At 64.4% G+C, this 55,600-nt stretch carries 58 protein-coding genes, 1 pseudogene and 1 riboswitch (1 of these 60 cut by a window edge); of the genes and pseudogenes, 35 read left to right on the top strand and 24 right to left on the bottom strand.

Going from position 1 to position 55,600, the window contains the following annotated elements:
* The first annotated feature begins 265 nt into the window (after nt 1–265).
* On the top strand, nt 266–1,999 hold the full coding sequence (locus ACIQYU_RS24570; protein WP_233688378.1) for a C13 family peptidase: 1,734 nt from the start codon (nt 266–268) through the stop codon (nt 1,997–1,999).
* 27 nt (nt 2,000–2,026) lie between these two features.
* A complete protein-coding gene (locus ACIQYU_RS24575) occupies nt 2,027–2,671 on the top strand; it encodes an oxidoreductase (protein ID WP_207832796.1) in 645 nt (214 codons plus the stop codon).
* A 108-nt stretch (nt 2,672–2,779) separates the two neighbouring features.
* On the opposite strand, the gene ACIQYU_RS24580 is transcribed toward ACIQYU_RS24575, so the two are convergent.
* The 4 genes from ACIQYU_RS24580 to ACIQYU_RS24595 form a co-directional block, all read right to left on the bottom strand.
* Nucleotides 2,780–3,067 (bottom strand): YceK/YidQ family lipoprotein, encoded by a 288-nt coding sequence (locus ACIQYU_RS24580; protein ID WP_233688377.1) that lies wholly within the window; start codon nt 3,065–3,067, stop codon nt 2,780–2,782.
* On the bottom strand, nt 3,064–3,693 hold the full coding sequence (gene ubiX, locus ACIQYU_RS24585) for a flavin prenyltransferase UbiX (protein ID WP_016715383.1): 630 nt from the start codon (nt 3,691–3,693) through the stop codon (nt 3,064–3,066). The genes ACIQYU_RS24580 and ubiX overlap by 4 nt, the downstream gene beginning before the upstream one ends.
* Complete coding sequence (mpl, locus tag ACIQYU_RS24590; RefSeq protein ID WP_063911089.1) at nt 3,690–5,039, bottom strand: UDP-N-acetylmuramate:L-alanyl-gamma-D-glutamyl-meso-diaminopimelate ligase; 1,350 nt, start codon at nt 5,037–5,039, stop codon at nt 3,690–3,692. The genes ubiX and mpl overlap by 4 nt, the downstream gene beginning before the upstream one ends.
* 66 nt (nt 5,040–5,105) lie before the next feature.
* Nucleotides 5,106–7,079: a sigma-54-dependent Fis family transcriptional regulator gene (locus ACIQYU_RS24595; protein ID WP_402802554.1), complete on the bottom strand. Its 1,974-nt coding sequence runs from the start codon at nt 7,077–7,079 to the stop codon at nt 5,106–5,108.
* 255 nt (nt 7,080–7,334) lie between these two features.
* Between ACIQYU_RS24595 and ACIQYU_RS24600 the strand changes: the two genes are divergently transcribed.
* From ACIQYU_RS24600 to ACIQYU_RS24680, 17 genes are all read left to right on the top strand, one after another.
* Complete coding sequence (locus ACIQYU_RS24600) at nt 7,335–8,855, top strand: aldehyde dehydrogenase family protein (RefSeq protein ID WP_012270312.1); 1,521 nt, start codon at nt 7,335–7,337, stop codon at nt 8,853–8,855.
* Between the two features lie 227 nt (nt 8,856–9,082).
* Entirely contained in the window at nt 9,083–10,531 is a 1,449-nt protein-coding gene (gene eat / locus ACIQYU_RS24605) for an ethanolamine permease (protein WP_013970695.1), read from the top strand.
* A 46-nt stretch (nt 10,532–10,577) separates the two neighbouring features.
* Nucleotides 10,578–11,972, top strand: a complete 1,395-nt coding sequence (locus ACIQYU_RS24610) for an ethanolamine ammonia-lyase subunit EutB (RefSeq protein ID WP_013970694.1) — start codon at nt 10,578–10,580, stop codon at nt 11,970–11,972.
* Nucleotides 11,973–11,980: 8 nt separating this feature from the next.
* Nucleotides 11,981–12,799, top strand: a complete 819-nt coding sequence (gene eutC, locus ACIQYU_RS24615; protein WP_207832788.1) for an ethanolamine ammonia-lyase subunit EutC — start codon at nt 11,981–11,983, stop codon at nt 12,797–12,799.
* Nucleotides 12,800–12,907: 108 nt separating this feature from the next.
* Nucleotides 12,908–13,366 carry a GNAT family N-acetyltransferase gene (locus ACIQYU_RS24620; protein WP_207832785.1) on the top strand — a complete coding sequence of 153 codons (459 nt, stop codon included), beginning with the start codon at nt 12,908–12,910 and terminating at the stop codon, nt 13,364–13,366.
* A 248-nt stretch (nt 13,367–13,614) separates the two neighbouring features.
* Entirely contained in the window at nt 13,615–14,262 is a 648-nt protein-coding gene (locus tag ACIQYU_RS24625) for a DedA family protein (protein WP_207832783.1), read from the top strand.
* Between the two features lie 8 nt (nt 14,263–14,270).
* Nucleotides 14,271–15,086 (top strand): zinc-dependent peptidase, encoded by an 816-nt coding sequence (locus tag ACIQYU_RS24630; RefSeq protein WP_013970691.1) that lies wholly within the window; start codon nt 14,271–14,273, stop codon nt 15,084–15,086.
* Nucleotides 15,087–15,179: 93 nt separating this feature from the next.
* Nucleotides 15,180–15,707, top strand: coding sequence for an inorganic diphosphatase (gene ppa, locus ACIQYU_RS24635; protein ID WP_003255365.1), 528 nt, complete (start codon nt 15,180–15,182; stop codon nt 15,705–15,707).
* Nucleotides 15,708–16,076: 369 nt separating this feature from the next.
* Nucleotides 16,077–16,778: a helix-turn-helix transcriptional regulator gene (locus tag ACIQYU_RS24640; RefSeq protein ID WP_207832780.1), complete on the top strand. Its 702-nt coding sequence runs from the start codon at nt 16,077–16,079 to the stop codon at nt 16,776–16,778.
* Nucleotides 16,779–17,208: 430 nt separating this feature from the next.
* Entirely contained in the window at nt 17,209–18,360 is a 1,152-nt protein-coding gene (locus tag ACIQYU_RS24645; RefSeq protein WP_207832778.1) for an efflux RND transporter periplasmic adaptor subunit, read from the top strand.
* Nucleotides 18,357–19,043, top strand: coding sequence for an ABC transporter ATP-binding protein (locus tag ACIQYU_RS24650; RefSeq protein ID WP_233694723.1), 687 nt, complete (start codon nt 18,357–18,359; stop codon nt 19,041–19,043). Before ACIQYU_RS24645 ends, ACIQYU_RS24650 begins: the two co-directional genes overlap by 4 nt.
* Complete coding sequence (locus ACIQYU_RS24655; RefSeq protein WP_402802562.1) at nt 19,043–20,254, top strand: ABC transporter permease; 1,212 nt, start codon at nt 19,043–19,045, stop codon at nt 20,252–20,254. The genes ACIQYU_RS24650 and ACIQYU_RS24655 overlap by 1 nt, the downstream gene beginning before the upstream one ends.
* Entirely contained in the window at nt 20,254–21,450 is a 1,197-nt protein-coding gene (locus ACIQYU_RS24660; protein ID WP_233688204.1) for an ABC transporter permease, read from the top strand. Before ACIQYU_RS24655 ends, ACIQYU_RS24660 begins: the two co-directional genes overlap by 1 nt.
* Nucleotides 21,451–21,846: 396 nt before the next feature.
* On the top strand, nt 21,847–23,616 hold the full coding sequence (locus ACIQYU_RS24665; protein WP_233688205.1) for a copper resistance system multicopper oxidase: 1,770 nt from the start codon (nt 21,847–21,849) through the stop codon (nt 23,614–23,616).
* Complete coding sequence (locus ACIQYU_RS24670; protein ID WP_402802565.1) at nt 23,613–23,954, top strand: hypothetical protein; 342 nt, start codon at nt 23,613–23,615, stop codon at nt 23,952–23,954. The genes ACIQYU_RS24665 and ACIQYU_RS24670 overlap by 4 nt, the downstream gene beginning before the upstream one ends.
* A complete protein-coding gene (locus ACIQYU_RS24675) occupies nt 23,944–24,906 on the top strand; it encodes a copper resistance protein B (RefSeq protein ID WP_402802566.1) in 963 nt (320 codons plus the stop codon). The genes ACIQYU_RS24670 and ACIQYU_RS24675 overlap by 11 nt, the downstream gene beginning before the upstream one ends.
* A 9-nt stretch (nt 24,907–24,915) precedes the next feature.
* Nucleotides 24,916–25,593, top strand: coding sequence for a c-type cytochrome (locus tag ACIQYU_RS24680; protein WP_063911078.1), 678 nt, complete (start codon nt 24,916–24,918; stop codon nt 25,591–25,593).
* 19 nt (nt 25,594–25,612) lie between these two features.
* On the opposite strand, the gene ACIQYU_RS24685 is transcribed toward ACIQYU_RS24680, so the two are convergent.
* The 3 genes from ACIQYU_RS24685 to ACIQYU_RS24695 form a co-directional block, all read right to left on the bottom strand.
* Nucleotides 25,613–26,722 (bottom strand): NAD(P)/FAD-dependent oxidoreductase, encoded by a 1,110-nt coding sequence (locus tag ACIQYU_RS24685; RefSeq protein ID WP_402802569.1) that lies wholly within the window; start codon nt 26,720–26,722, stop codon nt 25,613–25,615.
* 391 nt (nt 26,723–27,113) lie between these two features.
* A complete protein-coding gene (locus ACIQYU_RS24690) occupies nt 27,114–27,377 on the bottom strand; it encodes a DUF3077 domain-containing protein (RefSeq protein ID WP_284384304.1) in 264 nt (87 codons plus the stop codon).
* Between the two features lie 653 nt (nt 27,378–28,030).
* Nucleotides 28,031–29,236 carry an RtcB family protein gene (locus ACIQYU_RS24695; RefSeq protein WP_207832760.1) on the bottom strand — a complete coding sequence of 402 codons (1,206 nt, stop codon included), beginning with the start codon at nt 29,234–29,236 and terminating at the stop codon, nt 28,031–28,033.
* A 91-nt stretch (nt 29,237–29,327) separates the two neighbouring features.
* Nucleotides 29,328–29,469, top strand: a riboswitch (FMN riboswitch).
* A gap of 80 nt (nt 29,470–29,549) precedes the next feature.
* On the opposite strand from ACIQYU_RS24695, the gene ribB reads away from it, so the two are divergent.
* The 4 genes from ribB (at nt 29,550) to dxs (ending at nt 33,607) form a co-directional block, all read left to right on the top strand.
* Complete coding sequence (ribB, locus tag ACIQYU_RS24700; protein ID WP_207832758.1) at nt 29,550–30,200, top strand: 3,4-dihydroxy-2-butanone-4-phosphate synthase; 651 nt, start codon at nt 29,550–29,552, stop codon at nt 30,198–30,200.
* A 207-nt stretch (nt 30,201–30,407) separates the two neighbouring features.
* On the top strand, nt 30,408–30,650 hold the full coding sequence (locus ACIQYU_RS24705) for an exodeoxyribonuclease VII small subunit (RefSeq protein ID WP_003255380.1): 243 nt from the start codon (nt 30,408–30,410) through the stop codon (nt 30,648–30,650).
* A complete protein-coding gene (ispA, locus tag ACIQYU_RS24710) occupies nt 30,647–31,534 on the top strand; it encodes a (2E,6E)-farnesyl diphosphate synthase (RefSeq protein WP_233688208.1) in 888 nt (295 codons plus the stop codon). Before ACIQYU_RS24705 ends, ispA begins: the two co-directional genes overlap by 4 nt.
* A 177-nt stretch (nt 31,535–31,711) precedes the next feature.
* On the top strand, nt 31,712–33,607 hold the full coding sequence (dxs, locus tag ACIQYU_RS24715; RefSeq protein WP_402802574.1) for a 1-deoxy-D-xylulose-5-phosphate synthase: 1,896 nt from the start codon (nt 31,712–31,714) through the stop codon (nt 33,605–33,607).
* Between the two features lie 118 nt (nt 33,608–33,725).
* Here dxs and ACIQYU_RS24720 read toward each other — a convergent pair whose 3' ends face one another.
* From ACIQYU_RS24720 to nrdR, 12 genes are all read right to left on the bottom strand, one after another.
* Nucleotides 33,726–34,538, bottom strand: coding sequence for a cobalamin-binding protein (locus ACIQYU_RS24720; protein ID WP_207832753.1), 813 nt, complete (start codon nt 34,536–34,538; stop codon nt 33,726–33,728).
* Complete coding sequence (locus ACIQYU_RS24725; protein ID WP_063911070.1) at nt 34,538–34,957, bottom strand: hypothetical protein; 420 nt, start codon at nt 34,955–34,957, stop codon at nt 34,538–34,540. Before ACIQYU_RS24725 ends, ACIQYU_RS24720 begins: the two co-directional genes overlap by 1 nt.
* Entirely contained in the window at nt 34,954–35,571 is a 618-nt protein-coding gene (gene ribA, locus ACIQYU_RS24730; RefSeq protein WP_003260612.1) for a GTP cyclohydrolase II, read from the bottom strand. The genes ACIQYU_RS24725 and ribA overlap by 4 nt, the downstream gene beginning before the upstream one ends.
* Nucleotides 35,572–35,728: 157 nt before the next feature.
* A complete protein-coding gene (locus ACIQYU_RS24735; RefSeq protein ID WP_207832751.1) occupies nt 35,729–36,472 on the bottom strand; it encodes an ABC transporter substrate-binding protein in 744 nt (247 codons plus the stop codon).
* Between the two features lie 16 nt (nt 36,473–36,488).
* A complete protein-coding gene (locus ACIQYU_RS24740; protein ID WP_004376077.1) occupies nt 36,489–36,992 on the bottom strand; it encodes a phosphatidylglycerophosphatase A in 504 nt (167 codons plus the stop codon).
* Complete coding sequence (gene thiL, locus ACIQYU_RS24745; RefSeq protein ID WP_333956458.1) at nt 36,989–37,957, bottom strand: thiamine-phosphate kinase; 969 nt, start codon at nt 37,955–37,957, stop codon at nt 36,989–36,991. The genes ACIQYU_RS24740 and thiL overlap by 4 nt, the downstream gene beginning before the upstream one ends.
* Before the next feature lie 18 nt (nt 37,958–37,975).
* On the bottom strand, nt 37,976–38,476 hold the full coding sequence (gene nusB, locus ACIQYU_RS24750; RefSeq protein WP_013970674.1) for a transcription antitermination factor NusB: 501 nt from the start codon (nt 38,474–38,476) through the stop codon (nt 37,976–37,978).
* Nucleotides 38,473–38,949, bottom strand: coding sequence for a 6,7-dimethyl-8-ribityllumazine synthase (gene ribE / locus ACIQYU_RS24755; RefSeq protein WP_003255395.1), 477 nt, complete (start codon nt 38,947–38,949; stop codon nt 38,473–38,475). Before ribE ends, nusB begins: the two co-directional genes overlap by 4 nt.
* 92 nt (nt 38,950–39,041) lie before the next feature.
* The gene (ribBA, locus tag ACIQYU_RS24760) at nt 39,042–40,133 is read right to left on the bottom strand and encodes a bifunctional 3,4-dihydroxy-2-butanone-4-phosphate synthase/GTP cyclohydrolase II (protein WP_016484697.1); all 1,092 of its coding nucleotides are present in this window, start codon (nt 40,131–40,133) and stop codon (nt 39,042–39,044) included.
* 18 nt (nt 40,134–40,151) lie between these two features.
* Complete coding sequence (locus ACIQYU_RS24765) at nt 40,152–40,817, bottom strand: riboflavin synthase (protein ID WP_003255399.1); 666 nt, start codon at nt 40,815–40,817, stop codon at nt 40,152–40,154.
* Between the two features lie 42 nt (nt 40,818–40,859).
* Nucleotides 40,860–41,990 (bottom strand): bifunctional diaminohydroxyphosphoribosylaminopyrimidine deaminase/5-amino-6-(5-phosphoribosylamino)uracil reductase RibD, encoded by a 1,131-nt coding sequence (gene ribD / locus ACIQYU_RS24770; protein WP_207832747.1) that lies wholly within the window; start codon nt 41,988–41,990, stop codon nt 40,860–40,862.
* A gap of 2 nt (nt 41,991–41,992) precedes the next feature.
* A complete protein-coding gene (nrdR, locus tag ACIQYU_RS24775) occupies nt 41,993–42,457 on the bottom strand; it encodes a transcriptional regulator NrdR (RefSeq protein WP_009685710.1) in 465 nt (154 codons plus the stop codon).
* 106 nt (nt 42,458–42,563) lie between these two features.
* On the opposite strand from nrdR, the gene ACIQYU_RS24780 reads away from it, so the two are divergent.
* Genes ACIQYU_RS24780 through trxA form a run of 3 tightly spaced genes read left to right on the top strand, consistent with a single transcriptional unit; the run spans nt 42,564 to nt 44,580 of the window.
* Complete coding sequence (locus tag ACIQYU_RS24780) at nt 42,564–43,016, top strand: YbaY family lipoprotein (RefSeq protein ID WP_063911066.1); 453 nt, start codon at nt 42,564–42,566, stop codon at nt 43,014–43,016.
* Nucleotides 43,017–43,676, top strand: coding sequence for a class I SAM-dependent methyltransferase (locus ACIQYU_RS24785; RefSeq protein ID WP_402802582.1), 660 nt, complete (start codon nt 43,017–43,019; stop codon nt 43,674–43,676).
* A gap of 31 nt (nt 43,677–43,707) precedes the next feature.
* Nucleotides 43,708–44,580 carry a thioredoxin gene (trxA, locus tag ACIQYU_RS24790; RefSeq protein ID WP_207832743.1) on the top strand — a complete coding sequence of 291 codons (873 nt, stop codon included), beginning with the start codon at nt 43,708–43,710 and terminating at the stop codon, nt 44,578–44,580.
* 104 nt (nt 44,581–44,684) lie between these two features.
* On the opposite strand, the gene ACIQYU_RS24795 is transcribed toward trxA, so the two are convergent.
* On the bottom strand, nt 44,685–45,029 hold the full coding sequence (locus tag ACIQYU_RS24795) for a hypothetical protein (protein WP_207832742.1): 345 nt from the start codon (nt 45,027–45,029) through the stop codon (nt 44,685–44,687).
* A gap of 130 nt (nt 45,030–45,159) precedes the next feature.
* Between ACIQYU_RS24795 and ACIQYU_RS24800 the strand changes: the two genes are divergently transcribed.
* The 5 genes from ACIQYU_RS24800 to ACIQYU_RS24820 all read left to right on the top strand — a co-directional run bounded on the left by ACIQYU_RS24800 (nt 45,160) and on the right by ACIQYU_RS24820 (nt 49,140).
* Nucleotides 45,160–45,732 carry a DUF2796 domain-containing protein gene (locus ACIQYU_RS24800; RefSeq protein ID WP_402802585.1) on the top strand — a complete coding sequence of 191 codons (573 nt, stop codon included), beginning with the start codon at nt 45,160–45,162 and terminating at the stop codon, nt 45,730–45,732.
* Nucleotides 45,733–46,443, top strand: coding sequence for an ABC transporter ATP-binding protein (locus tag ACIQYU_RS24805; RefSeq protein WP_233688215.1), 711 nt, complete (start codon nt 45,733–45,735; stop codon nt 46,441–46,443).
* Nucleotides 46,443–47,708 carry an ABC transporter permease gene (locus ACIQYU_RS24810; protein ID WP_402802588.1) on the top strand — a complete coding sequence of 422 codons (1,266 nt, stop codon included), beginning with the start codon at nt 46,443–46,445 and terminating at the stop codon, nt 47,706–47,708. The genes ACIQYU_RS24805 and ACIQYU_RS24810 overlap by 1 nt, the downstream gene beginning before the upstream one ends.
* 126 nt (nt 47,709–47,834) lie before the next feature.
* Nucleotides 47,835–48,347, top strand: coding sequence for a DUF3299 domain-containing protein (locus tag ACIQYU_RS24815; protein ID WP_333956478.1), 513 nt, complete (start codon nt 47,835–47,837; stop codon nt 48,345–48,347).
* Nucleotides 48,348–48,456: 109 nt separating this feature from the next.
* Nucleotides 48,457–49,140, top strand: coding sequence for an OmpW family protein (locus tag ACIQYU_RS24820; protein WP_063911057.1), 684 nt, complete (start codon nt 48,457–48,459; stop codon nt 49,138–49,140).
* Here ACIQYU_RS24820 and ACIQYU_RS24825 read toward each other — a convergent pair.
* Nucleotides 49,128–50,333, bottom strand: coding sequence for an MFS transporter (locus ACIQYU_RS24825; RefSeq protein ID WP_207832739.1), 1,206 nt, complete (start codon nt 50,331–50,333; stop codon nt 49,128–49,130). The genes ACIQYU_RS24820 and ACIQYU_RS24825 overlap by 13 nt on opposite strands.
* A gap of 102 nt (nt 50,334–50,435) precedes the next feature.
* Here ACIQYU_RS24825 and ACIQYU_RS24830 point away from each other — a divergent pair, with 102 nt between their 5' ends.
* Nucleotides 50,436–50,879: a helix-turn-helix domain-containing protein gene (locus ACIQYU_RS24830; protein WP_063911055.1), complete on the top strand. Its 444-nt coding sequence runs from the start codon at nt 50,436–50,438 to the stop codon at nt 50,877–50,879.
* A gap of 132 nt (nt 50,880–51,011) precedes the next feature.
* Here ACIQYU_RS24830 and ACIQYU_RS24835 read toward each other — a convergent pair whose 3' ends face one another.
* Both ACIQYU_RS24835 and ACIQYU_RS24840 read right to left on the bottom strand, forming a co-directional pair.
* Complete coding sequence (locus ACIQYU_RS24835; RefSeq protein WP_063911054.1) at nt 51,012–51,944, bottom strand: NAD-dependent epimerase/dehydratase family protein; 933 nt, start codon at nt 51,942–51,944, stop codon at nt 51,012–51,014.
* Entirely contained in the window at nt 51,937–52,821 is an 885-nt protein-coding gene (locus ACIQYU_RS24840) for a sugar nucleotide-binding protein (protein ID WP_196176555.1), read from the bottom strand. The genes ACIQYU_RS24835 and ACIQYU_RS24840 overlap by 8 nt, the downstream gene beginning before the upstream one ends.
* A 96-nt stretch (nt 52,822–52,917) precedes the next feature.
* On the opposite strand from ACIQYU_RS24840, the pseudogene ACIQYU_RS24845 reads away from it, so the two are divergent.
* Both ACIQYU_RS24845 and ACIQYU_RS24850 read left to right on the top strand, forming a co-directional pair.
* Nucleotides 52,918–53,228 (top strand): annotated as a pseudogene (locus tag ACIQYU_RS24845) (hypothetical protein); the annotation flags it as partial.
* Entirely contained in the window at nt 53,182–54,027 is an 846-nt protein-coding gene (locus ACIQYU_RS24850; RefSeq protein ID WP_233688217.1) for an alpha/beta hydrolase, read from the top strand. The pseudogene ACIQYU_RS24845 and the gene ACIQYU_RS24850, both read left to right, overlap by 47 nt.
* A gap of 11 nt (nt 54,028–54,038) precedes the next feature.
* Here the strand turns inward: ACIQYU_RS24850 and ACIQYU_RS24855 are convergent, their stop codons facing one another.
* Nucleotides 54,039–54,848, bottom strand: a complete 810-nt coding sequence (locus ACIQYU_RS24855; protein WP_207832735.1) for a helix-turn-helix transcriptional regulator — start codon at nt 54,846–54,848, stop codon at nt 54,039–54,041.
* Nucleotides 54,849–55,027: 179 nt separating this feature from the next.
* Here ACIQYU_RS24855 and ACIQYU_RS24860 point away from each other — a divergent pair, with 179 nt between their 5' ends.
* Nucleotides 55,028–55,600, top strand: partial view of a sodium:alanine symporter family protein gene (locus ACIQYU_RS24860; protein ID WP_207832734.1) — the beginning only. The gene runs 870 nt beyond the window's last position; the window shows 573 of its 1,443 coding nt (coding positions 1–573); the start codon lies at nt 55,028–55,030; its stop codon lies off the right edge, out of view.

Below are 55,600 nucleotides of genomic sequence, written 5' to 3' on the forward strand. Positions count from 1 at the left end.
GGTGTTCGCGGCTAAAGCCGCTCCCACAGGTATTGCGCAAAGCTGAAAGTCACCGCTGGACCTGTGGGAGCGGGTTTACCCGCGAAGAAGACCACGCGCTGCATGGCACCGGCGTCGCCGGTGTTCGCGGGCACGCCCGCTCCCACAGGTTCCGTGCCAGCTTTTCGATGCAGTGCAGGCTCGAGAGCTGCGCCAGCACATGCGTTCGCTGTTTCAGGATCCCATTCTGCGTCATACTCGGCAGACCTATTGCCCGGTTCTCGCCATGCGTCCATTGCTCCCCATCACCCTGGTCCTGCTGCTCGCCGCCTGCGGCGATGGTGAATCGCTGCTCCCGCCGGACGCGCGTCTGCCCGACGGTGGACGGTACCGGGGGCAGGTGGTCGATGGCCTGCTGCAAGGCGAAGGCCGGATCGACTACCCCAACGGCAGCTGGTACGCCGGCAGCTTCAAGGACGGCCAATGGCACGGCCAGGGCGAATGGCACGGGCGCAACGGCGAGGTGTACCGTGGCCAGTTCGCCGCAGGGCTGTTCCAGGGGCTGGGTGAGCTGACCACCCCGGGCAGCCACTATGCCGGCACCTTCAGCCGAGGCCGCCGCGACGGCGAAGGTACCCTCAAGCAAGCCGACCAGACCTACCGCGGCCAGTTCAAGGACGACCTGTATGAAGGCGCCGGCGAGCTGGAACTGGCCGACGGCAGCCGTTACCAGGGCCTGTTCGCCAAGGGCAAGCCCAACGGTGCCGGGGTGCGCAGCGATGCCAGCGGCAACCAGTTCAGCGGCCGCTTCATCAACGGCCAGCTGGAAGGCAGCGGCACCTACGACAGCGTCGACGGCGAGCAGTACATCGGCGAGTTCAAGGACAACCGCCTGGAGGGCCGTGGCCGCTACGAAAACGCCGAGGGTGATGTGTGGATCGGCGAATTCAAGGACGGTTCGCTGGTCGGCGAAGGCGAACTGCTGGGCAGCGACGGCAGCCACTACAAAGGTACCTTCGCCGACTGGCGCCTGTCGGGCCAGGGCAGCCTGCAACTGGCCGACGGCAGCAAGTACATCGGCGGCTTCCTCAATGATGCCTACCACGGTCAGGGCCGGCTGATCCTGGCCAGCGGCAAGGTCGAAAGCGGCACCTGGAGCAACGGTGTGCGCATACGCGACCAGAATGGCAAGCTGTTGCCCGACCCGCTGGACCTGGCGTTGCTCAATCAGGGCCGGTTGCTGGACGAGGCGCTGGCCCGGGTACCGCGCTCGACGCCACCGGTCCAGCTATACAGCCTGGTGGTGGCCGGCGATGGCCAGCAGAGCGTGTTCCTGCGCGAAGCCGACTACGTCAGCAACATGCTCAAGGTGCGTTTTGGCGCCCGCGGCCAGGTAACCTTGGTCAACCACCGCGACCACATGACCACCCGCGCCATGGCCACGCGCGAGAACCTCACCCGCGCTGCCCACACCCTGGCCGAGCGCAGCGGCCCCGAAGACCTGGTGTTCATCTACCTCACCAGCCATGGCAGCCAGGACCACCAGCTGGTGCTCGACCAGCCGCGCCTGCAGCTGGCCGACCTGTCCACCGACGAACTGGCCAGCGCCCTGGCACCGCTGAAGGATCGCGACAAGGTCATCGTCATATCGGCCTGCTATTCAGGGGGCTACATCGCAGCGCTCAAGGATGAGCGCACGGTTATCATGACCGCCGCCCGGGCCGACCGCGTGTCCTTCGGTTGCTCGGAGGAAGCCGATTTCACCTACTTTGGCGATGCCCTGTTCGCCGAGGCGCTGAACCAGACCGACGACCTGAAACAGGCGTTTGAACTGGCGCGCGCCAGCGTTGCCGAAAGAGAACAAAGGGAAGGTTTCGAGGCCTCTGAACCGCAGCTGTGGGCGCCGCCGAGTGTGCTTGAGCACTGGCAGCACCTGCGCCGGCAGCAGGCCGAAGAAGCATTGCGTAACGCCGCACAGGCCACCGTGGGGGAACAGGCGCAAACGCCACGCAGCCACTAAGCTTGTGTGTAACAAGGGAGAGACATCATGTATTTGACGCCTCAGCATGTCCTGCTTGCCGGTGCCACGGGTCTGACAGGTGAACACCTGCTCGACCGCCTGCTCAACGAGCCAACCATCACCCGCGTACTGGCGCCTACCCGCCGGCCATTGGCCGAGCATCCGCACCTGGAAAACCCGGTGGGCGACCCGGCGGTGTTCCTCCCGCAGCTGGCCGGGCGGGTCGATATCGCCTATTGCTGCCTGGGTACCACGCTGAAGCAGGCCGGCTCCGAATCGGCCTTCCGTGCGGTGGACCTCGACATGGTGGTGGCCTTCAGCAAGCGTGCCCGGGAGTTGGGCGCGCGGCATCTGCTGGTGGTCAGTGCGCTGGGCGCCGACCCGAAATCGTCGATTTTCTACAACCGGGTAAAGGGCGAGATGGAAGAGGCACTCAAGGCCCAGGATTGGCCGCAGCTGACCATTGTGCGGCCGTCGTTGCTGCTGGGCGAGCGGGTCCAGCCGCGGCTCGGGGAAAAGCTGATGTCGCCGTTTTCCAGGCTGATACCCGGGAAATATCGGGGGATCGAGGCTTGTACCTTGGCCCGGGCGCTGTGGCGACTGGCGCTGGAGGAGGAAGACGGGGTGCGGATAGTGGAGTCGGATGAGTTGCGCAGGTTGGGCAAGAAATAGGCTTCACTGGTGATGGCCTCTTCGCGGGCACGCCCGCTCCCACAGGTACTGTGATCACTTGAGGATTACACAGATCCTGTGGGAGCGGGCGTGCCCGCGAAAGGGCCCTTACAGGCCACCAGTGGCCTGGAAGCCTACACCGGCCGCTGTCAGCAACGACAACGGCAGCAACAGGGTATCGAGCAGCATGCTCCCGGGCAGGTCCAGCCCCGGGTACGCCGGGGCATCAGCCCCATAATGATCACGCGGGCAACACCCGCCATTGATCACATACAAATCCAGCCGGGTACCGGCATACACCACCGGCGCCCCGGGCTTGTTGGCATCCAGCGTGCGCACCGTGGCACAGCCACCGAGCAGCACCAGCGCCAGCACAACCGCCAGCGCTCGCTTCAATCATCCACCCCGAAATGGTGCTCACCCCAACGCGGCAACATGTCCTGGGGAATGTTCAGCAGGTTGAGAATGCGCGCGACGACAAAGTCGACCAGGTCATCGATGGTCTGCGGCTGGTGATAAAAGCCCGGCGCCGCCGGCAGGATCACCGCGCCCATCTGCGACAGCTTGAGCATGTTCTCCAGGTGGATGGTGGAGAACGGCGCTTCGCGCGGCACCAGGATCAGCTGGCGACGTTCCTTGAGGGTAACGTCGGCAGCACGCTCGATCAGGTTGTTGCAGGCACCGGTGGCAATCGCCGACAAGGTGCCGGTGGAACAGGGCACCACCACCATCGCCGCCGGGGCGCCGGAACCCGAGGCCACCGGCGACATCCAGTCTTCCTTGCCATACACGCGGATCTGCCCGTCGGCGGCTCCGGTGTATTCGGTGAGAAAGGCCTGCATCGCCTGCGGCTTGGCCGGCAGCAACACGTCGGTCTCGGTGGCCATCACCAGTTGCGCGGCCTTGGAGATCAGGAAGTGCACCTCGCGGTCCTCACGCACCAGGCAGTCGAGCAGGCGCAGGCCATACTGGGCGCCAGAGGCGCCCGTCATGGCCAGGGTGATGCGTTCCGGCCCGCTCACTTCAGTGCCTCGGCCAGCTTGCCGTGCAGGCCGCCGAAGCCGCCATTGCTCATGATCACAACGTGGGTACCTGGGCGGGCCTGGCCCTTGACTCGCTCGATGATCGCTTCGAGGCTGTCGGCCACCACGCTGGGCACTTTGCATTGCGCGGCAGTGGCAGCCAGGTCCCAGCCCAGGTTGGCCGGGGCGTACCAGATCACCTGGTCGGCGTCGTTGACGCTTTCCGGCAGGCCGTCACGGTGGGCACCGAGCTTCATCGAGTTGGAGCGCGGCTCGATCACGGCGATCACCGGGGCCTCGCCAACGCGCTTGCGCAGGCCGTCGAGGGTGGTGGCGATGGCGGTCGGGTGGTGGGCAAAGTCATCGTAGATGGTAACGCCCTGCACTTCGGCAACCTTCTCCATGCGCCGCTTGACGCTCTTGAAGGCACTCAGGCCTTCGATGCCCATGGCTGGCACCACACCTACATGGCGCGCCGCTGCCAGGGTGGCCAGGGCGTTGGCGACGTTGTGCTGGCCAGTGAGTGCCCAATCCACCACGCCCTGCACTTCGCCGTCGAACAGCACTTCAAAGCGCGAGCCGTCGGGGCTGAGCAGACGCGCTTGCCACTGCCCACCTTCGCCAGTGGTCTGCACCGGGGTCCAGCAGCCCATGCCGATCACCCGCTCCAGCGCCAGCTCGGTAGTGGGGTGGATGACCAGGCCTTCGCTGGGGATGGTGCGCACCAGGTGATGGAACTGCCGCTCGATCGAGGCCAGGTCGGGGAAGATGTCCGCATGGTCGAACTCAAGGTTGTTGAGGATCGCCGTGCGTGGGTGGTAATGGACGAACTTCGAGCGCTTGTCGAAGAAGGCGCTATCGTACTCGTCGGCTTCGACCACGAAGAACGGCGTATCGCCCAGGCGCGCCGACACCGAGAAGTTCTGCGGCACACCGCCGATCAGGAAGCCCGGGCTCATGCCGGCGTGCTCCAGCACCCAGGCCAGCATGCTGCTGGTCGTGGTCTTGCCGTGGGTACCGGCAACGGCCAGCACCCAGCGGCCCTGCAGCACGTGATCGGCCAGCCACTGCGGGCCGGAAACATAGGGCAGGCCCTTGTTCAGCACGTACTCCACCGCCGGGTTGCCACGCGACATGGCGTTGCCGATGACCACCAGGTCTGGCGCCGGGTCCAGCTGGGCCGGGTCATAGCCTTGGGTCAGCTCGATGCCCTGGGCTTCGAGCTGAGTGCTCATCGGGGGATAGACGTTGGCGTCCGAGCCAGTGACGCGGTGGCCAAGTTCCTTGGCCAGCACCGCCAGCGAGCCCATGAAAGTGCCGCAAATACCGAGAATGTGAATATGCATGGTCGACCTCGCAAAACATCGAGGCAGGGTAGCCCAGGGCGCGATAAATCGCACCAGATGTTTCGCTCAGCCGGCCCTGGTGATGCCGTGTTTGCGCAGTTTTCGATACAAGGTATTGCGGCTGATGCCCAAGTGCTCGGCGACACGGGTGAGGTGCCAGTGTTTTGCCTCCAGGGTCGCCAGCAGCGCATGGCGCTCGGCATCCTCCAAAGCGGCAGGCCCTATCGCCGGCAAGCCGGCTCCCACAGGGTTTGCACATGGCTTGAAGCCATTGCCGTCGATGTGGGAGCTGGCTTGCCGGCGATCGAGGGCGAAGCCCTCGCGAACAATGGCGGGGAGATCCGGAAACACAATCCGGGAGTCTTCGCAAAGCGCCACCAAGGTACGCAGCACATTGCGCATCTGCCGCACATTCCCCGGCCAGGCGAAATCGAGCAGTGCCTTGCGCGCCCTCGGCTCGATGTCGATCAGCTGCCCCTGCGCCTCCTGACGCAGCAGAAAGTCCAGCAACTGCGCCTTGTCACTACGCTCGCGCACCGCCGGCAACGCCACTTCCAGGCCATTCAGGCGGTAATACAGGTCCTCGCGGAAACTGCCCTGCTCCACCCGCTCCAGCAAGTCGCGGTGGGTGGCGCTGACAATGCGCACGTCGACCGCCTGCGGTTCGCCACCGATCGGCACCACCTGGCGCTCCTCCAGCACGCGCAGCAAGCGGGTTTGCAGAGTCAGTGGCATGTCACCAATCTCGTCCAGCAGCAAAGTGCCGCCGTCAGCCTGCAACAGCTTGCCGCGCATGCCTTCCTTGCGCGCGCCGGTAAAGCTGCCGCCACGGTAGCCGAACAGTTCGCTCTCGATCAGGCTCTCCGGGATCGACGCGCAGTTGATGGCGACGAACGGCTTGCCGCGCCGCTCGCTGGCCTGGTGCACAGCCTGGGCGAAAGCCTCCTTGCCACAGCCGGTCTCGCCACGCAGCAGCAGCGGCACATCGCGCTCGAACACCCGCACACTGCGGCGGAAGTCGTTCTGCAAGGCCGGGTCGAGCAGGCAGATAAGCGGCTCCACGTCCCGCACGGGTCGCGGCTGGGCAGCTGGCACCGACCACACCGGTGCGCGCGCCTGACCACGCAGGCTGGCGAACACCTGGCGCCCGTCCAGGGTGCGCAGCGGCCAGGCCGTGCTGCCAGCGGGCGTGGCGCGGCTGAACAGTTCGTCGTGGCTGCAAGCGAAAAAGCGTTCCAGCGGTTTGCCCAGCACGCCACCACGCACCGTGCCCAGCAGGTTCAGCGCGCTCTGGTTGGCGGCGCAGATGCGCCCGTCACCGTCGAAGGCCAGCAGGCCTTCGCTGAACAGGCCAACCGACTCGGCCTGCAGGTGAAAACGCAACAGCCATTGCTGTTCGAAATGGCGCAGGAAGTAGCAGCTTTCGATCATCTTCGCCGACAGGTTCACCAGGGCCATGGTGTGGAACTGGCTCTGCCGGGAAACGTCGGGCCGTGCCGAAGACACATCCAGCACCGCCAGCAGCTCGCCGTGCGGGTCGAACACCGGGCTGGCCGAGCAGGTCAGGCCGGTGTGGCGACCACGGAAGTGCTCGTTCTGGTGAATGGTCAGCGCCTGGCGCTCGACCAGACAGGTGCCGATGCCGTTGGTGCCCTCGCGTGCCTCGCTCCAGTCGGCGCCCAGCCACAGCCCGGCGCGCTCGAAGCTGCGCCGCTCGGTCGGCGCGCTGACGCAATTGAGGATCACCCCACGGGCATCGGTCAGCAGCACCGCATGGCCGGCCCCGGAAAGCTGCTGATGCAGGCTGTTCATTTCATGGTCGGCAATCTGCAGCACCTGGCGCAGGCGCTCGCGGCTTTCCAGCAGGCGCCCGTGTTCGAGCACCACCGGGGCCTCGATCACCGACGGGTCGAGGTGGTAGTCCTCCAGGCAGCGCAGCCAGGAGCGGGCGATGGAGGGGTCGCTGCCGCCCTCTCCGGCCCCACCATGGGCAACGCTGTGGACTTGCTGGGCATGGCGACTGAAAAGATTGCTCTGCATTGTTGTAGTTCTCCGCAGATAGAGAGTCCCGCCAGCATCCTCCACCCGGGAAGGCTTTGCAATGCACCCTCCGGTTACGTGTCGCAAATGGCACAAAGTGTCACCCCCGCGCGTACCGGTGCTGGCACAGCAACCGTGGGGCAGGCTTTGGGAATCGAGCCAAGTCATTGATTTTACTGGCACTCGAAACGCTGGCCCAACCTTTGCTCTACGCTTTCCAACTCCCTAACAAACACAATAGCCAGGAGACACACCATGCGTTACGCACATCCCGGTACCGAAGGCGCGAAGGTTTCCTTCAAGAGCCGCTACGGCAACTACATCGGTGGTGAGTTCGTTCCTCCGGTAAAGGGGCAGTACTTCGAAAATACCTCCCCGGTGAATGGCAAGCTGATCGCTGAATTCCCTCGCTCCACTGCCGAAGACATCGACAAAGCCCTGGATGCCGCCCACGCTGCGGCCGACGCCTGGGGCCGCACTTCAGTGCAGGATCGCTCCAACGTTCTGCTGAAGATCGCCGACCGTATCGAGCAGAACCTCGAACTGCTGGCCATTACCGAAACCTGGGACAACGGCAAGCCGATCCGCGAAACCCTCAACGCCGACATCCCGCTCGCGGTTGACCACTTCCGCTACTTCGCTGGCTGCATCCGCGCCCAGGAAGGCGGCGCTGCCGAGATCAACGAAGGCACCGTGGCCTACCACATCCACGAGCCACTGGGCGTGGTCGGACAGATCATCCCGTGGAACTTCCCGATCCTGATGGCCGCCTGGAAGCTTGCTCCGGCACTGGCCGCCGGCAACTGCGTGGTGCTCAAGCCGGCCGAACAAACGCCACTGGGAATCACCGTACTGCTCGAAGTCATTGGCGACCTGCTGCCACCTGGCGTGCTCAACGTGGTGCAAGGCTATGGCCGCGAAGCCGGTGAAGCCCTGGCCACCAGCAAGCGCATCGCCAAGATCGCCTTCACTGGCTCGACCCCGGTCGGCTCGCACATCATGAAATGCGCCGCCGAGAACATCATCCCGTCCACCGTCGAACTGGGCGGCAAGTCGCCGAACGTGTATTTCGAAGACATCATGCAGGCCGAGCCAAGCTTCATCGAGAAGGCGGCCGAAGGCATGGTGCTGGCGTTCTTCAACCAGGGCGAGGTATGCACCTGCCCGTCGCGGGCACTGGTACAGGAATCGATCTACCCGCAGTTCATGGAAGTGGTGATGAAGAAGGTGCTGCAGATCAAGCGCGGCGACCCGCTGGACACCGACACCATGGTCGGCGCCCAGGCCTCGCAACAGCAGTTCGAGAAGATCCTGTCGTACCTCGACATCGCCCAGAAGGAAGGCGCCGAGCTGCTGACCGGCGGCAAGGTGGAAAAACTGGAAGGCTCGCTGGCCACCGGTTACTACATCCAGCCGACCCTGCTCAAAGGCAACAACAAGATGCGCGTGTTCCAGGAAGAAATCTTCGGCCCGGTGGTCAGCGTCACCACCTTCAAGGACGAAGCCGAAGCCCTGGCGATTGCCAACGACACCGAGTTCGGCCTGGGCGCCGGCGTGTGGACCCGCGACATCAACCGTGCCTACCGCATGGGCCGTGGGATCAAGGCTGGCCGCGTGTGGACCAACTGCTACCACCTGTACCCGGCGCATGCGGCGTTCGGTGGCTACAAGAAGTCGGGGGTCGGGCGTGAGACCCACAAGATGATGCTCGATCACTACCAGCAGACCAAGAACCTGCTGGTGAGCTACGACATCAATCCGTTGGGCTTCTTCTAAACCGCGCCGTCTTCTTCGCGGGTAAACCCGCTCCCACAGGTACTGCACTTGCTTAAGGTGCTGTACACCCCCTGTAGGAGCGGGTTCACCCGCGAAGAGGCCTGGCCTGCTTTACACAATACCCAGAGCGGTAACCGTGCACCAACCGCTCTGGCTCGCTTCCTGCAATACACATCACCATCGGCCCGGAACCCGTCCGGCCACCAAGAAAAACAACAGGTGAATCTATGCCAAGCGATCATTCCGCCGGCTCGCCGGCAGGCTCTTCCGTCGACTTCGAAAAAGTCGGCTCGGACTATTTCCAGCAACGTGAACTGAAAAAAGGCGCCGCCGGCTGGGTCCTGCTGGTCGGCCTGGGCGTGGCTTATGTCATCTCGGGCGACTATGCCGGCTGGAACTTCGGCCTGGCCCAGGGCGGCTGGGGCGGTATGTTCCTCGCCACCCTGCTGATGGCCACCATGTACCTGTGCATGTGCTTCTCGCTGGCCGAGCTGTCGTCGATGATCCCCACCGCAGGCGGCGGCTATGGCTTTGCCCGCAGCGCCTTCGGCCCCTGGGGCGGCTTCCTCACCGGGACGGCGATCCTCATCGAGTACGCCATCGCCCCCGCCGCCATCGCGGTGTTCATCGGCGCCTATTGCCAGTCACTGTTCGGCATCGGCGGCTGGATGATCTACCTGGCGTTCTACATCGTGTTCATCGGCATCCACATCTTTGGCGTGGGTGAGGCGTTGAAGCTGATGTTCATCATCACTGCCATCGCCGCCATCGCCCTGGCCGTGTTCCTGGTGAGCATGGTGCCCCATTTTGATGCAGCCAACCTGTTCGACATCGCCAAAACGGACGCCGTGGGCGCCAGCAGCTTCCTGCCGTTCGGCTATGTCGGCGTATGGGCGGCCATCCCCTACGCCATCTGGTTCTTCCTCGCCGTAGAGGGCGTGCCACTGGCCGCCGAAGAAACCAAGAACCCCAAGCGCGACCTGCCACGCGGCCTGATCGGCGCCATGCTGGTACTGCTGGCCTTCGCCCTGCTGATCCTGGTGGTCGGCCCCGGCGGCGCGGGCTCCGAAGCACTGAAAGCGTCCGGCAACCCACTTGTAGAAGCCTTGTCCAAGGCCTACGGCGGTAGCACCTGGATGGGCGGCTTCGTCAACCTGGTCGGCCTGGCCGGGCTGATCGCCAGCTTCTTCTCGATCATCTACGCCTATTCCCGGCAGATCTTCGCCCTGTCCCGCGCCGGCTACCTGCCGCGCAAGCTGTCGGAAACCAACAAGAGCAAGGCCCCGGTACTGGCCCTGATCATCCCCGGGATCATCGGCTTTGCCCTGTCGCTGACTGGCCAGGGTGACCTGCTGATCCTGGTGGCGGTGTTCGGCGCTACCCTGTCGTACGTGCTGATGATGGCCGCGCACATCACCCTGCGCATCCGCCGGCCGAAGATGGAGCGCCCCTACCGTACCCCCGGTGGCATCTTCACCTCGGGTTTGGCCCTGGTGCTGGCCTGCATCGCCGTGGTCGCCGGTTTCCTGGTCGACCCACGGGTGGTGATTGGCGCCGCAGTGATCTATGCGGTATTAATTGCCTACTTTGCTTTCTACAGCCGCCACCACCTGGTCGCGGGTACACCGGAAGAGGAATTCGCCGCGATCCAGAAGGCCGAAGAGGCCCTGCACTGATCGCCGCCACCCGCCGCGGGGCAACCCGCGGCTCTGGAGAGTCTGTATGGCAAGTTTCGTACACACGGTCGGCCACCTGGTCTACCGCTTCGACAGCCTCAAGGAAGTGATGGCCAAGGCCAGCCCCGCCCGCTCCGGGGACTACCTGGCGGGCGTTGCGGCCAGCAACGACGGCGAACGGGTCGCCGCGCAGATGGCCCTGGCCAATATCCCGCTGACGCATTTTCTCAATGAAGCGCTGATCCCCTACGAAGATGATGAAGTCACGCGCCTGATCATCGACACTCACGATGCCCAGGCCTTCGCCCCGGTCAGCCACCTGACCGTGGGTGGCCTGCGCGACTGGCTGCTGAGCGAAGAGGCCAACGAGGACAGCCTGCGCAGCCTGGCGCCAGGGCTGACGCCGGAAATGGCCGCCGCGGTGTCGAAGATCATGCGCGTGCAGGACCTGGTGCTGGTGGCGCAGAAGATCCGCGTGGTCACCCGCTTCCGTGGCACCATGGGCCTGCGCGGGCGCCTGTCGACCCGGCTGCAGCCCAACCACCCGACCGACGAGCCGGCCGGCATCGCCGCCAGCATTCTGGACGGCCTGCTGTACGGCAACGGCGACGCCATGATCGGCATCAACCCGGCCACTGACAGCATCGCCTCGATCTGCGCCCTGCTGGAAATGCTCGACGCCATCATCCAGCGCTACGACATCCCCACCCAGGCCTGCGTGCTGACCCACGTCACCACCTCGATCGAGGCGATCAACCGTGGCGTGCCACTGGACCTGGTGTTCCAGTCCATCGCCGGCACCGAGGCGGCCAACGCCGGGTTCGGCATCAACCTGAACGTGCTGCAGGAAGGCTACGAGGCGGGCCTGTCGCTGAAACGCGGCACCCTCGGGCAGAACCTGATGTACTTCGAAACCGGCCAGGGCAGCGCGCTGTCGGCCAACGCCCACCATGGCGTCGACCAGCAAACCTGTGAAACCCGCGCCTATGCCGTGGCCCGCCACTTCAAGCCGTTCCTGGTCAACACCGTGGTCGGTTTCATCGGCCCGGAGTACCTGTACAACGGCAAGCAGATCATCCGTGCCGGCCTCGAAGACCACTTCTGCGGCAAGCTGCTCGGGGTGCCGATGGGTTGCGACATCTGCTACACCAACCACGCCGAAGCCGACCAGGACGACATGGACACCCTGCTGACCCTGCTGGGCGTGGCCGGGATCAACTTCATCATGGGCATCCCCGGCTCCGACGACATCATGCTCAACTACCAGACCACCTCGTTCCACGACGCGCTGTACGCGCGCCAGACCCTGGGCCTGAAGCCCGGGCCGGAATTCGAGGCATGGCTGGCCCGCACCGGCATCTTCACCCAGGCCGATGGCCGGGTGCGCTTTGGTGACAACCTGCCGCCGGCCTTCCGTCAGGCCTTGGCACAGCTTGCATAGGGATGACCATGGACCACCGCACGCCTACCCCCGACAACCCTTGGCTGGCCCTGCGCAACCTGACCCCGGCGCGCATCGCCCTGGGCCGTACCGGCACCAGCCTGCCGACCGGGGCGCAGCTGGACTTCCAGTTCGCCCATGCCCAGGCCCGCGACGCCGTGCACCTGGCCTTCGACCATGCCGGCCTGGCTACCCAGCTGAGTGACCGCGGGCGCGAAAGCCTGGTGCTGCACAGCGCCGCCAGCGACCGCAACCAGTACCTGCAACGCCCGGACCTGGGGCGGCGCCTGAGCGAAGATTCGGTTGCCGCGCTGCGCGAGCACGCCCAGGCCAACCCCGGTGGGGTCGACCTGGCCATCGTCGTCGCTGACGGCCTGTCGGCCCTGGCCGTGCACCGCCACACCCTGCCCTTCCTCGCGCGCTTCGAGGAACAGGCCGCCGCCGACGGCTGGACCAGCGCCCCGGTGGTGCTGGTGCAGCAGGGCCGCGTGGCAGTGGCCGACGAGATCGGTGAACTGCTGGGCGCACGGATGACTGTGATGCTGATCGGCGAACGGCCGGGGCTCAGTTCGCCCGACAGCCTTGGCCTGTATTTCACCTATGCACCGAAGGTGGGCCTGACCGATGCCTACCGCAACTGCATTTCCAACATCCGTCTGGAAGGGCTGAGCTATGGCATGGCAGCGCACCGCTTGCTGTACTTGATGCGTGAAGCCTGCCGGCGCCAGCTTTCCGGGGTGAATCTGAAGGACGAAGCCGAGGTCCATAGCCTGGAGAGTGAACACAGCACCGGCCAGAAAGGTAATTTCCTGCTCGGCAAAGGGTAAAAAACATGTCACGGAAGGCGGATTGCACTTGCCCCGCGCATTGGGCAGCATGCCCTTGAAAGCTGCTGGCAATCCGCTGTTTCCCCTAACGGACTCTGAGGGCCGCACATGCGCATCATCAAGGCAACCCTGGAACACCTCGACCTGCTCACGCCGATGTTCGTCAAATACCGTGAGTTCTACGGGCAGCTACCCTACCCCGACAGCTCGCGCAGCTTCCTGGAAAAGCGCCTGAAGCGGGATGAGTCGGTGATCTACCTGGCGCTACCCGATGATGACAACGGCAAACTGCTGGGCTTCTGCCAGCTGTACCCGAGCTTCTCGTCGCTGTCGCTGAAGCGGGTATGGATTCTCAACGATATCTACGTGGCCGAGGACTCGCGGCGCATGCTGGTGGCCGACCACCTGATGCGCGAGGCGAAGAAAATGGCCAAGGAAACCAATGCCGTGCGCATGCGGGTGTCGACCAGCGCGGACAATGAGGTAGCGCACAAGACTTACGAATCCATCGGGTTTCGTGAGGATAACGAGTTCAAGAGCTATATCCTGCCAATCAGCCAGGATTGACTGTGCTGGCCTCTTCGCGGGTGAACCCGCTCCCACAGGGATCGCGACGCATCTGAAATCGATGCTGTACCTGTGGGAGCGGGTTCACCCGCGAAGAGGCCGGAACAGGAATACCCCTGCCGTAACCCCCCGCTACAAACTCCCCGGGCATGATCCTGACTTAGCCGTATAATGGCCCACCTGTCATGTGTGAAAATTTACCCATCCCCAGGTAACCGAGCCTACGCCCAAGAACACAGGTGCTGTACATGGATTTCAACCCGCTGGACCTTATCCTGCATCTCGATGCCTACCTCGATCTGCTGGTCACCAACTACGGTCCCTGGATCTACGCCATCCTCTTCACCGTGATCTTCTGTGAAACCGGTCTGGTGGTCATGCCCTTCCTGCCCGGCGATTCGCTGCTGTTCATCGCCGGCGCCGTGGCCGCCGGTGGCGGCATGGACCCGGTCCTGCTGGCCGGCCTGCTGATGGCCGCCGCGATCCTCGGCGACAGCACCAACTACGTGATCGGCCGCACGGCCGGCGAGCGGTTGTTCAACAACCCCAACTCGAAGATCTTCCGTCGCGACTACCTGCAGCGTACCCACGACTTCTATGAACGCCACGGCGGCAAGACCGTGACCATGGCGCGCTTCCTGCCTATCCTGCGCACCTTTGCACCGTTCGTCGCCGGCATCGCCCACATGCACTACCCGCGCTTCCTCGGTTTCAGCGTCGCCGGTTCGCTGCTGTGGGTCGGCGGCCTGGTTACCCTGGGCTACTTCTTCGGCAACGTGCCATTCATCAAGCAACACCTGTCGCTGATGGTGGTAGGCATCATCATCCTGTCGCTGGTGCCGATGATCCTCGGCCTGCTGCGTAGCCGCCTGGGCCGCACGGCCAAGGCGCACTAAGCCTGCCAATGTGGTCGTTCAGCGCCTGGCGGCGCAAGCGCACCCTGGCGCGCTACCCCATCACCCCCCAGCAATGGCAGGCCGTGCGCGAGCGCCTGCCGATGCTGGACGGCATCACTGACGAAGAAGATCGCTGGCTGCGTGAAGCCTGCATCCTGTTCCTGCTCGACAAGCACCTCACCTGCCTGCCCGGCGTCGAGCCGGACGACGAGCAGCGCCTGTTGCTGGCCGCCCAGGCACAGTTGCCGCTGCTACACCTGGGCGAGCTGAACTGGTACCAGGGTTTCCACGAAATCATCCTCTACCCCGACGACTTCAAGAGCCCTCAGCGCCACCGCGATGCCAGTGGCGTCGAGCACGTATGGGACGGCGAGCACAGCGGCGAAGCCTGGCAACAGGGCCCGATCATCCTCGCCTGGAGCGGCGTGCTGGCCAGTGGGGGCTGGGAGGCCTACAACCTGGTCATCCATGAGCTGGCGCACAAGCTCGACATGCTCAATGGCGATGCCAACGGCCTGCCGCCGCTGCACAGCGGCATGCCTGTGGATGAATGGGCAACCGCCATGCAACAGGCCTATGACGACCTCAACCGCCAGCTGGACGCCAACCCCGACGCCGAAACCGCCATCGACCCGTATGCCGCGGAAAACCCCGCGGAGTTCTTTGCCGTCACCAGCGAGTACTTCTTTAGTGCACCCGACCTGCTGCAACAGGCTTATCCACAGGTCTACCGCCAGTTATCGCTGTTCTACCGCCAGGACCCGCTGGCGCGCCTGTGCCGGCTGCAGGCCGAACACCCGGAATACCGCGAAAGCCACGCCTGACGGGGCCGCACATCAGGCCAGGCGTGGCATGCCCATGCAGAATGTGCCTATAATCGCCGCCACTTTTTTGGTCAAACACGGGGGCACTGCCCAATGAGCTACAGCAAGATTCCGGCGGGCAAAGACCTGCCGAACGACATCTACGTCGCCATCGAAATCCCGGCCAACCACGCGCCGATCAAATACGAGATCGACAAGGACAGCGATACCCTGTTCGTCGACCGTTTCATGGCTACCCCGATGTTCTACCCAGCCAACTACGGCTTCATCCCGAACACCCTGGCCGATGACGGTGATCCGCTGGACGTGCTGGTCGTTACCCCTTACCCGGTAGCTCCAGGTTCGGTTATCCGCGCCCGTCCGGTCGGCGTGCTGAACATGACCGACGACGGCGGCGGCGATGCCAAGGTCATCGCTGTTCCTCACGACAAGCTGTCGCAGCTGTACGTCGACGTGAAGGAATACACCGACCTGCCAGCCCTGCTGATCCAGCAGATCGAGCACTTCTTTGCCAACTACAAAGATCTCGAGAAGGGCAAGTGGGTCAAGATCGAAGGCTGGGAAGGCGCTGACGCCGCCCGTGCCGCGATCACCAAATCGGTTGCTGCCTACAAGGGCTGATACCGGTTGCATGAAGAACCCCGCCCTGGCGGGGTTTTTTTATGCCTGATGGATGGCTGGCCGCCCTGGCACTGGATGACCTGCCTGCGCAGCACTTTTGTGGGAGCAACTGTCTTGCTCAAACTCTAAATGCTGGCGCGATCCCTGTGGGAGCGGGCGTGCCCGCGAACACCGGCGCAGCCGGTGCCAGCTACCGCGTTGGCCTCTTCGCGGGCACGCCCGCTCCCACAGGAACCGCGCACTTGCTTGGGAAAGTAATAAATCCTACGCAGTCCTACGCCAACGCCCTACAAACAGGCGCTTTTCACACAAGCCCCATCAACATCCGGTTCATATCCTTGCTGGCACCCCGCCGCTACACTCGCCGCCATGAACACATCCGGCGACCGCCTCAAAGCCTTGCTCCACGAATGTGGCCTGACCCCTTCCGATTTCGCCGCCCAGCGCAGCGTCACACCCCAGCACGTCAACAACTGGTTCAAGCGCGGTGTGCCCCTGGCCCGGCTGGACGAAATGGCCGACCTGTTCTGCGTGCATCGTCGCTGGTTGCGCACGGGCGAAGGGCCCAAACACCACAACCCGATCCTGCGCAACTGCCCGCCAGGGCCGGCGCCCGCCAACCCGCCCACGCCACTGTCGGCGCAAGGCGGCCGGGCACTGAAGGTGCCCTTTTACGAACTGCACAACGGCCTGCTGTCACCTGTGGCCAGCAAGCACCTGTGCCTGCCCGCAAAAGCCCTGAAAGTGTTGGGTGTGCATGCCGACAACGCCATCTGCCTGGCCATGCCCGCCAGCAACATGACCCCGCTGATTCCGCTGCAGGCCACCCTGGCCATCGACCTGGGCATGACCCGGGTGGTCGAGGGCGAAACCTATGCCCTGCTGCACAACGGCGCGCTCCGGGTGAACAACCTCAGCCTCGGCCAGCACGGCACGCTGTACCTGCACAGCCATGACCGGCGCACCTATGCGGTAGAACGCTACACCGCCGCCCAGCGCCAGGCACAAGGGCTGGAAATTCTGGGCTGGGTGTTCCACTGGTCGCATTTCCGCCAGCAACGGCCCGGCTGAAACAACCTGTGCCATTTTTTGCTGGGCATCCTGCGCGCGCCCTTGTATGCTACGCCGCACATTCAGCCCCGACCGGCGCGAGCCGCGGTCCAGAGGGCTCGGCGATATCCCACACGGGCATCTGCCATCTCTTTCAGGCCTTTGATGGCCACACAGTTAAGGCGATTGCGGCTTACCATAAATTAGTCGGAAGCGTCCCCGAGAAGCCGGCCACAAGCCGGCTTTTTAATGCCTGAAGAAAAGCCATTCTGCTCCTCTGCAACCTTCCTATGGCTGGGAAATCGCAGTTGTGAGAGCGAAAATAATCTCATTCGCCATTTATCTGACACTACCCTGACGCTCATCTGAAAATCGTCGGATAAATGACGTTTCGCGTGGAGCTTTCATCCTCCTGTTCTAGGCTCAAGCCATATGGGAGGAGGTGTAGTCCATGCGCAAATTATTGATTGGCTCGTCGATACTGGCTTGTCTGGTGGTGCTGGGCGGCTGGTTGAGTCGACCGCAGCCGTTGCCGGTCAGGCTGCTGGAGGTTGAGCGGGGGCCGGTGGAAACGGTGGTGGCCAATACGCGCGCGGGTACGCTGAAGTCCTGTCGACGCTCGCACCTGTCCTTCAATGTCGGCGGCCAGGTTGCCGAGTTGCAGGTCAGCGAGGGCCAGCGGGTCCAACCGGGCCAGGTGCTCATGCGCCTGCGCCAGGACGAGCAGCTGGCCAGGCTGCAGGAGGCCGAGGCGCGGCTGGAGGCCCAGCGCAACACCCGCGAACAGCGCTGCCAGCAAGCGCTCCTGGACCGGCGCGACCTTGATCGCCTGGGCCAGCTGGCCGACCGCAAGCTGATTGCCGCCGATCGCCTCGACCAGGCCGCGACCAAGGCCAACCTGGCGAAGCTGATGTGCAGTGCCAGTGCCGTGCTGATCCGCGAGGCCGACGCCAGCCTGCAGCTGCAGCGTTCACTGCTGGAGCAGACGACCCTGCGTGCGCCATTTGCCGGCGTAGTCGCAGAAATCAACGGCGAACTGGGTGAGTTCGTCACCCCTTCGCCGCCGGGTATTCCCACACCACCAGCGGTCGACCTGATCGACGACAGCTGCCTGTATGTCGAGGCACCGATCGATGAGGTGGACGCTGCCCGGGTTCACCCCGGCACCGCCGTGCGGATCAGCCTGGATGCCTTCCGTGGCCAGCATTTCACCGGCCGCGTCAGCCGCATCGCACCCTATGTGCGTGAATTGGAGAAGCAGGCGCGTACCGTCGATGTCGAGGTTCGCTTCGACCAGCCGCCGTCAGACCTGGCCCTGCTCACCGGCTATAGCGCCGATGTCGAGATCCTCCTGGAGCAGCACGCAAGTGCTTTGCGCATCCCCACCGAAACCCTGCTGGAGGGGCAGCGTGTGCTGCGATATGACCCGAGCGCCCGGGTGTTGCGCGAGGTGCAGGTACAAACCGGGTTGAGCAACTGGCGCTGGACCGAGGTGCTCGCCGGGCTCGACGAGGACGCGCGTATCGTCGCCAGCCTCGAGCAGGAGGGGCTCAAGGATACCGTGGCGGTGATCCCGCTGGATGCCACGGAGACCGAAAAATGATCCGCCTGCGCGGCGGCAGCCGCAGCTTCCAGCTGGGCGAACAACGGGTGATGGGGCTGGACGGCCTGGACCTGGACATCGCAGCCGGTGACTACATGGCGGTGATGGGCCCTTCGGGCTCGGGCAAGTCGACCCTGCTGAACATCCTTGGCCTGCTCGATGCGCCGAGCGCTGGCGAGTACTGGCTGCAGGGCGAGGCCACGGCGGCGCTGAGCGAGGCGCGCCGCGCCCAGTTGCGCAGCCGACTGATAGGCTTCGTTTTCCAGTCCTACCACCTGATCGCACGGCTGACGGTGCTGGAAAACATCGAGCTGCCGATGGTCCTCGCCGGCATCGGTGCGGCGCAACGGCGCAAGCGCAGCAGCCAATTGGTGGCCCGCCTGGGGCTGGGCGATCGCCTTGCCCACCGCCCGGCCGAGCTGTCCGGTGGCCAGCGCCAGCGCGTCGCGATCGCCCGGGCGATGGTCATGCAACCGCCGCTGTTGTTGGCCGACGAGCCCACCGGCAATCTCGATAGCCAGGCCGGCGCCGAGGTCTTCAGCCTGCTGGAAGAGCTCAACGGCGAGGGTCTGACCCTGATAGTGGTGACCCACGACGCCAGCCTTGGCGCCCGCGCACAGCGCCAGCTACACATGCGTGACGGGCGCATCCACAATATTGCGCCGCAGCGGGCGCTGGCCTGATGCGCGCTGCCGATGCCCTGGGCTTCTGGCTCGGCGCTTTGCGTGGGCACCGCTCGCGCAGCCTGATGCTACTGCTGGCCATCGCCATCGGGGTGGTGGCGGTCAACCTGCTCACCGGCCTTGGCGCTGGGGCGCGGGCCTTTGTGCTGAACGAGTTCTCGCTGCTCGGGCGCGACATCCTGATCGTTTTCCCGGGCCGCAAGGAAACCACGGGGCGAATGCCCCCGCTCACCGGCCTGACGCCGCACGAGTTGACCTTGCAGGATGTCCAGGCCATCACCCGGCTGCCGGGCATCCGCCGGGTCGCGCCGCAACAGGCCGGGCAGATGGAGGTGATAGTCGGCAACCGCAATCGTGAGGTGCTGACCCTGGGCACCACCCGGGACTTCTTCGCCATTCGCCAACTGACGGTCGTCCAGGGCCAACCCCTGCCGGAGCTGGACCCTGAACAGGCCGAGGCCGTCTGCGTGATCGGCGGCAAACTCCGGCGCGAGCTGTTCGGCGAACGCCCGGCCCTGGGTGAATGGTTGCGCGCCGGCGACCGGCGCTTCCGGGTGGTCGGTATCCTCGGTGAGCGGGGCGAATCCCTGGGCATGGATTTCGCCGAGATGTTGATCATCCCGGTGGCCAGTGCCCAGGCCTTGTTCAATAGCGAAGGGTTGTCGCGGGTGTTTGTCGAGGTGCATGGTCCGAGCGTTCTCGACCGTAGCAAGCGCCTGATACTCGCCGCGCTCAAGGAGCGCCACGAGGGTGAGGAAGACGTCACCCTGGTCAGCCAGGACAGCCTGCTCAGCGCCTTCGACCACATACTCGCGGTGCTGACCCTGGCGGTGGCCGGGATTGCCGCGATCAGCCTGGTGGTGGCAGGCATCCTGATCATGAACGTGACCTGGATTGCGGTGAGCCAGCGCAGCGCCGAGATCGGCCTGCTCAAAGCCATAGGTGTGACGGCGGCGCAGCTGCGCCTGCTGTTCCTCGGCGAGGCGGCGCTGCTGGCCCTGACGGGGGCGCTGGCGGGGCTGCTGCTGGCCGAAACCTTGCTCTGGCTAGGGCGCCTGGCGTTCGATCTGCCGCTCTATGCACCCTGGTGGGCGCGGGCTGGCGCAGTACTGCTGGCACTCGGCACGGCACTGCTGTTCGCCTGGCTGCCGGCCGCTCGGGCCTCGGCGCTGGAGCCGGTGGCGGCGCTACGCCCGCCGGGAGCGCACTGATGCGCTGGCAAGATGGTCTCCGGCTGACCAGCTCGGCGCTGACCTGCCGCCCCTTGCGCAGCCTGCTGACCCTGCTCGGGGTAGCGATCGGCATAGCCGCCGTGGCGCTGCTCACGGCCATCGGCGAGGGCGTGCGCGGCTATGTGCTGGAGAACTTCTCGCAGTTCGGTACTCGGATCATCACCGTGCGCCCGGGCAAGACCCAGACCAGCGGCCTCGGCGGCCTGCTCGGCAGCGTACGGCCTCTGACCATCAGTGACACCGATGCCCTGCGGCGCTTGCCGCATGTCGAGGCGGCTGTGCCGATCATTCAGGGTAGCGGGGATGTCCAGTTCGGCCAGCTGAGCCGGCGCAGCGACATTCTCGGTGGTGGCCATCAATTGGCACAGGCCTGGCGCATGCAGCTGAGCCTGGGCGAGTTCCTGCCCGCGGCCCGTGACGGTCGTTCGCCGCCCTATGTGGTGCTCGGCCATCAGCTGCGTGCCGAGCTGTTCGGTGCGCGCAATCCGCTGGGCGAGTTGATTCGCGTCGGCGGCGTGCGTTTCCGGGTGATCGGCGTGATGGAAAAGAAGGGCCAGTTGCTCGGTTTCAACCTCGACGATATCGCCTACATCCCGGTGGATTGGGCGCAAAGCCTGTTCAACCGCACCGGGGTGGTCAAAGCCCATGTAGTGTTCGGCGCAGGCACCACTTCAAAGGCGTTGAGCCGGCAGATTCGCGAGGTGCTTGGCGAACGGCACGGCGCGGAGGACTTCAGCCTGACCACCCAGGATGACATGCTGCGCAGCTTCAACCGCGTGCTCGGCACCCTGAGCCTGGCCATCGGTGCCTTGGGGGGTATTTCGCTGTTGGTTGGCGCGGTCGGCATTCTCACCATCATGACGACCGCTGTGGGCGAGCGCACGGCGGAAATCGGCCTGTTGCGGGCGATTGGCGCCAGCCCGCGGCAGGTGCTCGGGCTGTTTCTCGCCGAAGCGACGCTGCTGTCCCTGGCCGGTGGCTTGCTTGGCCTGCTGTTGATGGGCCTGCTGCTCGGGCTACTGCACCTGGCCATGCCGAGCCTGCCCTTGGCGCTGCATCCGCTGTTTCTGCTACTGGCGCTGCTGCTGGCGGCGGTGCTGGGGGTTCTCGCCGGCCTGGCTCCGGCACTGCGGGCCGCCCGCCTGCATCCGGTGGCGGCGCTGCGCAGTGAGTAGCGGCCAGGCCAATGAGCCGTACGCTGCAGGAAGATTTCTACAGGCTTTACTGGGGCTGCTTTGCAGCCCTTCGCGGGCACGCCCGCTCCCACAGGACTGCACATAACTCATTGAATTAGCAGGGGCCTTGTGGGAGCGGGTTTACCCGCGAACACCGGCATAGCCGGTGCCATATATCGCGTCGCATTCTTCGCGGGTGAACCCGCTCCCACAGGGTGCGCGGCGCGCTTACTGAATTTGACCCACCGCAAGCTGACAGAAAAGTAATCTGAAGCTCAGCCAGCTGACAGCGCAGATCAGCTAGCGTGAAGGAAGATTGTGGGGCTTCTCGACCCACACGCTGGGCATTCACCCGCCTGAATACCAGCAACTTTTCGACTGACTGGACGCAACGGCATGCAAAGCAAAACCACCAGACGCTCCTTCGTCAAAGGCCTGGCCGCTACCGGACTACTTGGCGGGCTGGGCATGTGGCGCACGCCGGTCTGGGCCGTGACCAGCCCCGGCCAACCGAATGTGCTGAGCGGCACCGACTTCGACCTCTACATCGGTGAGCTGCCGGTCAACATTACCGGCGCTGCGCGCACAGCAATGGCCATCAACGGCTCCATACCCGGGCCCATTCTGCGCTGGCGCGAAGGCGATACCGTCACGCTGCGTGTGCGCAACCGCTTGCAGCAGGACACCTCCATTCACTGGCACGGCATCATCCTGCCGGCGAACATGGACGGCGTGCCGGGCCTGAGCTTTCATGGCATCGCCCCCGACGGCATGTATGAGTACAGGTTCAAGGTCCAGCAGAACGGCACCTACTGGTACCACAGCCACTCCGGTTTCCAGGAGCAGATCGGGGTGTACGGCGCCCTGGTCATCGATGCAAAAGAGCCTGAGCCATTCACCTATGACCGAGACTATGTGGTCATGCTCAGCGACTGGACGGATGAAGACCCTGCCCGGGTGCTGTCCAAGCTCAAGAAGCAGTCCGACTATTACAACTACCACAAGCGCACGGTGGGTGATTTCGTCAACGACGTGAGCGAAATGGGCTGGTCCGCTGCGGTAGCCGACCGCAAGATGTGGGCCGAGATGAAGATGAGCCCCACCGATCTCGCCGACGTGAGCGGTTACACCTACACCTACCTGATGAACGGCCAGGCCCCGGACGGTAACTGGACGGGGGTGTTCAAGCCGGGCGAGAAAATCCGCCTGCGCTTCATCAACGGCTCGGCCATGACGTATTTCGATGTGCGAATCCCCGGCCTGAAGATGACGGTTGTCGCGGCGGATGGACAGCATGTAAAGCCCGTTTCGGTCGACGAGTTCCGCATCGCCGTTGCCGAAACCTACGACGTCATTGTCGAGCCCGAGAACGAGCAGGCTTACACCATTTTCGCTCAATCCATGGACCGCACCGGGTATTCCAGGGGCACCCTGGCTGTTCGCGAAGGCTTGCAAGCCCCTGTTCCAGCTGTCGATCCACGGCCGATCATTTCCATGAGCGATATGGGCATGGACCATGGCGGTATGGGTGGAATGGACCACGGCAGCATGGCTGGCATGGATCACGGCGACATGGCTGGCATGGACCACGGCAGCATGGCCGGCATGGACCATGGCAACATGGCTGGCGCCAACGCAGCCATGCAGAGCCACCCAGAATCCGAGACCAACAACCCCCTGGTCGACATGCAGACGATGACCCCTACGCCAAAACTGGGCGATCCGGGCATCGGGCTGCGTGACAACGGCCGCCGTGTGCTGACCTATGCGGACCTGCGCAGCACCTTCCCGGACCCGGACGGCCGCGCGCCAGGTCGCACAATCGAGCTGCACCTCACCGGCCACATGGAAAAGTTCGCCTGGTCCTTTGACGGCATCAAGTTTTCCGATGCCGAGCCATTGCGCCTCAAGTATGGCGAGCGCCTGCGCATCACCCTGGTCAACGACACCATGATGACTCACCCCATCCACCTGCATGGCATGTGGAGCGACCTGGAGGATGAGAACGGCAACTTCATGGTGCGCAAACACACGATCGACATGCCGCCTGGCTCAAAACGAAGCTACCGCGTCACTGCAGATGCTTTAGGACGTTGGGCCTATCACTGTCACCTGCTGTTCCACATGGAAATGGGCATGTTCCGCGAAGTCCGTGTGGACGAATGAACTGGAGATCCGAGATGAGCAAACCAATGAAACGAAGCGCTTTTTTCCTTTCTGCTGCAATGGCCGGCCTGTTTGCCGTTTATGCCCCGTCATCATGGTCCGACGGCGAGCAGCCTGCCGATGCCGCAAAAGCCAAGGGCGCCCAAGGCATGGACCATGGTGCGATGAAGGGCATGGATCACGGCGCCATGAAAGGGATGGATCACGGCTCGATGAAAGGTATGAACCATGACGCCATGAAGGGTATGGACCATGGCTCGATGCAAGGCATGGACCACGGCAAGATGATGCAATCGCATGGCAGCGATAAAGCTAAGGCAGGGAAAGATGCTCAATAGCCTGGCACGACTATCGCTGCTGGCATTGACCGTTTCGCTCGGCGTGCTGGGGGCTGCGCCCAGCTTCGCCGCTGAAGAAATGGACCATTCGACGATGGACCACGGCAAGATGGATCATGGCAGCATGCAGGGCATGGACCACGGCACCATGGATCATGGGGCTATGGACCATGGAGCCATGAACCATGGAGCGATGGACCATTCGAAAATGAACCACGGCTCGGCGGATACGCCGACGACCAGCCGTACCCCGATCCCGGTGCTGACCGATGCCGACCGCCAGGCGGCCTTCCCGCCGTTGGGCGGGCATCAGATGCACGACAGTGCGATCAACAGCTTCTTCCTGCTGGATCAGCTCGAGTACCAGGATGCCGATGAAGGCAGCACGCTGGCCTGGGATGCTTCTGGCTGGATAGGCGGCGATATCAACCGTCTGTGGATCCGCTCCGAAGGTGAACGCACCAACGGTGTCACCGAGGATGCCGAATTGCAGCTGCTGTACGGCCGCTCGATCAGCCCATGGTGGGATGTGGTTGCCGGGGTGCGCCAGGATTTCAAGCCTGAATCTCCCCAGACCTGGGCGGCGTTCGGTATCCAGGGCATGGCACTTTACGACTTCGAGGCCGAAGCCACTGCGTTCATTGGTGAGAACGGCCAGACTGCCGCGCGCCTGGAAGGCGACTACGACATTCTGCTGACCAACCGCCTGATCCTGCAGCCAACCGCTGAAGCCAATTTCTATGGCAAGAACGACCCTGGGCGCGGCGTGGGCTCCGGCCTGGCCAATACCGAAGTCGGGCTGCGCCTGCGCTATGAAATTGTCCGCCAGTTCGCCCCCTACATCGGCGTCACCTGGAACCGCTCCTACGGCAAAACCGCCGATTTCATCCGCGACGAGGGTGGTGATGTGGATGAAGCGCGTTTCGTGGCCGGTATTCGCCTGTGGTTTTGAGAACCAGACATGAAAAAAACAATAACAACGCTTGTTGCAGCAGGCGCAGTGGCCAGTGTGGCCGTGCTGGGTGCCGCGTACTCCGGCCTGGTCAATGTCGGAGCCGATGATCCCCATTTCCCCGCCGTGCATGCCTTTCTGGCCATGGCACGGGAGCGTTCGATCGCAGTGCGGGCCAGGGACATCGAGGTGCCAGACCTGAAAGATGAAGCGCTGATTCGTACTGGCGCCGGTAACTACAATGCCATGTGCATCGGTTGCCACCTCGCCCCTGGCGTCGAGAACACCGAGCTCAGCCAGGCTCTGTATCCATCACCCCCCAACCTTGCCAGGAGCGGGATCAGTGGCGACCCTGCGGCTGCGTTCTGGATCATCAAGCACGGCATCAAGGCCTCCGGCATGCCGGCCTGGGGCAAAAGCATGGGTGATGAATACATCTGGGGCATCGTCGCCTTCCTGGATCAGCTACCCCAGTTGAACGCCCAACAGTACAAGACAATGGTCACGGCCAGTGGCGGCCACCAGCATGGTGGTGGCGAAAGTGAAATGCACAACCATGAAGGCCAGCACGGCGACAACGTGCCTGACCACCATGGTGAGCAGGCCTCGGGCGCAGGCCATCGTGATGAGGGGCATTCAAAGGCGCATACTCATCGCGATGGCAAGCAGCACATGCATAAAGACTGAAGGCAGCTTCGCACTACCTTCAGTTGTCACGCAGAGTACATAGCACGCGGTCCGCCAACGCCAGGCAACTGGTCAAACCCGGTGACTCGATGCCAAACAGGTTCACCAGCCCCGGCACGCCATGCTCGGCAGGCGTACTGATGACAAAGTCCGCCGCCGGGTCCAGCGGGCCGCTGATTTTCGGGCGGATGCCGCTGTAGGCCGGTTGCAGGCTGGCGTCGGGCAGGTCGGGCCAATAGCGCCGTACCGCGGCGTAGAAACTGTCGCCGCGTCGAGGGTCTACCGGGTAGTCGATCTGTTCCACCCACTCCACATCCGGGCCGAAGCGCGCCTGGCCACCGAGGTCGAGGGTCATGTGCACACCCAGGCCGGCGTGCTCCGGTGCCGGGTACACCAGGTGCCGAAATGGCGCACGACCGCTCAGGCTGAAGTAGCTGCCTTTGCATAGATAGGCCTTGGGCACATGGACAGGGTCGAGGCCTGTGATATGGCGAGCGACTTCAACCGCCGATAACCCGGCGCAGTTGATCAACCGCTGGCAGGTCAGGCTCATCGGCTCGGCACCGCCCATATCCAGGCTGAAACCGGCCTCGATCACCCGCGCGGCCAGCAGTGGGGTATGCAGAACCAAGGTCGCCCCCGCAGCCTCGGCGTCCCCCAGCAGGGCGAGCATCAAACCGTGGGAGTCGATGATGCCGGTGGACGGCGACCACAGTGCAGCGACGCATGACAGCGCCGGCTCCAGCGCACGCGCCTGCTCGGCGTCGAGCCATTGCAGGTCGTCAACGCCATTGCGCCGGCCCTGCTCCAGCAGGCGCTGCAAGCCTTCGACCTGGGCCGCATCGCTGGCGACGATCAGTTTGCCGAGGCGTTGGTATTCAACACCCCGACTGTCGCAATAGGCATACAGGCGTTGCTTGCCCTCGACACACAACTGCGCCTTGAGGCTGCCATCGGGGTAATACAGGCCGGCGTGGATCACCTCGGAGTTGCGTGAGCTGACCCCGACGCCGATGCCCTCGCCCGCCTCCACCACCAGCACTTCATGGCCAGCCTGGGCCAAGGCACGCGCCACAGCCAGGCCGACCACACCGGCCCCGACCACCACACACTCGATATCAACGCTCACCTGTACCTCGCTTGTCGAAAGGCTTGATTGGCCTGTCTCCCCCCAGGCGCCACTCTAATCAAGCGGGCCAGCAGGTGTATACCGACAGGTTTGCAGCGCCTATCAGACCGAGCGCCGCCCGCGCGGCGCATCGCGAGCGAAGCTCGCTCCTACATCTGTTTCGGGCCAATTATTCCTGATGCAGAGGCGCGCGGCCCCTTGGCATCCGCCTTGATATCGTGTGGGAACAACGAGGCGGTCGCGCGCGCTGGTGCAGGCGTTACTGGCCCGAAACAGATGTAGGAGCGAGCTTCGCTCGCGATGCGCCGCGCGGGCGGCGCTCGGTCCCATAGGCGCTGAAATTGCTAAGGCGAACACCTTGCGGCCTTCACACAACCTTGAAGGCAAACGCTCACTGCCCCATGCCCAGCTCGGCATCATCCATCAGCGCCTTGGCCATCGCACTCAGGTAGTGCGCAGCCCAGATCATCATCGGCTTCTCATCCATCAGGCCGGTGATGGTCAGTTCGCGGACATAGCCCATCAACTCTGAGGACTGCTCGCGGGCATCGCGGCAGGGGATGCCGGGCTCGATGCGGAACAGCGGGTGGGTGCCGTTTTCGCCCTGGTAGAAGGTGGTTTTGCCGACGGTGAACTGGGTGTCTTCTGTGGTCATTGTTGAATCCCCCTGAAATTTCTCGAGTGCCTGGGCCGGCCCTTTCGCGGGTGAACCCGCTCCCACAGGAGCTGTGCAAGTCTTGAAGCTTGTAATGAACCTGTGGGAGCGGGTTTACCCGCGAAGAGGCCCGCCCAGACAACACATCACTCAAGCCTCAGTGCAAAGTCCGAGTCTCAATGGCCTGAGGCACAACGGTCGCAACACACAGCGCATAGTCCGTGGCCTGGATCAGGGTGTCTTCAAGGGAATGAATAACGTGGGGTGGATCGGGAACAATCTTAAGCATGGTGAGGTTCTGAATTGACTGGCTAGAACCGCCACTCATGACCTGCAGTGTGATGGGTGGCGGCCACGTACAGGTCTGCAAGACCGGCAGAGAACGAAACCGGCAGGTTCGAAAACCTCCCGTACGCAGCCACCATCAAGCGCGCGCAATGGCATGCCATTGGCTATTGGTGATCGGTAATCGTTCTCTGAGCGGGCTTGCAGGCCCGGTCGCTGATTTGGCAACGACAGGGCCACACTAGGCCGCCAGGAACACCACCGCAATGGCTCAAGGGCGCTAGGAAGCTATTTCAGAAATGGCCTACGCGCAACGGGAAAAATCTGATTATTACCGGCGCGATTGAGGGGATGTCGCGGTAAACCTGTCAGCCCTTCACACACACCACCTGCCGCAAGGTGTGCACCACCTCCACCAGTTCCTGCTGCGCGCGCATCACCGCATCGATGTCCTTGTAGGCCATGGGTATCTCGTCGATTACCTCCTTGTCCTTGCGGCATTCCACATGCGCCGTGGCCCGCCGCTGGTCTTCCACGGTGAAGCGGCTCTTGGCCTTGGTCCGGCTCATCAGCCGGCCGGCACCATGGCTGCAGGAACAGAACGCTTCCTCGTTGCCCAGCCCCCGTACGATGAAGCTCTTGGCCCCCATGGAACCTGGAATGATGCCCAGCTGCCCCTTCTGCGCCGACACCGCGCCCTTGCGCGTCACCAGCACCTCTCGGCCAAAATGCTGCTCGCGCTGCACATAGTTGTGGTGGCAGTTCACCGCTTCCAGGCTGGCCTCGAACGGTTTGCCCAGCGCCTTGCGCGCCGCACCGACCACCGCCAGCATCATCAGCTCGCGGTTCTGCCTGGCGTAGTCCTGCGCCCACTCCACCGCTTCGACATAGTCGGCGAAATGGCGGCTGCCTTCCTCGAAGTACGCCAGGTCCTTGTCCGGCAGGTTGGCCAGGTGCTGGCGCATGTCGGCCTGGGCCAGTTCGATGAACAGGTTGCCAATGGCATTGCCCACGCCCCGGGAGCCGCTGTGCAACATGAACCAGACGCGGTCGGCCTCGTCCAGGCACACCTCGATGAAATGGTTGCCACCGCCCAGCGTCCCCAGGTGATGGCGGTTATTGGTCTTCTCCAGCCGCGGGTACTTGTCGGTGATGGCCTTGAAGCGCCCGGCCAGTTGCCCCCAGGCCTTGTCCGCCTTGGCTGGCACATCGGCCCAGGCGCCTTGGTCACGTTTGCCGAAGGTCTTGCCGTGTGGCACGGCGTGTTCGATGGCACTGCGCAGGCCATGCAGGTTGTCCGGCAGGTCGCGGGCGTGCAGCGACGTGCGCGCGGCGATCATGCCGCAGCCGATGTCCACACCGACCGCGGCGGGGATGATCGCGCCAACGGTGGGAATGACGCTGCCGATGGTCGAGCCCTTGCCCAGGTGCACGTCGGGCATCACTGCCAGGTGCTTGAAGATGAACGGCATCCTGGCCGTGTTGAGCAGTTGCTTGCGGGCGTCGTCTTCGACAGGTACGCCATCGGTCCACAACTTGACCGGCTTGCCGCCGGCGACCTGGAGAATGTTCATGGGGCTGTTCCTCGAATGCATACCGGCATGATACCGCCGAAGGTCGTAGGGCCGCGGGTTGCCAGTGGGGTGGCAATGTGCTGTATGCTTGGCCGGTCTTCAGGGCGGGGTGAAAGTCCCCACCGGCGGTAAATCGAAAGATGAGCCCGCGAGCGCCCCGGCCATGCCGGGGGTCAGCAGATCTGGTGAGACTCCAGAGCCGACGGTCATAGTCCGGATGAAAGAAGGCGTCAGGCAGGGGCCATCCGGGCGCCCCTGCGCGCGCATTTTGTTCGCCCCGAGACGTTCATCGATCATTCACGAGGAGCGTTTCATGTCCACCATGCACCACCCGCAATTCCCCAATGTCAGCGCCGCCATCGCCGCCTTCAAGGCCGGGCGCCCTGTGTTGCTGCTCGACGACGACGACCGCGAGGACGAAGCGGACATCATCGCCGCCGCCGAGAACATCTCGCTGCAGACCATGGCCATGATGATTCGCGATTGCAGCGGCATCGTCTGCCTGTGCCTGGACGAGGCCACCGTCGACGAACTGCAACTGGCACCCATGGTGCAGAACAACCAGGCCCGCCATGGCACCGGCTTCACCGTCACCATCGAGGCGGCGGAAGGTATCACTACCGGGGTTTCCGCCCAGGACCGCATCACTACCATAAGCGCGGCACTGCGCTCCACCGCGGAGCAGCGCCATATCGTCAGCCCGGGGCATGTGTTCCCGCTGCGCGCCCGCAATGGCGGGGTGCTGACCCGCCGTGGCCACACCGAAGGCTCGGTGGACCTGGCGCGCCTGGCCGGGTTGCGCCCGGCGGCGGTGCTGTGCGAACTGATGAACCCCGATGGCACGATGGCCCGTGGCGAGCAGGTGGCGGTGTATGCGCGGCAGTACAATTTGCCGGTGCTGACCATTGAGGAACTGGCGCGGTACCGTGAGGCCATGCTGGAGCGGGAAGCAGAGCCAGCCTGATCCACCGCACGGGGCCGCTTTGCGGCCCATTCGCGGGTAAACCCGCTCCCACAGGGACCGCGCAGACTCGGAACCGGTGCAGTACCTGTGGGAGCGGGTTTACCCGCGAAGAGGCCGGCAAGTCCAACCTCAGGCTGCCGGAAGTTTGCTCCCCCCGCCCCGCTCTGCTAGTGTCGCGCCGTTCTGAATGCCACCGAGACAGTCGCCATGGCCCGCAAAAAAGCCTCCCTCGATTTCGAGCAATCCCTCGCAGACCTGCAAGCACTGGTCGAGCGCCTGGAGAACGGCGAGTTGTCGCTGGAAGAGTCGCTGGCCGCCTTCGAGCAAGGCATCGCCCTGACCCGTGATTGCCAGGGCGCCCTGGCCCAGGCCGAACAGAAGGTGCAGATCCTGCTGGAACGCGATGGCGAACTGGCTGCCCAGCCCTTCGACGCGGAGCCGGAAGCATGATCGGCACCTACCAGGCCAGCTGCCAGGCACGGGTCGACGCCGCCCTCGAACCGTTGTTCGTCGCCCCGACCAAGGAACTCGAACGCCTTTACGCCGCCATGCGCTACAGCGTGATGAACGGTGGCAAACGCGTCCGCCCGCTGCTGGCCTACGCGGCCTGCGAAGCCTTGGGCGCCCCGGCCGAACAGGCCAACGGCGCAGCCTGTGCGGTGGAACTGATCCACGCCTACTCGCTGGTGCATGACGACCTGCCGGCCATGGACGACGACGACCTGCGCCGCGGCCAGCCGACCACCCACAAAGCCTTCGACGAAGCCTGCGCGATCCTCGCCGGCGACGGTTTGCAGAGCCTGGCCTTCAGCGCCCTGCTCGACCCGCGCCTGAGCCCGCAGGCCGACAGCATTCGCCTGGCCATGGTCCAGGCCCTGGCCAAGGCGGCCGGCCCGGCAGGCATGGTCGGTGGCCAGGCCATCGACCTGGGCTCGGTGGGCCTGAAGCTGGACCAGCAGGCGCTGGAGTTCATGCACCGGCACAAGACCGGTGCGCTGATCGAAGCCAGCGTGCGCCTCGGTGCCCTGGCCAGCGCCCGCGCCGAACAGGCGCAACTGGATGCCCTGCAGACCTACGCGCAAGCCATCGGCCTGGCGTTTCAGGTGCAGGACGACATCCTTGATGTGGAAAGCGACACCGCCACCCTGGGCAAACGCCAGGGGGCTGATATCGCCCGTGACAAACCGACCTACCCGGCGCTGCTGGGCCTGGAAGCGGCCAAGGCCTATGCAATCGAACTGCGCGACCAGGCGCTGGTCGCACTGAGTGGGTTCGGCGACAAGGCCGAGCCGCTGCGGGCGCTGGCACGCTACATCGTCGAACGCCGCAATTAAGCAACGACACCAATCCCTGTAGGAGCGGGTTTACCCGCGAATGCGATGTTGAGTTTACCGCCGCATTCGCGGGTAAACCCGCTCCCACAGGGGCCGCGTAACCCGTGGTTGAATGGGCAGTATTTCCTACAATGGGGTAAACTGCAGCCTCTTCACACACCTATAACGACTCGCCTGATGCCCACGACGTTTCAAGAGATCCCCCGCGAACGCCCGGTCACGCCGTTGCTCGACCGCGCTGACACGCCTGCCGGCCTGCGCCGGCTGGCCGAAGCCGACCTGGAGACCCTGGCCGACGAACTGCGCCAGGAACTGCTCTACACCGTGGGTCAGACCGGTGGGCATTTTGGTGCCGGCCTGGGCGTCATCGAGCTGACCATCGCCCTGCACTACGTCTTCGACACCCCCGACGACCGGCTGGTGTGGGACGTGGGTCACCAGGCCTACCCGCACAAGATCCTCACCGGGCGCCGTAACCGCATGCTCAGCCTGCGCCAGAAGGACGGCATCGCCGCCTTCCCGCGCCGCAGCGAGAGCGAGTACGACACCTTCGGCGTCGGCCACTCCAGCACCTCGATCAGCGCCGCGCTGGGCATGGCCATTGCCGCCCGCCTGCAGAACAGCGCTCGCAAGTCGATCGCGGTGATCGGCGACGGCGCACTGACCGCCGGCATGGCCTTCGAGGCGTTGAACCACGCCCAGGAAGTCAACGCCGACATGCTGGTGATCCTCAACGACAACGACATGTCGATTTCGCGCAATGTCGGTGGCCTGTCCAACTACCTGGCCAAGATCCTCTCCAGCCGCACCTACGCGAGCATGCGCGAAGGCAGCAAGAAAGTGCTGTCGCGCCTGCCGGGCGCCTGGGAAATCGCCCGCCGCACCGAAGAGTACGCCAAAGGCATGCTGGTGCCGGGCACCCTGTTCGAAGAACTGGGCTGGAACTACATTGGCCCGATCGACGGCCACGACCTGCCGACCATGATCGCCACCCTGCGCAACATGCGTGACCTCAAGGGCCCGCAGTTCCTGCACGTGGTGACCAAGAAGGGCAAGGGCTTCGCCCCGGCCGAGCTCGACCCGATCGGCTACCACGCCATCACCAAGCTGGAGCCGGCCGACAAGCCCGCCGCACCGAAGAAAGCCAGCGGCCCGAAATACTCTGCGGTGTTCGGCCAGTGGCTGTGCGACATGGCCGCCGCCGACAACCGCCTGGTGGGCATTACCCCGGCAATGAAGGAAGGCTCCGACCTGGTCGATTTCAGCGAGCGCTACCCGGAGCGTTACTTCGATGTGGCCATCGCCGAGCAGCATGCCGTGACCCTGGCGGCCGGCATGGCCTGCGAGGGTAGCAAGCCGGTGGTGGCGATCTACTCCACCTTCCTGCAGCGCGCCTACGACCAGCTGATCCACGACGTGGCAGTACAGAACCTCGACGTGCTGTTCGCCATCGACCGCGCCGGCCTGGTCGGCGAAGACGGCCCGACCCACGCGGGCAGCTACGACCTGTCGTACCTGCGCTGCATCCCGGGCATGCTGGTGATGACCCCAAGCGACGAAAACGAGCTGCGCAAGATGCTCAGCACCGGCCACCTGTACAACGGCCCGGCGGCTGTGCGCTACCCACGTGGCACCGGCCCGAACGCGCCGATCAGCGGTGACCTGCAGCCGCTGGAAATCGGCAAGGGCTTGGTCCGTCGCCAGGGCGAGAAAGTCGCCTTGCTGGTGTTCGGCGTGCAACTGGCCGAGGCCATGCAGGTAGCTGAGCAGATCAACGCTACCGTGGTCGACATGCGTTTCGTCAAACCGCTGGACGAGGCACTGGTGCTGGAGCTGGCCGCAAGCCATGAGCTACTGGTGACCATCGAAGAGAACGCCATCATGGGCGGTGCCGGTGCGGCTGTTGGTGAGTTCCTGGCCAGCCAGGCGATCGTGAAACCGCTGCTGCACCTGGGGTTGCCGGACATCTATGTCGAGCACGCCAAACCTGCGCAGATGCTGGCTGAGTGTGGGCTGGATGCGGCCGGGATCGAGGCTTCGGTGAAGGCTCGGATGGCCAGGCTCGGGTTGTAATCCCTGGGGCCGCTTTGCGGCCCTTTCGCGACACAAGGCCGCTCCCACAAAGGTCGTGCAAGCAGTCCCTGTGGGAGCGGCCTTGCGTCGCGATCGAGGGCGCAGCCCTCGCAAAAGCTCACTTGGACGTTGGCGCTTTAGCCTCGAGCAGCGCACACAAGCGCGCCGTAGCTTCGATCATCTGCCCACTGGGCCGCTCCAGGCCTTTGTCGGGCACCACCAGCAAACGATCATCGGCAACCGCACGCAATTGCGGCCAGGCCTTCCAGCTCGCCAGCTGCGCTTCATCACCCGCCAGAATGACCTGCGGGTTGCGCAGCAGCACAGATTCCACATTGACCTGCGGCGCCGGCTGGGTGAGATCGGCGAAGACGTTACGCGCCCCGCACACGGCCAGGGCATCGCTGACCACCTGCCGGCCACCGAGCGTATACAGCGGTCGGTCCCATACCTGGTAGAACACCTGCAAAGGCTCGTCACGTCGATACTGCTGGCGCAGCTGCCGCAGCCGGTCACGCAGGGCCTGGGCATACCGATGGCCTTGGTCGGCACGGCCGATACGCCCGGCGATGGCTTCGATCTGCTCGATCAGCTGGTCGATATCATGGGGTTCGGCGCTGAAGGTGGCGATGCCCAGGCGCTTGAGCTGGTCGCGTTGGGCCGGTGGCACGCTGCCCGGCCACAGCAGCAACAGGTCGGGGCGCAGGCTGAGCAGGCGCTCCAGGTCCAGTTGCCCCTGGCGCCCCACCGAGGGCAACCCGCGCAGCGCCGCCGGCCGTTCGCCACCGTCGAGCACACCTACCAGCAGATCATCGGCCTGCAGTTCGAGCATGATCTCGCTCATCGATGGGGCCAGGCTGACCACCCGCAGGGGTTCACCGGCCAGTGCGGAGCAGGCGAACAGCGCCAGCAGGCCGGGCAGCAGGCGCATCAGCCGAGCTGGCGGGGAATGCGATAGAGGTACAGCACCACCACGGAGGACAACGCCAGCAGGATCTGCGGCACCACCTCCAGGCCGACCAGCACCGACAGGGCGGCGACCCAGGCCGGGAAGCAGGCATACAGCATGGCCAGGCGCCGCACCCGCGCCAGTTCGATCCAGGCGGCTGGCTCTTCGCCAGTGCCGAGCACCTTGGAGGTGGCAATGAGGGCGTGCTTGTAGGCACCGAAGCGCGGCAAGCTAAGGAACATGGTCGCCGCGCCGGCAATGAACAGTGGCATGGCCAGCACCGAGGCCAGCGCATCACCGCCACCGAAGGCCCAGGCCATCACCGGCAGCGGCACCAGGCCCACCGCCAGGTACTGCCACCAGGCCAGCGCCAGGCGCCGCTTGACCTCGGCGCGGGTCACGCCTGGGGCACCTCGCCCTGGTGCTCGTTACCCAGCATGTGGCCCAGCTTGCCGGCCTTGGTCGCCAGGTAGTAGCGGTTGTGCGGGTTGTGCCCGGTGTGCAGCGGTACGCGCTCGGCGACAACGATGTTCATGTCGGTCAGGGCTTTGACCTTGCGCGGGTTGTTGGTCATCAGGCGCAGCGACTTCACGCCCAGGTGCTCCAGCATCGGCAGGCACATGGCGTAGTCGCGCTGATCGGCGGCGAAGCCCAGGCGCTCGTTGGCCTCGACAGTGTCGGCGCCACCATCCTGCAACTCGTAGGCGCGAATCTTGTTCAGCAGGCCGATGCCACGGCCTTCCTGGCGCAGGTACAGCAGCACGCCACGGCCTTCACGGGCGATGGCTTGCAGCGCGGCTTCCAACTGCGAGCCGCAGTCGCAGCGCTGGCTGAACAGGGCATCGCCGGTCAGGCACTCGGAGTGCAGGCGCCCCAGCACCGGCTGGCCGTCCGCGATGTCACCCAGGCTGAGCACCACATGCTCACGGCCAGTGGCTTCGTCAAGGAAGCCATGCATGGTGAAGGTCGCGAAGGGAGTCGGGAGTTTAGAGGCGGCAACAAAGACGACGGGCACGTTGTGCTCCTGGAATAAGTTGAAAATTTCTCGTGGGCCGATTGTATCAGCAGGTTGGGGGATGTGGGCTGGCTGAATACCGTGGCTTAAGATCGAAAAGTTCGATGCTTAGCAGAGGTCTGTACTCAATCCTGTGGGAGCCCATGAAACGGGTTGTTCAATGCGGTTTGCTGTCCGGACTGAACGGATAAGGCTGCTGCCAGCGCTGGAAAATCGCCTTCAGCTCGCCACTGCGCACCAGTTCGGCCATGCGCTTGTCGAACAGGTCGCGCAGGGCCCGGGCCTGGTCGTTGCGGGCAAAGGCCAGGTACAGCGGCAGGTCGACTACGTGGGTGCGGCGGAAGCGCTCGGGTTGGGAGGTCTGGCCGAGCACGTAGTCGACCTCGGTCAGGGCGTCGATGTAGAAGTCCACACGGTCATGCTCGAGCATCGGCAAGATGCCCTCACGACGCTGGACTTCACGGAACTCGTGCACGTTCGGCAGGTAGCTGCCGTAGTCGTAGCCACGCACCCAGGCCAGGCGGTACTTGCCCACGCTCTCCAGGGTAGGCACGGGCTTGCTGGCCAGCCCCAGGGCGTAGATATGGTCCATGTCGAAGTGCCAGCGCGGGTACAGGTTGTCGTCGTTCTCTTCCTTGTACGAGCCTACCCAGGCATCAGCCTCGCCACGCTTCACCAGTCCGATGGCACGGCTGTAGGGCGCGCTCTGGATCACCACCTTGACCCCGGCCGGCTCGAACACCTTGCGCAGCACGTCCCAGGCCACCCCGGTCCCGTCGGCGTTGGTGTAGTCGAGCCACTCCTCGCTGACCAGGTGGACCTGCTTCGGCACACCCTCGGCAGCCGCCGCCCAAGGGGCAAGGCTCAGCAGCATTGCCAGCAGCATCGCCCTCATGGCCATTTACGCACTCCCTGTATCAGGCAACCGCCCACACCAGAACCTGCATGCCCAACCAGGCAAACACGCCGGCCAGGATATCGTCGAGCATGATCCCGACGCCCCCATGCACATGGCGGTCGACCCAGCGGATCGGCCACGGTTTGAGGATGTCGAAGAAGCGGAACATCAGGAACCCCGCCAGCAGCCATTGCCAGCCTTCCGGCACCAGCCAGAGGGTTATCCACATGCCGACGATCTCGTCCCAGACAATGCCTTCGTGGTCATGCACGCGCAAATCATTGGCGACCTTGCCACAGAGCCAGAAACCGAACAGCATGCTCACGCCCAGCAACAGCCAGTAGCCCCAGTCGGGCAGCATCTGCCACAGCGGGATGAACGGTATGGCCACCAGCGAGCCCCAGGTGCCCGGCGCCTTGGGCAAGGTACCGGAGCCGAAGCCGAAGGCGATGAAGTGCCACGGGTTGCGCCAGACCGAAGGCGGAACGAACTCCGCAGGCACCTGGTTGGGGTGATCGGTCACGGTGTCTCCCTAAAATGTTGATAGCCGCGTTGCCGCGGGGTGATGTCCTGGCCCTGCCGGTCGCGCAGGCTGACCCCCTGCCCTTCGAGCACCCGCCCGATGACGTGGAATGCCGCCAGGCCTTGTGCCTGCAGGGATGAAAGCTCGCCTGGCGGCAAGGTGAACGCCAGCACATAGTCGTCGCCACCGGTCAGCGCCGCCTGTACGGCCGCCTCGGCGCCGAGGAAACCCTGCAAGGCGGATGACACCGGCACCTGCTCCAGGTTCACCTCGAGCGCCACGCGGGAGGCCTTGGCGATATGCCCGCAGTCGGCCAGCAGGCCGTCGGAAATATCCAGTGCCGAGGTGGCACACCCGCGCAGCAGCTGCCCCAGGGCGAACTGCGGCGACGGCGACCAGTAATGGTCGAGCAACGGTTGCGCCAGCGCGGCATCGGCCTGGCGCTGGCCCAGTACCAGCGGCAAGGCCCCTGCCGCGTTACCCAGCTCCCCCCCCACGCACAGCAGGTCGCCCGGGCGAGCGCCGTCACGGCGCAACGCCTGCCCCGCCGGCACCCGGCCGAATACGGTCATGGTGATGCTCAGGGGGCCACGGGTGGTGTCGCCACCGATCAGGCTCAGCTGGCAATGGCCGGCCATGCGGTTCAGGCCGCTGGCGTAGGCTTGCAGCCAGTCGGCGCTGACCTCGGGCAAGGTCAGGGCAAGGGTGAAACCGATGGGGGTGGCGCCCATGGCCGCCAGGTCGCTGGCCGCCACGGCCAGCGAGCGCTGGCCGAGCAACCACGGGTCGCACACAGCCGGAAAATGCACCCCGGCGACCAGGGTGTCAGTAGACACCGCCAGTTGCTCGCCGGCGGGAAGGCTCAGCAGGGCGCAGTCGTCGCCGATGCCCAGGGCCACACCTTCACCGCCCTGCGCACAAGGCGCGGCGGCGAAGTAATGGCTGATCAGCTCGAACTCACCCATGGTCCGCAAGCGCCAGGATCAGCGCTTGTTCGCCTTGACTTCTGCTTCGCGCAGGTTCGGGGCCAGCTTGTCCAGTACGCCGTTGACGAACTTGTGGCCGTCGGTGGCACCGAAGACCTTGGCCAGCTCGACACCTTCGTTGATCACCACGCGGTACGGTACGTCGACGCGCTTGATGAACTCCCAGGTGGACAGACGCAGCACGGCCAGCTCGACCGGGTCGAGCTCTTCCAGTGCCAGGTCCAGGCATGGCTTCAGGGCGCTGTCGATTTCGCTCTTGATCGCCGGGACCCCGTGCAGGATCTCGCGGAAATAAGCGCCGTCGACATCGGAGAAATCGTTATCGACCCGGAACTGCGCTTCGATCTCGTTCAGCGAATGCTGCGCCATGTGCCACTGGTACAGCGCCTGGGTCGCGAGCTTGCGGGCTTCGCGGCGCTTGGCGCTCTTCGAGGGCTTGCCGGCATCCGCAGGTTTTGGATCGCGCGGGTTGAAACGATCGCTTTCGTCGCTAATCACTTGGCCTCCAACTGCGCCAGCAGGCTGACCATTTCCAGAGCGGACAGGGCAGCTTCAGCACCTTTGTTGCCGGCCTTGGTGCCGGAACGCTCGATGGCTTGCTCGATGGAGTCGACGGTCAGTACGCCGAAGGCCACCGGAACACCGAACTCCATGGACACCTGGGCCAGGCCCTTGGTGCATTCGCCCGCCACGTATTCGAAGTGCGGGGTACCGCCACGAATCACCGCGCCCAGGGCGATGATCGCGTCGTAGGCGCCTTGCTGGGCGACCTTCTGTGCCACCAGCGGGATTTCGAATGCACCCGGGGCACGGATGATGGTGATGTCGCTTTCGCTGACACCGTGGCGTACCAGGGCATCAACGGCACCGCTTACCAGGCTTTCGACGACGAAGCTGTTGAAGCGGCCAACCACCAAAGCATAGCGACCTTTGGGGGCGATGAAGGTACCTTCGATGGTCTTCAGGGTCATTCCGATATTCTCATCTTCAAGAGCGAGGCCGCATGCTGGCGGCCTCGACAGGGGTATGGACTCGAGCTGGAGGGCGTCACTGCCGCCTCAAGTCACTCGGAGGGCACGTATTCTACAACTTCCAGATCGAATCCGGATATCGCGTTGAACTTCATCGGCGAACTCATCAGGCGCATCTTGCGCACGCCGAGGTCACGCAGGATCTGCGAACCGGCACCCACGGTGCTGTAGGTGGTCGGTGCCTTGGCCGGTGCATCGCCGGCGCTTTCGCGGATGTGCGCCAGCAGCACGTCGCCGTCCAGCGGGTGGCCCAGCAGCAATACCACGCCGCTGCCGGCCTCGGCCACGGCGGCCATGGCCGCGCGCAGGCTCCAGCGGCCCGGTTGCTTGACCAGCAGCAGGTCGCGCAGCGGGTCCATGTTGTGCACGCGCACCAGGGTCGGCTCTTCGGCGCAGATCTTGCCCAGGGTCAGGGCCATGTGCACGTCGCCTTCCACCGCGTCGCGGTAGGTGACCAGGTTGAACTCGCCCAGCTCGCTCTCCACCGGTTGCTCGGAGACGCGCTGCACGGTGCGCTCGTGGATCATGCGGTAGTGGATCAGGTCGGCGATGGTGCCGATCTTCAGGCCGTGCTCGGCGGCGAACACTTCCAGCTCGGCACGGCGCGACATGGTGCCGTCGTCGTTCATCACTTCGCAGATCACGCCGCTCGGCTCGAACCCGGCCATGCGCGCCAGGTCGCAGGCGGCTTCGGTGTGGCCGGCACGGGCCAGGGTACCGCCAGGCTGGGCCATCAGCGGGAAGATGTGGCCAGGGCTGACGATGTCTTCGGCCTTGGCATCCTTGGCGGCGGCCGCCTGCACGGTGCGCGCGCGGTCAGCGGCGGAGATGCCGGTGGTGACACCTTCGGCGGCTTCGATCGACACGGTGAACTTGGTGCCGAAGCCCGAGCCGTTGCGCGGCGCCATCAGCGGCAACTTCAGCGTTTCGCAACGCTCGCGGGTCATCGGCATGCAGATCAGGCCACGGGCATGCTTGGCCATGAAGTTGATGTGCTCGGGCAGGCAGCACTCGGCTGCCATGATGATGTCGCCTTCGTTTTCGCGGTCTTCGTCATCCATGAGGATGACCATTTTGCCCTGGCGGATGTCTTCGACCAGTTCTTCGATGCTGTTGAGCGCCACGCGGCACCCCCTTCTCAATCAGGATTTCAAGAAGCCGTTGGCGGCCAGGAAGCTTTCGGTAATGCCACTGCCCTTGCTCGGTTCGGCGGCCTTGTCACCCAGCAGCAAACGCTCCAGGTAACGGGCCAGCAGGTCGACCTCAAGGTTCACCCGACGCCCTGCACGGTAGTCGGCCATGATGGTTTCGGACAGGGTGTGCGGGACAATGGTCAGCTCGAACTCGGCGCCATTGACCTCGTTGACCGTCAGGCTGGTGCCGTCGACGGTGATCGAACCCTTGTGGGCGATGTACTTGGCCAGCTCCTTCGGTGCACGCACGCGGAACTGGATGGCGCGGGCGTTATCGCTGCGCGAGATGATTTCGCCGACCCCGTCGACGTGGCCGCTGACCAGGTGCCCGCCCAGCCGGGTGGTGGGGGTCAGGGCTTTTTCCAGGTTGACCTTGCTGCCACTCTTGAGGTCGATGAAGGCGGTTCGCTTGAGGGTTTCGACACTGACGTCGGCCCAGAAGCCGTCACCCGGCAGTTCGACGGCGGTCAGGCACACGCCGTTGACGGCGATGCTGTCGCCGAGCTTGACGTCACCCAGGTCGAGCTTGCCGGTTTCGACGTAGACGCGCACGTCGCCACCCTTGGGGGTCAGGCTGCGGATGGTGCCGATGGATTCGATGATGCCGGTGAACATGGGGTCTTCCTCAAAAACGGTTTGCGCGGGGCAAGCCTGGCATTATACGCCGGGCGCCGGCAGGGGGATGGCCGTGACCCGCCAGTCATCGCCCACTGCGCGCATTTCGGTAATTTTCAGTCGCGGCGCTTCGCTCATCCTGTCCAGTGGCCAGTCCAGCAGCGGGCGGGCCCGGGAACCGAGGAAGGTGCCGGCGACGAACAACTGGTACTCGTCGACCAGGCCTTGCCGGGCAAAGGCGCCGGCCAGGCCGGCACCGGCTTCCAGCAGGATTTCGTTGACGCCACGGGCCGCCAGGGCCTGCAGCAGCGCCGGCAGGTCTACCTGCCCATTGTCGCCCGGCAGGCTGAGCAGTTCGTGGCCGGCAGCGGCATAGCGCGGGTCATCTGCGACAGCGGTCACCACCAGGGCCGGGCCGGCCTGGAAGAATGGTGCATCCAGCGGCACGCGCAGGCGGCCATCGACCAGCACGCGCAGCGGTGTGCGGCTGAGTGCCAGTGCGGTGGTTTCGGCATCCAGGCCCAGTTCGGCACCACGTACGGTCATCCGCGCGTTATCGGCCAACACGCTGGCGGCGCTGGTCAGCACCACGCTGGAACGGGCGCGCAGGCGCTGCACCGCCGAGCGGGCGGCCGGGCCGGTGATCCACTGGCTTTCGCCACTGGCCATGGCGGTGCGGCCATCCAGGCTCATGGCCAGCTTGGCGCGAACGAATGGCAGGCCATGTTCCATGCGCTTGAGGAAACCGGGGTTGAGTGCCCGGGCCTCGGCCTCGAGCACGCCGCTGGCCACTTCGATGCCGGCCTCGGCCAGGCGCCGCAGGCCCTGCCCCGCCACTTGCGGGTTAGGGTCCTGCATGGCGGCCACCACCCGCGCCACGCCGGCCTTGACCAGCGCTTCGGCGCACGGCGGCGTGCGGCCATGGTGGCTGCAGGGCTCAAGGGTGACATAGGCACAGGCGCCACGAGCACGCTCACCGGCCTGGCGCAGGGCATGCACCTCGGCATGCGGCTCGCCGGCGCGCACATGCCAGCCTTCGCCGACCACCTCGCCATCGCGCACGATCACGCAGCCTACGCGCGGGTTCGGGTGGGTGGTGTACAGGCCCTTGCGCGCCAGCTCCAGCGCGCGGGCCATGTAGTGGGCGTCGAGGATGGCAGCTTGGCTGGGCATGTTCACTCTTTAGCCGGCTCGCGGGCCAGGCGGTCGATTTCTTCGCGGAACTCGTCGAGGTCCTGGAAGCGCCGGTAAACCGAGGCAAAACGGATATAGGCCACTTCGTCGAGTTTGCGCAGCTCGGCCATGACCATTTCACCCACCACCAGCGATTTGACTTCGCGCTCACCGGTGGCACGCAGGCGGCTCTTGATATGCGCCAACGCCGCTTCCAGGCGCTCGACGCTGACCGGGCGCTTTTCCAGTGCCCGCTGCATGCCGGCACGCAGCTTATCTTCGTCGAAGGGTTGGCGCGTGCCGTCCTGCTTGATCAGCCGGGGCAGCACCAGCTCAGCGGTTTCGAAGGTGGTGAAGCGCTCACCGCAGGCGACGCATTCGCGGCGGCGGCGCACCTGCTCGCCCTCGGCGACGAGGCGAGAGTCGATGACCTTGGTGTCGTTGGCACCGCAAAAGGGACAGTGCATGGTGGCAGGCAACAAAAAAAGGGAGGGCCATGGTAGCGCATCCCACTGGCAAGACAAGCCAAAGGGGTTAACATCCATGGGAAATCTGCCCGTGAAGGACTACCCCATGCACTACCGAGCGCTCGTCGTGCTGTGCTGCGCCGCCCTGCTCGCCGCCTGCGGCAGCGACAGGCCAAAGCCCGACACCCCTCCGGCCCCCACGCCCGCCCGCGCGGCCAAGCCGGCCGAAGTACTGGGCCCGCTGCCGGCCTACCAGCGCGAGCTGAGCGGCACCTTGCTGGAGATCCCGGCCGGTGCCGACGTGGAGCTGGCCTTGCTGGTCATCGACGAACGCGACCGCCCACAACGCCTGCTGGCCAGCAGCAACCTGACCGGCACTGGCCAGGCCCTGCCCTACCACTTGCGCTTCAACCCCGAGGCCTTCCCCGCCGGTGCCCGGGTCGAGCTGCGTGGCCGCGCCAGCCGCTCCGGCCAGCTGATCATGCACCTGCCGCCGGTGCGCATTACCCAGGCCCAGACCCAGGCCATCGGCCCGCTGCGTTTCGAGAAGGCGCCGTAAGTGGCGCCGCTAGCCCTGCAACAGGCCCTCAGCGGCCTGATCGGCGAAGCGCGCCTGGTCATCAGCGAACTGCCCGGCTGCGACCTGAAGCTGTGGCTGATCGACGACCAGAACATGGACCGTGCTTTCAGCAGCGAGGAGACCCGGCGCATTCTTGAAGACCCGCCCTACTGGAGCTTCTGCTGGGCCAGCGGCCTGGCCATGGCGCGCTACCTGGCCGAGCGCCCGGAGTGGGTATCCGGCAAGCGCGTGCTGGACTTTGGCGCCGGCTCCGGTATCGCCGGCATTGCCGCCGCCCGCGCCGGTGCGCTGGAAGTGGTGGCCTGTGACCTCGACCCGCTGGCCCTCGATGCCTGCCGCGCGAACGCCGCGCTGAACGGGGTAGAACTGGGTTACAGCCATGACTTCTTCGCCGAAGACGACCGCTTCGACCTGATCCTGGTTGCCGATGTGCTGTACGACCGCGCCAACCTGCCGCTGCTGGATGCCTTTCTCGGGCGCGGGCGCCAGGCGCTGGTGGCCGACTCGCGGGTACGCGACTTCAGCCACCCGCTGTACCAGCCGTTGGGCGTGCTGGAAGCGCTGACCCTGCCGGACCTGGCCGAGCCGCACGAATTCCGCCGGGTCAGCCTGTACCACGCCAGTCGCGACACCTTATAGTGGTGCAATTCACCAGTTTGCGAGAGTCGCGATGACCCAAGACACGCCTTACATTTTCGACGCCACCGATGCCACCTTCCAGCAACTGGTAATCGAGAACTCCTTCCACAAGCCGGTGCTGGTGGACTTCTGGGCCGAGTGGTGTGCGCCGTGCAAGGCACTGATGCCACTGCTGGCGAAGATCGCCGAGGGTTACCAGGGCGAGCTGCTGCTGGCCAAGATCAACTGCGACGTGGAGCAACAGGTGGTTGCCCAGTTCGGCATCCGCAGCCTGCCGACCGTGGTGCTGTTCAAGGACGGTCAACCGGTGGACGGCTTTGCCGGTGCACAGCCGGAGTCGGCGATCCGCGCCATGCTCGAACCGCACGTGCAACTGCCTGCCGCCCCCGTTGCTTCGCCGCTGGAACAAGCCAAGGCGCTGTTTGCCGAAAGCCGTTTTGCCGAGGCCGAAGCGCTGCTGCAGGCGCTGCTGGGTGAGGACAACAGCAATGCCGAGGCGCTGATCCTGTACGCCCGCTGCCTGGCCGAGCGCGGGGAGTTGGGTGAAGCCCAGGTGGTGCTGGATGCGGTCAAGACCGACGAGCACAAGGCTGCGTTGGCCGGGGCCAAGGCTCAGCTGACCTTCCTGCGCCAGGCCGCCAGCCTGCCAGAAGTGGCCGACCTGAAAAGCCGACTGGCGCAGAACCCGCAGGATGACGAGGCGGCCTATCAGCTGAGCATCCAGCAACTGGCTCGCCAGCAGTATGAGGCGGCGCTGGAGGGGTTGCTGAAGCTGTTCCAGCGTAACCGTGGTTATGAGAACGGGTTGCCGCAAAAGGCGTTGCTGCAAGTGTTCGAGTTGCTGGGTGGGGATCACCCGCTGGTCAGCGTGTATCGTCGCAAGTTGTCGGCGGCGATGTTCTGACCTGAAGTTATCTGCGAGGGCACGCCCGCTCCCACAGGGTACGCACTGTACTCACTGTGGTAGCGGGCATGCCCGCGAATGAGGCCAGCACAGGCAATAGAGATCTATCCCACCCAGTGATACACCGGCGCGTCCACGCCGCTTTCCACCTTCACATCACTGCTGTGCCGCAACCGCACCAACAGCCGTTTACCCGCCGCCGTACTCCCCGCCAGCCCCTCCAACCGATCCAGCAATTCCGGCCCGCTCATCTGCCCTGCCAGGCGCAACACCTCACGAGCCGCAGTCCATTGCCCATCATCCTGACGAGTTGTCGCCAAGGGTTCCGCTGCTGCGGTCTGCGCCACCGCAGGCAATTCGATCTGCCGCCCCAGTTGCACCCACTCTTCCGGCGCCAGCTCGATGGTCAGATCCACAGGCCAATCACCAATCTGTCCACGAATTCTCATGCTGCATACCTTGAACCCAAGTCAATGCCACCATGCTACCCCAACATGAAACCTGAGCCACGCAGACTGGCAGCACGCGGAAAAGTTGTTATAACATAACCCAATCTTCCCGCCCGCTCCGGAGTCGTCCATGCGTCGCCTGTTGCTCGCCCTGCCCATCGCCTTGCTACCCCTGGCCCATGCCCACGCTGATGACCATGATCATGACCACGCCCATGGCACCCTCGGTGCCCACGAGCATGGCGTGGCCAAGCTCAACGCAGTGCTCGATGGCAACACCCTGGAGCTGGAGCTGGACAGCCCGGCCATGAACCTGGTCGGCTTCGAACACGCCGCCAACAGCGACGCCGACAAGGCCAAGGTCGCGGCGGTGCGCCAGCAGCTCGAGCAACCACTGAAGCTGTTCGGCCTGCCCGCTGCCGCCGGCTGCAAGGAAGACCAGCAGGAACTGGAAAGCCCGCTGTTCGGTGACGCCCCGAAAACCGACGACGACGGTGACGAGCACGAGCACAGCCACCCGCACAGCGACATCGGCGCCCACTACCAGCTGACCTGCGCCAACCCAGACAAACTGGTACAGGTGGACCTCGCGCCGCTGTTCAAGGCCTTCCCGGCCACCCAGAAAATCAACGTGCAACTAATCGGCCCCAATGGCCAGAAAGGTGTGGAAACCACGCCGGCCAAGGCCGCGGTCGCGTTCTGAATGCGCCAGCCGTTGATCGAACTGCATGACCTGGTGTTCGCCTGGCCAGGCCAGCCCGCGCTGCTGGACATTCCGGCATTTCGCCTTGAGGCTGGCGAGGCCCTGTTTCTCAAGGGCCCCAGCGGCAGTGGCAAGACCACGTTGCTGGGCCTGCTGGGCGGGGTGAACGTGCCGGGCCAGGGCCGTATCCAGTTGCTCGGCCAGGACCTCGGCCGCCTGGGCCAAGGCGCCCGTGACCGATTCCGGGTCGACCACACCGGTTACATCTTCCAGCAGTTCAACCTGCTGCCGTTCCTCTCGGTACGCGAAAACGTCGAGCTGCCCTGCCGTTTCTCGCGCAGCCGCAAAGCCCGCGCCGAGCAGCGCCATGGCAGCGTCGACCAGGCGGCCAGCACGCTGCTGGCCCACCTGGGGCTGGGCGACCCCGCCCTGCTCGCCCGCCGCGCCGACAGCCTGTCGATCGGCCAGCAACAACGGGTTGCCGCCGCCCGCGCACTGATCGGCCAGCCCGAACTGGTGATCGCCGACGAACCAACCTCGGCGCTGGATACCGACGCCCGCGAAGCGTTCATCCGCCTGCTGTTCGATGAATGCCGCGCCGCCGGTGCCAGCCTGCTGTTCGTCAGCCACGACCAGAGCCTGGCGCCGCTGTTCGACCGCCACCTGTCGCTGGTCGAACTCAACCGTGCCGCCAAGCCCCGGGAGGCCTGATGTACCTGCTCCGCCTTGCCCTGGCCAGCCTGGCCAACCGCCGTTTCACCGCATTCCTCACCGCCTTTGCCATTGCCCTGTCGGTGTGCCTGCTGCTGGCCGTGGAACGGGTCCGTACCGAGGCCCGGGCCAGCTTCGCCAGCACCATCAGCGGTACCGACCTGATCGTCGGTGCCCGCTCCGGCTCGGTGAACCTGCTGCTGTACTCGGTATTCCGTATCGGCAACGCCACCAACAACATCCGCTGGGACAGCTATGAGCACTACGCCAAGGACCCGCGGGTAAAATGGGCCATCCCCATCTCGCTGGGCGACTCGCACCGCGGTTATCGGGTGATGGGCACTACCGGCGACTACTTCAGCCATTACCAGTACGGTCGCCGCCAGCACCTGGAATTGAGCCAGGGTCGCGCGTTTGCCGATGATCCGTTCGAGGTGGTGCTCGGTGCCGAAGTGGCCGAGGCGTTGCACTACAAGCTGGGCGACAAGCTGGTGCTGGCACATGGCGTCGCCGCGATCAGCCTGGTCAAGCACGATGACAAGCCATTCACCGTGGTCGGTGTGCTCAAGCGCACCGGCACGCCGGTCGACCGCACGCTGCATATCAGCCTGGGCGGCATGGAGGCCATCCACGTCGACTGGCACAACGGCGCGCCGGCCCGCGGCGCCGGGCGTATCAGCGCCGAGCAGGCACGGAGCATGGACCTGCAACCTGCCGCCATTACTGCATTCATGCTCGGCCTGAACAGCAAGATCGCGACATTCAGCCTGCAGCGGGAGATCAATGAATACCGCAGCGAGCCGTTGCTGGCGATCCTGCCCGGGGTAGCCCTGCAGGAGCTGTGGAGCCTGATGGGCACTGCGGAACAGGCGTTGTTCGTGGTTTCGCTGTTCGTGGTGCTGACCGGCCTGATCGGCATGCTCACGGCGATTCTCACCAGCCTCAACGAACGCCGCCGGGAGATGGCGATACTGCGCTCGGTTGGCGCCAGGCCATGGCATATCGCAGGGCTGCTGGTGCTGGAGGCGCTGTCGCTGGCGGCGGTCGGGATCGGCGCCGGGCTTGGCTTGCTGTATGCGGGTATCGCGCTGGCCCAGGGGTATGTACAGGCCAACTATGGTTTGTATTTGCCGCTGGCCATGCCAAGCGCTCATGAATGGATGTTGCTGGCTATTATCCTGGGGGCTGCTCTGCTGATGGGCAGCGTGCCGGCGTGGCGGGCCTATCGGCAGTCGCTGGCCGATGGCTTGTCCATTCACCTCTGAGGGCGTGCAATGATCCAGTACCTCACTGCCTTCTTCGCGGGCATGCCCGCTCCCACAGGGTTCGCCGCAGGCTTGGAACCGTGTGAAGAACCTGTGGGAGCGGGCGCGCCCGCGAAAAGGCCAGCACTGCACACGCTGCTGATCCTGCTGCTGACAGTAGCGATGCCTCTGTGGGCCTCGGAACCCCGCGAACTGGACTGGCCCGCCCTTATCCCCGAAGGCGCCCCGATCATCCCGCCCCAACTCGCGCCGCTGCACGACATGTCGCAGCTCAGCAACGCCCTGTCCGCCGAATCCGCCCCACCGGCGCGCCAGCAGGCCCCCGCCGCCCCGGTGGTGAAAAGCCTCGATGGCCAGCAGATCAAACTACCCGGCTACATCGTGCCGCTGGAAGTGAGCGAAGAAGGCCGCACCACCGAATTCCTGCTGGTCCCCTACTACGGCGCGTGCATCCACGTGCCACCACCGCCCTCGAACCAGATCGTGCACATTTTCAGCGAGATGGGCGTGCGCATCGAAGACCTCTACCAACCCTACTGGATCGAGGGAAAGCTGCAGGTTAGAGCATCCAGCAGCGAACTGGCCGACGCTGGATACCAGATGGAAGCCGAGAAAATATACGCTTACGAGCTGAAGTGAGATCTGTTTCGAATTCGTGAAGACGCTTCTTTGAGCTGGGTCAAACTTTCTGTTTAACCGCATCCGTACCATTGGACTACTCGATTACTCACGTCCTTTGGGAGCTTCCATGAACAAGTCCTTGCTCAGCGCCGCCCTCGCGGCCCTGGCGCTCGCTGCCCCTGTCGCCCACGCCCACCAGGCAGGCGATGTCATCGTCCGTGCCGGTGCCATCACCACCGCTCCCAACGAAAGCAGCGGCGACCTGAAATTCGACGGCAACAAAGTCTCGGGCACCAAGGCGACCCTGGACAGCGACACCCAGCTGGGCCTGACCTTCGCCTACATGCTCACCGACCACATCGGCCTGGAACTGCTGGCAGCCACCCCGTTCAAGCACACCGTCGGCGTCAAAGGCCTGGGCGGCGGCCTGGACGGCAAGCTGGCCGACATCAAGCAACTGCCACCGACCCTGTCGCTGCAGTACTACCCGATGGAGCCGACTTCCAGGTTCCAGCCGTATGCCGGCGTCGGCATCAACTACACCCTGTTCTTCGATGAAGACCTCAGTAGTGCACGCAAGCAGCAGGGCTTCAGCAACCTGAAGCTGCAGGACTCGGTCGGCATCGCCGGCCAGCTGGGCATGGACTACATGATTACCGACAATCTGCTGGTCAACGCCTCGGTCTGGTACGTCGACATCGACACCAAGGCCAGCGTCAACGGCCCGTCCGCACTGGGCTACAGCAAGACCAAGGTCGACGTCGAAGTCGACCCGTGGGTGTACATGGTCGGCCTTGGCTACAAGTTCTGACCCGAACACTGCAGGGCGGCTTCGGCCGCCCTCGCTCGTTGCAACCCTAGCCAATACCCCAGCGCGACCGCGCTGATGCCCATCCCAAGCCCACACACCGCTGCCCAACCCCAATGGGCATACACCCAGCTCGCCAGTACCGCCCCAAGCCCACTGCCAAGCGAATAGCAGCACATGTAGGCGCCGATCAACCGGCTGGCCATTGCGCCACGCCCGGCCAGCAACAGGCTCTGGTTGGTGACATGCACCGCCTGCACGGCAAAGTCCAGCATCAGCACACCCAGCCCGAAGGCCAGCAGTGAATGCCCGACGAAAGCCGTAGGCAGCCATGACAGCACCAGCAGAACCAGCGCCAACCCGGTGGTGCGCTCCGCCAACCCCTGGTCGGCCAGGCGACCGGCGCGCGCTGCCGCCAATGTGCCGGCAACACCCGCCAGGCCGAACAGACCGATCTCGGTATGGCTCAGCGCCAATGGCGCGGCACTCAGGGGCATGACCATGGCACTCCACAGCACGCTGAACGCGGCGAAGATCAATACGCCGAACAGCCCACGCTGACGCAGCAACCGATCGTGCTGATACAGCCTGAACTGGGCAACGATCAGCGCCCGGTAGCCAGACCGCAGCGTCACCGGCTGCCCCGTGGGCAGGCTGCGCCATAGCACCAGGGCCAGTAGCATCAGCAGCCCTGCGGCAAACAGGTACACGCTGCGCCAGCCGGCCAGGTCGGCAAGCCCGCCCGAGACCAGACGCGCCAGCAGAATGCCCAGCACCACGCCGCTGGTGATGCTGCCCACGGCCTGCCCTTGCTGCCCGGGGGCGGCAAGGCTCGCTGCATGCGCCACCATCACCTGCACCATGACCGCCATCAGCCCGGTGATGGCCAGGGCCAGCAGCAGTAGCGCCCAGGTCGGCGCCATGCCAACACCAACCAGCGCCAGGGTCGAGAACAGCAACTGCCCGAGCAACAGGCGCTTGCGGTCGATCAGGTCCCCCAGCGGCACGATCAGCAACAACCCCAGCGCATAGCCCGCCTGGGTCGCGCCAACTACCCAGCCGATCCGCTGCTGCGCCACGCCCAGGTCGGCGGCCATCGATTCGAGCAAAGGCTGGGCGAAATACACGGTCGCCACGGCCATGGCGCTGGTGGTGGCCAGCAACAGGGTTATCCAGCGTGTCAGCGTAGGGGTCATCGGGCTGGCCTCGTCAATCTGGTTTCGAATTGAAACTACATGCTGGCTATTTAGCAAATGTGGTTTTAACCTGCAACCAGATGATCATGAAAGGCCCCGTCCATGCTCGATGAAAACAATGCGCAATGCCCCGTGGCCCGGGCCCTGGAGGTGCTGGGAGACCGTTGGGCGTTAATGATCCTGCGCGATGCCTTCGATGGCCTGCGGCGCTTCAGTGAATTCCAGAAGAACCTGGGGCTGGCGAAGAATATCCTCGCCTCTCGGCTCAAGTGGCTGGTGGAAAGCGGGCTGCTGACGCTGCAGCCTGCGTCGGATGGCAGTGCCTACAAGGAATATGTGCTGACCGAGAAAGGACGATCGGTGTTCCCGGTGGTGGTTGGCTTGAGGCAGTGGGGGGAGCGGTTTCTGTTCGAGGCAGGTGAAGTGCGTTCGGAGTTGGTGGATGGCGATACCGGGCAGGCGCTGGAAACACTGCAGGTGCGGGCCCGGGATGGGCGGGTGCTGGCGGCCGGGGATTGCCTGCGAAAAGTGGTGCGGCATCGATGATTCCGGGGCCGCTGTGCGGCCCTTTCGCGACGCAAGGCCGCCCCCACATGGACCGGACATGTTTGGCTTTACGCGATCTCTGTAGGAGCGGCCTTGTGTCGCGATAGGGGGCGCAAAGCGCCCCCAAGGATTTCAGCCCTTGCCCAGAAGCCGCGCCAGGCCCTCGACAATCGGCGTCGCCTGCGGAAACTCGAACCGCGCCAGCAAACGCTGGTTATCCGCCCGCGAATGGCGAATGTCACCCGAGCGTGCCGGCACATAGCTGACCGCCGGCAAGCTACCCACCACTTTCTCCAGCGCCGCCAGCAGCTGGTTAAGCGACGTGGCCTGGTTGAGGCCGATATTCACCGCGCCCTCTTCGACCTGCGGCTGCTCCAGCGCCTGCACCATCACCTGTACCAGGTCGCCCACGTAGAGGAAGTCCCGGGTCTGCTCGCCATCGCCGAACACCGTAATCGGCAAACCCTGCACAGCACGCTCGGAGAAGATGCTGATCACCCCGGAATACGGCGAAGACGGGTCCTGGCGCGGCCCGAAGATATTGAAGAAGCGGAACACCACAGGCTCCAGGCCATGCTGGCGACGGTAGAAGTCCAGGTACTGCTCACTGGCCAGCTTGTCCACGGCATAGGGGGTCAGCGGCGCCTTGGGGGTGTCTTCGGCAATCGACTCGCCTTCGCCATTGTTGCCGTACACCGCAGCACTGGAGGCGAACAACACCCGGCGCAGGCCATGCACGCGCATGGCTTCGCACACATTGAGGGTGCCGATGAAATTGCTCTGGTGGGTCCGCACCGGGTCCTCGACCGAGGCCTGCACCGAGGCCACCGCCGCCAGGTGCACCACAGCACTGCAACCAGCCGCAACCTGCGTGACCAGCCCGGCATCGGCGACATCGCCTTCAACCAGTTCCAGCCGTGGGTGGCCGACCTGCAGGTTGCCCCGCTGGCCAGTGGAGAAGTCGTCGAGAATGCGTACTGCGTAGCCTTTGTCCAACAACGCATCGCACAGGTGGGAGCCAATGAAGCCGGCACCGCCGGTGATCAGGATGGGGGCGTCAGCCATGGCGGTAGAACCGGTCCAGTAGGGGCGGCAGGCCGGCGCGCCAGGCGCGCGGCTTGATGCCGAAGGTATGAAGGATTTTCTTGCAGGCCAGTACCGCGTGCTGCGGCTCTTCGCTGGCATCCGGGCGCGCGGCATGGGCCTGCGGCGTCGGTGCCTGCACGGCCAGCTGACGGTATTGGCCGGCCTCGGCGAGGATCGCCTGGCCTAGCGCCAGCGGCGTGGTCGCCTCGTTGCCGGCGTAATGGTAGGTGCCCCACAGCGGCGCGCTGCAATCGAGTTGCTTGAGCACCGACAGTATCACCCGGGCGGCGTCGTCGACCGGCGTCGGGTTGCCGCGCCGGTCATCGGCCAGCAGCAGCTCCTGGGGTTGCTCGGCACGGGTCAGGAAGCGCCCCAGCGACCCATCGATGCTTTCGTCGAGCAGCCAGCCAAAGCGTAGCAGCACGTGTTGCGGGCAAGCCGCGCGCACGCTCTGCTCGATGCGCCACAGGGCCTGGCCACGCAGGCCCAGCGGCACCGGCTCGTCCTTTTCGCTATAGGCCGTGGCCCGCGAACCATCGAACACCCGGTAGCTGGAGGGCTGCACCAGGGTGATCTGGTGGTGCTGGCACAGCTCCGCCAACCGCTCCACCGCTCGCTCCTGTTGAGCCAGGCGTTGCTCGCTGACCGACTCGGCCTGGAACCAGTCGAAGTAATAGGCCAGGTTGACCAGGGCATCGGGGCGATGATCGTCGAGCAGCTGGGTGAGGCTGGCCGGCGTCCAGCCGTTCTCGGGCGGGCGCGGCGCCAGGAATGCGATGTCCTCCTCGGCCCCAAGACGAATCAGCGCTTGCCCGAGGGCATTGCCACCACCCAACAGCATTAGGCGCATACGCATAGAGTCAGCAGATCCGGAGAGGTTGATTGAAGGAAAGGGCTCATTTTGCGGTTTCTGGGCGGGGAAGTCCAACGTGGGCCATAGCCATTGCAAGCCAAACCATTGCAGACTTGGGCCGCCCGGAGGCAAAGGACTGACCTGTTCTGTGTGGAGGTTGCTCCAGGCATCGGGTTTTATGATGACAACTTCGGCCCTGGAGCCGGCTGGTTGTTCATGCTGGCCTGCGCTGTACCGTTCGTTTCGGCTCTGGTCTCATAAAGCCGCTGCTGGTCAGTATCTGCATCATCATGGCAATCAAACTGCTACTCGATACGGGAACTCCACTCGGCGAATGGCTCAAGCAATTCCTCCAGAGGCCCCATGCACTTGCAAACGGAATCTTCTCAGCGCCTGAAATGGCAGTTTGACGAACTCGCCCCAGGCAAAGAACTGTTCATCGACGAAGTATTTGGAAACTACCAGCAACAAGCCCGCTTGCTGGTCCCCGATATCGAACGCGCAGCGCCGGCATTCGTCCTGGGGGGCGCGCGCTCCGACTTTACCCGGCTCAATCCCCTGCTCTATCGCCTGCAGGCCGCAGGCATTGGTTCCCTCACTGCCAATCTGTCAGGTCATAGCCTCGCCAGTGAGCCAGGCGCAGTGTCACCCTCACTGGCTACCAACCTTGATGAAGCACGGCGTTTCCACGCGCATATCGCGCTTCGCTGTCGGACGATAATAGGCCACAGCCTGGGCGCGGCTATAACGCTGAAACTTGCAGCACAGTTGCCGCAAGTGGACAGCATCGTGCTGATCTGCCCGGCGGTCTATCCAGACCGTGCTCACAAGGTACCGTTCGGCCCGGCATTCACGGCCGCGATCAGAGAACCCTATGGTTTTCTCGATTGTGACAGTTACGCCTTCCTCAAGCGGTTCCAAGGCAGAGTTCTGATGGTAATTGGCGAGTATGACGGGCTGAACTCACAACGATTTGGCAAAGATCCGGGCACTAGCGCAGGTAACCTGTGGCTGGCCGGCGCCGAGCGCTACAGCCCGATTCCTGAAGAAGTTACCCAGGCCCTGATGCAATCAGTTTCAGCGTCGCGTTTGCAATGCCTGTTTCTTACAGACTGCGACCATGGCATCGCCGCCCACTTACGCAGTACGCCAGCGATTGCCGATCAGGTTGCGAGCGCCGTGGAAAACTTCATCCTCGACAACGCCTGACGCGTTGACCACTACTTGATTTCAAACAATCCGTTACTAAGCGGCCTCACACTCAAGCGCTCGCGTATGTCGTCATCTATACGGGGATCATCCGGCTGGTACAGTTTTACCTGGCGATAGGCGTTGATGCGATTGATCTCCTCTCCCAGGTAATCCCACACCACCCGGGTACAGGCCGGGTAGCGCTGGTCACCGCTGGAAACGCCGGCCTTGAGGCCGTTCAGGCGGGTAATGCGGCTTTTGAAGCTGGGGATGAGGATGGTCTGGCTCATCTCGTTGAAAGTCAGCGACTCGTAGTCGACCAGGAACATCCGGTCCTGCAACTGGAACGCCGCCCCCAGGTAACGGCAACGCACCTCGGCATGGTGGTCAGTGGCACTGGAGCGCTCCTGGCGTTCCTGGCGCTCGAACAGAAACTGCCCGCGCTCTTCCCACAGGTGCACCAGCGACACCAGGATCGTGCCCGGCACCGACATGCAGTTGGAATACTCCAGGTAATAGCCGCAATAACGCGACAGATTGCCGGCATGTTCGTGCAACGGGCGAAACAACTCGCTGATCGGGTCGCCAGGTTGCTCGGCCAAGGTCGACACACGCGCACCGATCAGGTGGCTGAACTGCTCGGGCGGCAAATTCAGCTCGTAATCCTCGACACCGAAGAAATCGCTGATGCGCTTGAGATTGAATGCCGTCGGACGGCTCTGCCCGCTCAGGTACTTGTTGAACTGTGCGCGATTGATCGCGAGCTTGCGGCAAACTTCGGAGATAGAGCGGTAGTGGCTGCAGGCCAGTTTGAGATTGGTAGCGAAATGAACGCTCATGACACAGGGCTCGGGTGACGCGAATGACGCAAGTATAGCATCAGGTTGCACCAAATCAGAGCAATCCGCGAAATTGTAACCGGCCTTGTCATAGCCAACCATGCGCCCCAACGAATAGCGGTGCGCCCGCCGTCCGCTGGTCTTTCCACACGAACAATAAGAATCGAGGTCATTTTCCAATGCTCGAAGTACTCAACGATTTCCTCTCGGGGAAACTTCTCATTGTGCTGATCGTAGGGCTGGGTAGCTACTTCACCATCCGCTCCCGTTTCGTCCAGTTCCGCCACTTTGGCCACATGTTCGGTGTGTTCAAGGAGTCGCTGCGTGGCCAGGCTGGCCAGCTGAGCTCCTTCCAGGCCCTGATGCTGAGCCTGGCCGGCCGTGTGGGCGCCGGTAACATCGCCGGTGTCGGCATTGCCGTGACCCTGGGTGGCCCAGGCGCCGTATTCTGGATGTGGGTCACCGCACTGGTGGGCATGTCCAGCAGCTTCTTCGAATGCACCCTGGCCCAGGTCTACAAGCGCGCCGATGGCGACGGCCTGTACCGTGGCGGCCCGGCCTACTACATCCAGCACGGCCTGAAGCTGAAAAGCATGGCCATCGTGTTCTCGGTCCTGCTGCTGGTCACCTACGGCTTCGCCTTCATCGGCCTGCAGTCGTACACCGTGACCCACTCGCTGCAGAACGCCTTCGCCTTCGACCCCAAGCACACCGGCATCGTCCTCGCCGTGCTGCTGGCCATCACCTTCATC

Origin of the sequence: Pseudomonas sp. NPDC096925 (assembly GCF_044762545.1) — a bacterium.
Taxonomy (GTDB): Bacteria; Pseudomonadota; Gammaproteobacteria; order Pseudomonadales; family Pseudomonadaceae; genus Aquipseudomonas.

Bases quoted from the DNA above. Each gene is read 5' to 3' on its own strand.
- ACIQYU_RS24705 (WP_003255380.1), top strand. From the start codon at position 30,408: ATGGCCCGCAAAAAAGCCTCCCTCGATTTCGAGCAATCCCTCGCAGAC.
- ribE (WP_003255395.1), bottom strand. From the start codon at position 38,949: ATGACCCTGAAGACCATCGAAGGTACCTTCATCGCCCCCAAAGGTCGC.
- ispA (WP_233688208.1), top strand. From the start codon at position 30,647: ATGATCGGCACCTACCAGGCCAGCTGCCAGGCACGGGTCGACGCCGCC.
- ACIQYU_RS24620 (WP_207832785.1), top strand. From the start codon at position 12,908: ATGCGCATCATCAAGGCAACCCTGGAACACCTCGACCTGCTCACGCCG.
- nrdR (WP_009685710.1), bottom strand. From the start codon at position 42,457: ATGCACTGTCCCTTTTGCGGTGCCAACGACACCAAGGTCATCGACTCT.
- ACIQYU_RS24840 (WP_196176555.1), bottom strand. From the start codon at position 52,821: ATGCGTATGCGCCTAATGCTGTTGGGTGGTGGCAATGCCCTCGGGCAA.
- ribD (WP_207832747.1), bottom strand. From the start codon at position 41,990: ATGCCCAGCCAAGCTGCCATCCTCGACGCCCACTACATGGCCCGCGCG.
- ACIQYU_RS24630 (WP_013970691.1), top strand. From the start codon at position 14,271: ATGTGGTCGTTCAGCGCCTGGCGGCGCAAGCGCACCCTGGCGCGCTAC.
- ACIQYU_RS24855 (WP_207832735.1), bottom strand. From the start codon at position 54,848: ATGAGCGTTCATTTCGCTACCAATCTCAAACTGGCCTGCAGCCACTAC.
- ACIQYU_RS24825 (WP_207832739.1), bottom strand. From the start codon at position 50,333: ATGACCCCTACGCTGACACGCTGGATAACCCTGTTGCTGGCCACCACC.
- ACIQYU_RS24680 (WP_063911078.1), top strand. From the start codon at position 24,916: ATGAAAAAAACAATAACAACGCTTGTTGCAGCAGGCGCAGTGGCCAGT.
- dxs (WP_402802574.1), top strand. From the start codon at position 31,712: ATGCCCACGACGTTTCAAGAGATCCCCCGCGAACGCCCGGTCACGCCG.
- ACIQYU_RS24695 (WP_207832760.1), bottom strand. From the start codon at position 29,236: ATGAACATTCTCCAGGTCGCCGGCGGCAAGCCGGTCAAGTTGTGGACC.
- ACIQYU_RS24575 (WP_207832796.1), top strand. From the start codon at position 2,027: ATGTATTTGACGCCTCAGCATGTCCTGCTTGCCGGTGCCACGGGTCTG.
- ACIQYU_RS24645 (WP_207832778.1), top strand. From the start codon at position 17,209: ATGCGCAAATTATTGATTGGCTCGTCGATACTGGCTTGTCTGGTGGTG.
- mpl (WP_063911089.1), bottom strand. From the start codon at position 5,039: ATGCATATTCACATTCTCGGTATTTGCGGCACTTTCATGGGCTCGCTG.
- ACIQYU_RS24655 (WP_402802562.1), top strand. From the start codon at position 19,043: ATGCGCGCTGCCGATGCCCTGGGCTTCTGGCTCGGCGCTTTGCGTGGG.
- trxA (WP_207832743.1), top strand. From the start codon at position 43,708: ATGACCCAAGACACGCCTTACATTTTCGACGCCACCGATGCCACCTTC.
- ACIQYU_RS24810 (WP_402802588.1), top strand. From the start codon at position 46,443: ATGTACCTGCTCCGCCTTGCCCTGGCCAGCCTGGCCAACCGCCGTTTC.
- ACIQYU_RS24670 (WP_402802565.1), top strand. From the start codon at position 23,613: ATGAACTGGAGATCCGAGATGAGCAAACCAATGAAACGAAGCGCTTTT.
- ACIQYU_RS24600 (WP_012270312.1), top strand. From the start codon at position 7,335: ATGCGTTACGCACATCCCGGTACCGAAGGCGCGAAGGTTTCCTTCAAG.
- thiL (WP_333956458.1), bottom strand. From the start codon at position 37,957: ATGGGTGAGTTCGAGCTGATCAGCCATTACTTCGCCGCCGCGCCTTGT.
- ACIQYU_RS24720 (WP_207832753.1), bottom strand. From the start codon at position 34,538: ATGCGCCTGCTGCCCGGCCTGCTGGCGCTGTTCGCCTGCTCCGCACTG.
- ACIQYU_RS24850 (WP_233688217.1), top strand. From the start codon at position 53,182: ATGCACTTGCAAACGGAATCTTCTCAGCGCCTGAAATGGCAGTTTGAC.
- ACIQYU_RS24820 (WP_063911057.1), top strand. From the start codon at position 48,457: ATGAACAAGTCCTTGCTCAGCGCCGCCCTCGCGGCCCTGGCGCTCGCT.
- ACIQYU_RS24690 (WP_284384304.1), bottom strand. From the start codon at position 27,377: ATGACCACAGAAGACACCCAGTTCACCGTCGGCAAAACCACCTTCTAC.
- eat (WP_013970695.1), top strand. From the start codon at position 9,083: ATGCCAAGCGATCATTCCGCCGGCTCGCCGGCAGGCTCTTCCGTCGAC.
- ACIQYU_RS24765 (WP_003255399.1), bottom strand. From the start codon at position 40,817: ATGTTCACCGGCATCATCGAATCCATCGGCACCATCCGCAGCCTGACC.
- ACIQYU_RS24660 (WP_233688204.1), top strand. From the start codon at position 20,254: ATGCGCTGGCAAGATGGTCTCCGGCTGACCAGCTCGGCGCTGACCTGC.
- ACIQYU_RS24650 (WP_233694723.1), top strand. From the start codon at position 18,357: ATGATCCGCCTGCGCGGCGGCAGCCGCAGCTTCCAGCTGGGCGAACAA.
- ACIQYU_RS24570 (WP_233688378.1), top strand. From the start codon at position 266: ATGCGTCCATTGCTCCCCATCACCCTGGTCCTGCTGCTCGCCGCCTGC.
- ACIQYU_RS24640 (WP_207832780.1), top strand. From the start codon at position 16,077: ATGAACACATCCGGCGACCGCCTCAAAGCCTTGCTCCACGAATGTGGC.
- ACIQYU_RS24665 (WP_233688205.1), top strand. From the start codon at position 21,847: ATGCAAAGCAAAACCACCAGACGCTCCTTCGTCAAAGGCCTGGCCGCT.
- ACIQYU_RS24835 (WP_063911054.1), bottom strand. From the start codon at position 51,944: ATGGCTGACGCCCCCATCCTGATCACCGGCGGTGCCGGCTTCATTGGC.
- ACIQYU_RS24830 (WP_063911055.1), top strand. From the start codon at position 50,436: ATGCTCGATGAAAACAATGCGCAATGCCCCGTGGCCCGGGCCCTGGAG.
- ribB (WP_207832758.1), top strand. From the start codon at position 29,550: ATGTCCACCATGCACCACCCGCAATTCCCCAATGTCAGCGCCGCCATC.
- ppa (WP_003255365.1), top strand. From the start codon at position 15,180: ATGAGCTACAGCAAGATTCCGGCGGGCAAAGACCTGCCGAACGACATC.
- ACIQYU_RS24595 (WP_402802554.1), bottom strand. From the start codon at position 7,079: ATGCAGAGCAATCTTTTCAGTCGCCATGCCCAGCAAGTCCACAGCGTT.
- ACIQYU_RS24675 (WP_402802566.1), top strand. From the start codon at position 23,944: ATGCTCAATAGCCTGGCACGACTATCGCTGCTGGCATTGACCGTTTCG.
- ACIQYU_RS24735 (WP_207832751.1), bottom strand. From the start codon at position 36,472: ATGGCCATGAGGGCGATGCTGCTGGCAATGCTGCTGAGCCTTGCCCCT.
- ACIQYU_RS24795 (WP_207832742.1), bottom strand. From the start codon at position 45,029: ATGAGAATTCGTGGACAGATTGGTGATTGGCCTGTGGATCTGACCATC.
- ACIQYU_RS24805 (WP_233688215.1), top strand. From the start codon at position 45,733: ATGCGCCAGCCGTTGATCGAACTGCATGACCTGGTGTTCGCCTGGCCA.
- ACIQYU_RS24625 (WP_207832783.1), top strand. From the start codon at position 13,615: ATGGATTTCAACCCGCTGGACCTTATCCTGCATCTCGATGCCTACCTC.
- ACIQYU_RS24800 (WP_402802585.1), top strand. From the start codon at position 45,160: ATGCGTCGCCTGTTGCTCGCCCTGCCCATCGCCTTGCTACCCCTGGCC.
- ACIQYU_RS24610 (WP_013970694.1), top strand. From the start codon at position 10,578: ATGGCAAGTTTCGTACACACGGTCGGCCACCTGGTCTACCGCTTCGAC.
- eutC (WP_207832788.1), top strand. From the start codon at position 11,981: ATGGACCACCGCACGCCTACCCCCGACAACCCTTGGCTGGCCCTGCGC.
- ACIQYU_RS24780 (WP_063911066.1), top strand. From the start codon at position 42,564: ATGCACTACCGAGCGCTCGTCGTGCTGTGCTGCGCCGCCCTGCTCGCC.